The 57671-nt window shown below is 50.4% G+C and carries 40 protein-coding genes, 1 tRNA gene and 2 pseudogenes (2 of these 43 running past the window's edge); 9 read left to right on the top strand and 34 right to left on the bottom strand.

The features are described 5' to 3' along the window. The 6 genes from Q0090_RS01660 to mutY all read right to left on the bottom strand — a co-directional run. Positions 1-536, bottom strand: partial view of an amidohydrolase gene (locus Q0090_RS01660; protein ID WP_297946822.1) — the start only. The gene continues 751 nt to the left of window position 1, outside the view; only the first 536 of its 1287 coding nucleotides appear in the window; it begins with the start codon at positions 534-536; its stop codon lies beyond the left edge, outside the window. Continuing rightward, the gene (locus Q0090_RS01665; protein WP_297946824.1) at positions 533-1888 is read right to left on the bottom strand and encodes a dipeptidase; all 1356 of its coding nucleotides are present in this window, start codon (positions 1886-1888) and stop codon (positions 533-535) included. The genes Q0090_RS01660 and Q0090_RS01665 overlap by 4 nt, the downstream gene beginning before the upstream one ends. A 130-nt stretch (positions 1889-2018) precedes the next feature. Then, entirely contained in the window at positions 2019-4220 is a 2202-nt protein-coding gene (locus Q0090_RS01670) for a RelA/SpoT family protein (RefSeq protein ID WP_297946918.1), read from the bottom strand. Between the two features lie 83 nt (positions 4221-4303). Next, positions 4304-4975: a dethiobiotin synthase gene (bioD, locus tag Q0090_RS01675; RefSeq protein ID WP_297946825.1), complete on the bottom strand. Its 672-nt coding sequence runs from the start codon at positions 4973-4975 to the stop codon at positions 4304-4306. A gap of 240 nt (positions 4976-5215) precedes the next feature. After that, a tRNA-Leu gene (locus Q0090_RS01680) sits at positions 5216-5297 on the bottom strand. A 135-nt stretch (positions 5298-5432) separates the two neighbouring features. Continuing rightward, complete coding sequence (gene mutY / locus Q0090_RS01685) at positions 5433-6506, bottom strand: A/G-specific adenine glycosylase (RefSeq protein ID WP_297946827.1); 1074 nt, start codon at positions 6504-6506, stop codon at positions 5433-5435. Positions 6507-7215: 709 nt separating this feature from the next. Between mutY and Q0090_RS01690 the strand changes: the two genes are divergently transcribed. The 9 genes and pseudogenes from Q0090_RS01690 (at position 7216) to Q0090_RS01730 (ending at position 15825) form a co-directional block, all read left to right on the top strand. Next, positions 7216-7704, top strand: a complete 489-nt coding sequence (locus Q0090_RS01690) for a hypothetical protein (protein WP_297946829.1) — start codon at positions 7216-7218, stop codon at positions 7702-7704. A gap of 57 nt (positions 7705-7761) precedes the next feature. Further along, on the top strand, positions 7762-8262 hold the full coding sequence (locus tag Q0090_RS01695) for a radical SAM-associated putative lipoprotein (protein WP_297946830.1): 501 nt from the start codon (positions 7762-7764) through the stop codon (positions 8260-8262). A 99-nt stretch (positions 8263-8361) separates the two neighbouring features. Continuing rightward, positions 8362-8850: a radical SAM-associated putative lipoprotein gene (locus Q0090_RS01700; protein WP_297946832.1), complete on the top strand. Its 489-nt coding sequence runs from the start codon at positions 8362-8364 to the stop codon at positions 8848-8850. Positions 8851-8961: 111 nt separating this feature from the next. Then, positions 8962-9465: a radical SAM-associated putative lipoprotein gene (locus Q0090_RS01705; RefSeq protein WP_297946833.1), complete on the top strand. Its 504-nt coding sequence runs from the start codon at positions 8962-8964 to the stop codon at positions 9463-9465. Beyond that, positions 9462-10562: a TIGR04133 family radical SAM/SPASM protein gene (locus Q0090_RS01710; protein ID WP_297946835.1), complete on the top strand. Its 1101-nt coding sequence runs from the start codon at positions 9462-9464 to the stop codon at positions 10560-10562. Before Q0090_RS01705 ends, Q0090_RS01710 begins: the two co-directional genes overlap by 4 nt. A gap of 1570 nt (positions 10563-12132) precedes the next feature. After that, a pseudogene (locus Q0090_RS07980) lies at positions 12133-12420 on the top strand (tetratricopeptide repeat protein); the annotation flags it as partial. A gap of 342 nt (positions 12421-12762) precedes the next feature. After that, positions 12763-14019, top strand: a complete 1257-nt coding sequence (locus tag Q0090_RS01720; protein ID WP_297946920.1) for a phosphoglycerate kinase — start codon at positions 12763-12765, stop codon at positions 14017-14019. Between the two features lie 12 nt (positions 14020-14031). Continuing rightward, the gene (locus tag Q0090_RS01725) at positions 14032-14604 is read left to right on the top strand and encodes a GNAT family N-acetyltransferase (protein ID WP_297946836.1); all 573 of its coding nucleotides are present in this window, start codon (positions 14032-14034) and stop codon (positions 14602-14604) included. A gap of 15 nt (positions 14605-14619) precedes the next feature. Then, entirely contained in the window at positions 14620-15825 is a 1206-nt protein-coding gene (locus tag Q0090_RS01730) for a phosphatase PAP2 family protein (RefSeq protein ID WP_297946838.1), read from the top strand. 154 nt (positions 15826-15979) lie between these two features. Here Q0090_RS01730 and Q0090_RS01735 read toward each other — a convergent pair whose 3' ends face one another. From Q0090_RS01735 to Q0090_RS01870, 28 genes and pseudogenes are all read right to left on the bottom strand, one after another. Next, positions 15980-17161, bottom strand: coding sequence for a universal stress protein (locus tag Q0090_RS01735; protein ID WP_297946840.1), 1182 nt, complete (start codon positions 17159-17161; stop codon positions 15980-15982). 258 nt (positions 17162-17419) lie between these two features. Further along, positions 17420-17698, bottom strand: coding sequence for a DNA-binding protein (locus Q0090_RS01740; protein WP_297946841.1), 279 nt, complete (start codon positions 17696-17698; stop codon positions 17420-17422). Between the two features lie 411 nt (positions 17699-18109). Continuing rightward, positions 18110-20983, bottom strand: a complete 2874-nt coding sequence (locus tag Q0090_RS01745; RefSeq protein WP_297946843.1) for a T9SS type A sorting domain-containing protein — start codon at positions 20981-20983, stop codon at positions 18110-18112. Between the two features lie 168 nt (positions 20984-21151). Beyond that, the gene (locus Q0090_RS01750) at positions 21152-24061 is read right to left on the bottom strand and encodes a T9SS type A sorting domain-containing protein (protein WP_297946845.1); all 2910 of its coding nucleotides are present in this window, start codon (positions 24059-24061) and stop codon (positions 21152-21154) included. A 277-nt stretch (positions 24062-24338) separates the two neighbouring features. Beyond that, entirely contained in the window at positions 24339-27284 is a 2946-nt protein-coding gene (locus Q0090_RS01755; protein WP_297946847.1) for a T9SS type A sorting domain-containing protein, read from the bottom strand. A 152-nt stretch (positions 27285-27436) separates the two neighbouring features. Next, a complete protein-coding gene (locus tag Q0090_RS01760) occupies positions 27437-28444 on the bottom strand; it encodes a S1-like domain-containing RNA-binding protein (protein ID WP_297946848.1) in 1008 nt (335 codons plus the stop codon). A gap of 17 nt (positions 28445-28461) precedes the next feature. Further along, positions 28462-29895, bottom strand: coding sequence for a PDZ domain-containing protein (locus tag Q0090_RS01765; RefSeq protein ID WP_297946849.1), 1434 nt, complete (start codon positions 29893-29895; stop codon positions 28462-28464). Positions 29896-29915: 20 nt separating this feature from the next. Beyond that, the gene (locus Q0090_RS01770) at positions 29916-30401 is read right to left on the bottom strand and encodes a CinA family protein (RefSeq protein ID WP_297946851.1); all 486 of its coding nucleotides are present in this window, start codon (positions 30399-30401) and stop codon (positions 29916-29918) included. Positions 30402-30416: 15 nt separating this feature from the next. Further along, positions 30417-31478, bottom strand: coding sequence for a tRNA (adenosine(37)-N6)-threonylcarbamoyltransferase complex transferase subunit TsaD (gene tsaD, locus Q0090_RS01775; protein WP_297946853.1), 1062 nt, complete (start codon positions 31476-31478; stop codon positions 30417-30419). Between the two features lie 247 nt (positions 31479-31725). After that, positions 31726-32646, bottom strand: a complete 921-nt coding sequence (locus Q0090_RS01780) for a hypothetical protein (RefSeq protein WP_297946855.1) — start codon at positions 32644-32646, stop codon at positions 31726-31728. A gap of 124 nt (positions 32647-32770) precedes the next feature. Continuing rightward, positions 32771-33154: a DUF2752 domain-containing protein gene (locus tag Q0090_RS01785; protein WP_297946857.1), complete on the bottom strand. Its 384-nt coding sequence runs from the start codon at positions 33152-33154 to the stop codon at positions 32771-32773. A gap of 27 nt (positions 33155-33181) precedes the next feature. Further along, entirely contained in the window at positions 33182-34180 is a 999-nt protein-coding gene (locus Q0090_RS01790; RefSeq protein WP_297946859.1) for a YitT family protein, read from the bottom strand. Between the two features lie 35 nt (positions 34181-34215). Further along, a complete protein-coding gene (gene leuS, locus Q0090_RS01795; RefSeq protein ID WP_297946861.1) occupies positions 34216-36996 on the bottom strand; it encodes a leucine--tRNA ligase in 2781 nt (926 codons plus the stop codon). Positions 36997-37165: 169 nt separating this feature from the next. Further along, the gene (locus Q0090_RS01800; protein WP_297946863.1) at positions 37166-38314 is read right to left on the bottom strand and encodes a leucine-rich repeat protein; all 1149 of its coding nucleotides are present in this window, start codon (positions 38312-38314) and stop codon (positions 37166-37168) included. Next, positions 38311-39201 (bottom strand): hypothetical protein, encoded by an 891-nt coding sequence (locus Q0090_RS01805; RefSeq protein WP_297946866.1) that lies wholly within the window; start codon positions 39199-39201, stop codon positions 38311-38313. Before Q0090_RS01805 ends, Q0090_RS01800 begins: the two co-directional genes overlap by 4 nt. Positions 39202-39328: 127 nt before the next feature. After that, the gene (locus Q0090_RS01810; protein ID WP_297946868.1) at positions 39329-39958 is read right to left on the bottom strand and encodes a MarC family protein; all 630 of its coding nucleotides are present in this window, start codon (positions 39956-39958) and stop codon (positions 39329-39331) included. 125 nt (positions 39959-40083) lie between these two features. Then, positions 40084-41211, bottom strand: coding sequence for a tRNA guanosine(34) transglycosylase Tgt (gene tgt, locus Q0090_RS01815; protein WP_297946870.1), 1128 nt, complete (start codon positions 41209-41211; stop codon positions 40084-40086). Positions 41212-41388: 177 nt separating this feature from the next. Continuing rightward, entirely contained in the window at positions 41389-42675 is a 1287-nt protein-coding gene (gene metK, locus Q0090_RS01820; protein WP_297946872.1) for a methionine adenosyltransferase, read from the bottom strand. A 674-nt stretch (positions 42676-43349) separates the two neighbouring features. Next, positions 43350-46457: a type I restriction endonuclease subunit R gene (locus Q0090_RS01825; RefSeq protein ID WP_297946874.1), complete on the bottom strand. Its 3108-nt coding sequence runs from the start codon at positions 46455-46457 to the stop codon at positions 43350-43352. Between the two features lie 97 nt (positions 46458-46554). Further along, positions 46555-47784 (bottom strand): restriction endonuclease subunit S, encoded by a 1230-nt coding sequence (locus tag Q0090_RS01830; protein ID WP_297946876.1) that lies wholly within the window; start codon positions 47782-47784, stop codon positions 46555-46557. Beyond that, a complete protein-coding gene (locus Q0090_RS01835; RefSeq protein WP_297946878.1) occupies positions 47771-48799 on the bottom strand; it encodes a virulence RhuM family protein in 1029 nt (342 codons plus the stop codon). Before Q0090_RS01835 ends, Q0090_RS01830 begins: the two co-directional genes overlap by 14 nt. After that, the gene (locus Q0090_RS01840) at positions 48796-50343 is read right to left on the bottom strand and encodes a type I restriction-modification system subunit M (RefSeq protein WP_297946880.1); all 1548 of its coding nucleotides are present in this window, start codon (positions 50341-50343) and stop codon (positions 48796-48798) included. The genes Q0090_RS01835 and Q0090_RS01840 overlap by 4 nt, the downstream gene beginning before the upstream one ends. A gap of 344 nt (positions 50344-50687) precedes the next feature. Further along, positions 50688-51074 (bottom strand): annotated as a pseudogene (locus Q0090_RS01845) (Bro-N domain-containing protein); the annotation flags it as partial. Positions 51075-51691: 617 nt separating this feature from the next. Beyond that, positions 51692-52120 carry a hypothetical protein gene (locus Q0090_RS01850; RefSeq protein WP_297946882.1) on the bottom strand — a complete coding sequence of 143 codons (429 nt, stop codon included), beginning with the start codon at positions 52118-52120 and terminating at the stop codon, positions 51692-51694. A gap of 570 nt (positions 52121-52690) precedes the next feature. Continuing rightward, on the bottom strand, positions 52691-53095 hold the full coding sequence (locus Q0090_RS01855) for a DUF4923 family protein (RefSeq protein WP_297946884.1): 405 nt from the start codon (positions 53093-53095) through the stop codon (positions 52691-52693). 216 nt (positions 53096-53311) lie between these two features. Beyond that, positions 53312-53941: an HAD family phosphatase gene (locus tag Q0090_RS01860; RefSeq protein WP_297946886.1), complete on the bottom strand. Its 630-nt coding sequence runs from the start codon at positions 53939-53941 to the stop codon at positions 53312-53314. Between the two features lie 72 nt (positions 53942-54013). Further along, the gene (locus Q0090_RS01865) at positions 54014-56089 is read right to left on the bottom strand and encodes a S9 family peptidase (RefSeq protein WP_297946888.1); all 2076 of its coding nucleotides are present in this window, start codon (positions 56087-56089) and stop codon (positions 54014-54016) included. Positions 56090-56110: 21 nt separating this feature from the next. Next, positions 56111-57671 carry the 3' portion of an ATP-binding cassette domain-containing protein gene (locus Q0090_RS01870; protein WP_297946890.1) on the bottom strand. 53 nt of this gene lie beyond the right edge of the window, so only the last 1561 of its 1614 coding nucleotides appear in the window; its start codon lies beyond the right edge, outside the window; it ends in the stop codon at positions 56111-56113.

Consider the following 57671-nt stretch of genomic DNA (forward strand, 5'->3'; position numbering starts at 1 on the left):
TGTGGACCGATAGAGAAGACCACTCGGGAGGAGAACTGCTCAAATTCTTTGCGGTAGCGGCTACAATTTTCTCTGTCGAGCTTGGCGCGCTCTGCGTCCCCTCGGTCAAAGAGCGTGTAGCTCACCACGCCTCGCATCCCCGAGTCCTCTACGGCTTGAGCCGTTGCCATGGGGAAGGCGTACATATCTAGGAACGCCGTTGTACCCGTGCGTACCATCTCGAGGCAGGCAAGCCGTACACCCCAGTAGACATCCTCCTCCGTCATGTGCGCCTCCACGGGCCAGATGTAGTCTTCGAGCCAGCGCATCAGGGGCAGGTCATCTCCGTAACCGCGGAAGAGGGTCATGGCAGCATGGGTATGCGTATTCGCCATCCCCGGTACCACCACGCGGCGGCATCCCTCCAGCACGTCGTAGTGATCGGCTACAGGGATACTCGGGGCAATACGAGCTATTTGGTTGCCCTCAATCAATAGATCTTGTATGGATCCATTGACAAGGGCACCGGTTATCAATATCGGTTTTTCGTTGTTCATCGGTAGAGTTTATAGAATTCGGCAACGGCTTCTATACCAATGCGGAATATATCCAAGGGGAAGTTTTCGTTGGGAGAGTGGATGGCATTGCTTTCGAGACCAAAGCCCATGAGTACACTCTTGATACCAAGAACCTTTTCGAAGGTGGCGATGATGGGGATACTCCCTCCGCGGCGTACCGCTAGAGGACGCTGACCAAAAGCCACGGCACACGCCTCCTCGGCTGCTTTATAGGCGGGGAGATCGATGGGGCAGAGGTAAGCCTCGCCTCCGTGCATGGGTGTTACTTTGACGCGTACGTAGGGAGGAGCAATCTGCTTTACGTAGTCTACAAAGAGTTTAGAGATCTTATCGTGATCTTGATTGGCTACAAGGCGAGTAGATACTTTGGCGTACGCCTTAGAGGGAAGCACCGTTTTGGCACCTTCGCCCGTGTAGCCTCCCCAAATGCCGCATACGTCGAAGCTGGGGCGGCAGCTATTGCGTTCGAGAGTGCTGTAGCCTTCTTCGCCAAATACGGCGTCCACATCAATGGCTTTGCAGTAGGCCTCTTGAGAGAAGGGTACTTGAGCAATCATATCTCGCTCTTCCTTCGAGAGGGGTACTACATCGTCGTAGAAGTGGGGTATCGTAATGCGTCCCTTCTCATCCACCATCCGGGCAATGATTTTTGAGAGCTCGTTGATGGGGTTGGCAACAGCTCCGCCAAAGTGCCCCGAGTGGAGGTCGCGATTGGGACCGGTTACCTCTATTTCCCAGTAGGCAAGTCCGCGTAGACCCGTAGTGAGCGAGGGGGTATTGCGGCCGACCATACTTGTATCTGATACCAAAATCACGTCAGCACGAAGCATCTCTTTGTGCTCTTGGCAGAATGCCTCCAAGTGGGTAGAGCCGATTTCTTCCTCTCCCTCGAATATGATTTTTACGTTGCAACGCACGAGGTCGAGAGCTAAGGCGGTGCGGAGCCCGGCTACCTGTATCATGGTTTGCCCTTTGTCGTCGTCGGCTCCTCGCCCCCAAATGTGTCCGTCGCGGATGACGGGCTCGAAGGGTTCGCTCTTCCAAAGCTCAAGAGGCTCCACAGGCATTACATCGTAGTGGCCGTATATAAGGATGGTTTTTGCGCTGGGGTCTATAATGCGCTCGGCAAAAACCACGGGATTACCAGGGGTGGGATAAACTTCGGCTCGTTGCATGCCCGAGGCGAGGAGGTAGTCCCTCCAGTGCTCAGCCGTGCGTACCATATCGGGTTTGTGCTCGCTCTGCGAACTGATGCTGGGGATGCGAAGCAGCGCGAACAGGTCTTGTAGGAACTCCTCTTCGTGGGCTGCGATATACTCTTTTACTGTCATAGCTCTTGTTTGTTTAGTGGTGTTTCATTTATCTACAACCAAAGGTAGTCTATTTTGCTGTATAAAAAAAGAACGGACACCTCGCTTTTGCTTAGGGTGTCCGCTATGGATAGGAAAAAGAGAAGTGGCCTTAGACCCGAGTGACCGACGCGATCGTATCTTTTTGTTTTAGCCCCTCTATGATGCGACGTACATCCTCCACGTCGTGTACCATCACCTTGATTTCTCCACCAAAAACTCCCCCTTGAGCCGAGAGGTTGATGCTTGTAATGGAGCGGTAAAAGTCCTCGCTAATGTCTTGGATAATAGCGTTGAGAATACCGATTGAGTCCATCCCTTTGATGGCGAGAGTTGCCTCAAAAAGGGAGTGCGGATGGTCGCCCCAAACGGTCTCGATAAGCTGATTCCCTTTACTGCTTTTGAGTCGCATTGCCTCCGGACAATTACGCTTGTGTACCATGATGGTGCCGTTGTCGGTAACAAACCCTACCGTATCATCGCCCAAGATAGGAGAGCAGCAGGGGGCTATGGTGTAGTTGGGGGTGAGGAGGTGTTGCTCCAGAAGGTAGGGCTTCTTTGTATTGGGCTTATCCGGAGATTGTGCCTCTTCGATGGTGGCGGCTGTGAGTTCTCTGTTTTTCTTTGAAGGGCGGAATAGACGCGAGAAGAAGTTGCCATCAGCCCCTTGGAAGACCTTGCGGAAAGACTCCGGTAGCTCTATGGAGCGGTTCCCTACGGCCAAGAAGAAATCCTCTCTCTTGTGGAAGTTATAGTAACTGGCAATCTTGTCGAGTAGGAGAGGTGTGATGGTTTGCCCCTCGGCCTCGAGCAGCTCGGTTACCATTTTTTCTCCTAAAGCGGTTTTCTCTCGGTCTGCTTTGCGTAGTGCAGCGTTGATCTTCATCCGAGCTTTCCCGGTCACTACGTACTTGAGCCATTCGGGATGAGGCTCTTGGGTCGGGCTTGTGATTACCTCCACTTGATCCCCATTCCTGAGGGTATGGCTCAGGGGGAATAGATGATGATTGATCTTGATACCGAGACATTTATTCCCCAGCTCTCCGTGGAGGGCATAGGCAAAGTCGAGCCCGGTAGCTCCCTTGGGAAGAGTGAAAACTTTCCCCTTGGGGGTAAAGACGCTGATCTCGTCGGAGTAGAGATTGAGCTTGATCGTATCGAGGAAGTCCATCGAGTCCGGAGTGGGATTCTCCAGGATCTCGCGGATCGTTTCTATCCAGCGATCGAGCTCGGAGTCTTCCTCCACGTTTTCGCTTTTGTACTTCCAATGGGCGGCAAATCCACGCTCCGCTATATCGTCCATGCGGCGCGAGCGTATCTGTATTTCTATCCATTCTCCATCGGGCCCCATCACGGTAAGGTGGAGCGCTTGGTAGCCATTGGTCTTGGGAGAACTAACCCAGTCGCGGATGCGGTCTGTCTTGTTGCGGTATAGGTCTGTGATCTCGGAGTAAATATCCCAACACACCTTTTTGTCGGGGATGCCCTCTTGGCTCTCAAAGATGATGCGCACGGCGTAGAGGTCGTACACCTCTTCGAAGGGGATTTTTTTCTCCTGCATTTTGCGCCAAATCGAGTAGCAACTCTTCACCCTCGCCTTCATCTCGTAGTTAAGCCCCTTGCGAGCAAAGACCTCGCGTAGTGGGGCGGCAAAGTGCTCAAAGAGGAGAGTTCGCTGCTCTTCGCTAGCCTCTATCTTGTTTTTAATCTCGTTGTATTCGGCAGGATGCTCTATGTGGAAGCATAGCTCCTCGAGTTCTGTTTTGATGGTAAAGAGCCCAAGTCGGTGGGCAATGGGTGCGTAGACGTAGAGCGTCTCTCCCGTGATCTTGAGTTGCTTGTGTGTGGGCATCGACTCAAGAGTGCGCATGTTGTGCAGGCGGTCTGCTATTTTGATGAGGACGACGCGTATATCGTCGTTCATGGTAAGGATCAGCTTTCTGAAATTCTCCGCCTGGGCAGATACATCCTCCTGATCTTTGAACATCTCCACCGAGATCTTGGTAAGCCCCTGCACGATTTGGGCTATCTTGTCGCCAAACATGTCGCGGATGTTCTCTTCGGTGTACTCCGTGTCTTCTATTACATCGTGCAGGAGCGCCGAGGCGATAGAGGTGGAGCCAAGCCCCATCTCGTGGCTAACGATATAGGCCACCGCTATGGGGTGCATGATGTAGGGCTCTCCGCTGCGGCGCCGTACCCCTGCGTGTGCTTTGTTCGCTAGATTGAATGCCTTAATGATGATCTCGTCTTTGCGACGATGATTGCTCATTTGGTAGTCGTGAAGTAGGGCTTCGAAGGCTGTGCGCACCATCTCCTGCTCCGCTTCGCTTCCGTAATATACTATGTCTTGCAGCCCTTGAGGCTGAGGAGTAACCGTCTCTTTCATACGCAATGTTATTTGTCAGAAGACTCGGAGTCCAATGTTTCGTATCCTATCTCTTGCCACAGAGTGGAGGGGAAATAGGTTGCAAGGTAATGCTTAAGATATGCTATAGTCTCGTGGGCTATGGGGGCCTCTTCGGGGGGATAGTGGTTGTAGATGACCCGCTCTATCGGTATCTCCCGATCTTGTAGTGCTTGCAAGCTCAGTAGGGTGTGGTTGATGCTCCCCAGTCGCCCCGAGGTAACTAAGGCTACGGGATAGCCCCGCTGAGCAATAAAGTCGAGGGTAAGGAGCTCGGGGGTCAGTGGAACCATAAGCCCTCCGGCACCCTCCATTAGGATACGATCGTAGCCCAACGAGAGAAGCTCTTGGGTGTCAGAATCGATCTTTTTAGGGTCTATGGGACGTTGTTCCAGCTGAGCCGAAAGGTGAGGTGATGCAGGATACTTATAAAGATAGGTGCAGCGGTAGGGCTCTGCTCGTTGCTCGGGATCAAGATGGGGGGCTAGAGCGTCGTGTACATCAAGGTCTTCGCTACGCCCCTCGCAGCCCGTTTGCACAGGTTTTTGGCTGATCACACGGAGGCCTGCCTCCCGCATCTGGCGGAGCAAAATGCCCGTGGCATAGGTTTTCCCTACTCCGGTATCTATACCGCTAACGAATAATACTTTATTACTATCCATGGGTATCAATGTCTTTAATTAGTACAAATGTACAAAGGATTCTCGTTCCTATGCACACTTCTTTACCGTAATCAGAAAGTCTCTGCCCTCTTCCGTATAAACTGAGATATGACTACCCTATTTCGGGAAAAGCGTTAGAAAAGATATGGATTGGAGAGCGCTAAGCAAGCCCTATTGACCAAAAAAGCTCCAGGATGCCCCAGAGCCATACAGATACACAATGATTAATCTTGAGGAGAGTGCGGCCGGAGGGACTCGAACCCTCACGCCTCGCAGCATTAGATCCTAAGTCTAACGTGGCTACCAATTACACCACGGCCGCAATCTTCACTGCAAAGGTAAGCATTTATTTTTATCTACAGCTATATTGTTTCGTTGCGAATAGTCAAAATGATGCCGAGGGAGGGAGATGGGATGGAAGGGTATGGCGTAAATGGGGGCTAGTCGAGGGGGAAAGTCAGCGCAGTTGCTCAAGAAAGCGGACGAGAGGCGTGGGGAGGGCGTAATCGCCCAATTCGCTCCGGTTTACCCATTGGTACTTGGTGCTCCCTAGGGTGTCGGACTCAAGTTCGGCGGTGTAGATGGTGATGTGAAGTATTTGGTGGGAGAGCCGGTGCTCGAGGGTGAAAGTAGTGGGCGCAAGGCGTAACTCTCCCGAGTAGGAGAGCTCGTGCTCTAGCCAATGGGCTACCGATTCGGGTGCTTGGGACCTCTCACTCTCAAACAAAGGGAATTGATACAGCCCTCGCCAGATGTCGTTTCGCCCTCGCTTCTCTAGTAAGACTTGCTGATGGTGGGTACTATAGATGTAGCTGAAGTAGCGATCTCTAAGGGTTAGCTTTTTCCCCTTTATGGGCAGGAGACGAGCGAGAGGGAGCTCCGCTACACGGCACCACGAGGAGGCAGGGCAGGCGGAGCATTGGGGAGATTGAGGGGTGCAGACCAGTGCGCCTAGCTCTATAAGGGCTTGCCCCAGTTTGCTAGGGGGGAGTTGGGTGGCGAGTAACTCCTCCACCGCTTGGGTGCAGAGTCGCTTCCCGCCCAGGGTGTCTATGGGGAGTTCGCTTGCTAGAAGCCGACTGACTACGCGCAGTACATTGCCATCTACGGCCGGGTAAGGCAGATCGAATGCAAACGAGGCAATGGCTCCGGCCGTGTAGTCGCCCACCCCGGGTAGAGCACGTATCGAGGCAAAATCTTTGGGGAATATCCCCTGATGCTCCGTGGCTATAACTTGTGCTGCACGATGGAGGTTGTGCGCTCGGCTGTAGTAGCCAAGTCCCTGCCATAGGCTGAGTACCTGATCTTCGGAGGCTTGTGCCAGGTCGGTAACGGAGGGGAAGGCTTCCACAAAGCGAAGAAAGTAGTCGAGCCCTTGGTTTACGCGCGTTTGTTGCAGTATGACCTCCGAGAGCCAAATGTGGTAGGGGTTGCGAGTGGTGCGCCATGGGAGCTCTCGGGCATTCTCTTCGAACCAATCGACGAGAGCTCGGGCTAGCGGTTGGGGGTGGGTAAAGAGGGTTTCGCTCATTTCGCCGCAAAGGTACAATTCGTGGGGCGAGGGAGAGCGGTCTCTTACTTCTTTTGTGAAACCTTAAAATTTCGCTGCCTGATATTTTTTCCGCCACGGGGCAAAAAGAAAATATTTCACGGGCAAGATTTTTTCGAAAATTACCCGAAAAGGGAAGAAGAAATCAGCCTATGGAGAAAAACTTTTTGCTCGGCAGTGCTTTGCTGTGTAGGGCGAGGGCGTTTCTCTTCGCAGGCATTGTTAGAATTTGGTTGAGATTTATTTTAGTAGTACCTTTGGGGTGGGTGGATCCTCTCGGGAGAGGTGATGCCTTTTCTATTTTGTGACTCTTTAGAAAAGAAGTATGGGTATGGCAAGAAGAAAGAAAGTCTGTATCAGCTCTGTATTGGCAGTTACATTTGCCTCTTTATCGGTTCTTTTTCTGTCGGGTTGCGCCCTCTTGGGTGCAAGAAAAGGAGGTGAAAAAGGGGACTCTTTAGGGCGGAACCCTAATCCCCGAAAGAAAGAAAAAGTAGAGGAAATGCCCAGGGTAATGTATGGCGTTCCCTATCGGACATACGAGAAGGTGGAGGAGATATCCCCAGCCCCCGACTCAAAAGAAGAAATCGACTCTCTAAAACAAGAGACCCCCGAGCCCTAGTGTAGGGAAGAGGTGGGGCCATGCTCTTGTTGCTCTCAATAAACACACCAAAATAACACACCAAAAACAATGAAGAAATTTTGTCAATTCAAACTCATTCTCTTGCCGGTGATGCTTGTGCTATTGCTGGCAGGATGTAATCTTATTGATACCCCTCTTGCGGAGACTCCGATCCAGGCTCCGGGTCGCCCCGATGGTGTATTGGAGATTGTAGTAACCGTGCTAGACTCCCAAAATACCCCCCTCGAAGGGATGGTGCTCGAACTGATAGAGATGCCCTTGGAGCGGGAGGTAAGTGCCTCGGCTGAGACCAATGTGCGAGGAGTGGCTAAGCTAAGCAAAGATGTCTATATTGCGAATGTGATGCAGCCTATCCACCTGCGCGTGCGGGATGCTAAAGCCTCTGGCAGGGATTATATGTACCGTCCTTGGTATGGAACCATCCGGTTGAGCAAGGGCGACTTTGTGCACCAAACAGCTCGTAAGGAGCTTGTGGTGCACCTAGAAAGAATAGGCGTCTCACCCTCTTCGCTCTCTCTAGAGGCTGATGTCCGATAGGCAGGATAGTCACGATGGATGTATTGATGAAGTGAACACCTATAGACGACCGACACAATGAAAAAACTAACAAAACGCGTAGCAAGCCTCCTCAGCGTTGGATGTGCTACCTTTCTGGGGCTATTCCACACCTCTTGTCACTTAATAGGGGGAGTGGAGTATGGTACTCCCTACATGGAGTACGATGTGAAAGTAAAGGTACAGAGCCCCGATGGAAAACCCATCGAGGGTATAGAGGTAGCTGTAGTTCGGAAATATTATACAGAAGAGGGAGACCGCATAGTAAAATTGGTGACCCCTGTACAAACGAATTCCTCGGGTATTGCACAAATATCACAAGCGAGTAATCTCGGCGGATCGGGAAATAAACTTTATGTGCAAGCCGTAGATGTGGATGGAGTTAAGAACGGCCATTGGGCCACCAAGGTGGACTCGATACCCCTATTCCCATCAGATATACAGAGTAGGAAACCGAAGAAGCGTTGGTGCATGGGTGTCCTCAAAAAGGGAATCGCCGTGACCATGGAGCCGGCTCAAGACGAAACCCCTTCGAAGTAAGCGGACGTTTACGCTCATTCCCCTCTGAGATGTTTGATAAGAAGAGCCATTACAATGGATTTAATCTAGTAAAGTGAAACCCTATAAACAACCGACACAATGAAAAAACTAACAAAATGCGTAGCAAGCCTCCTCAGTATTGGGAGTGCAGCCTTCCTAGGGTTATTTCATACCTCTTGCGACAGAACTAGGGGTGGAGGCGGAGGAAAGTATGGCCCCTACGTTGACTATGATGTCACAGCTAAGGTACAGACTCCTGAAGGTGAGCCTATTGAAGGCCTAGAGGTTACTCTTCTTAAGAGATCAGAAAACTCAGAAGGAGACTTTGTGCCATGGAGTAAAATCGGAAGAACCAATGCCAACGGCATTGCTTATGTACATGACGGGCTATCGGGCTTTGGCGGAGCAATGCTCTACGTGCGAGCTGTGGATGTGGACGGGGTTAAGAATGGTCGCTGGGAGACTAAGGTAGACTCGGTAGCGATAACCCCTTCGGATATACATAAAATCCATCCGGAGACCTTTGGGTATCAAGGGACTATCAAAAAAGAGATAACCCTGACCATGGAGCTGGTTCGTAACGACTAGGTTTCGAAATAAGCGTCCGTTTTCGCCCACTCCACTTCAAGATGTTTGATAAGAAGACCCATCACAATGGATTTAATCTAGTAAAGTGAAACCCTATAAACGATCAACACAATGAAAAAACTAACGAAACGCGTAGCAAGCCTCCTCAGTATCGGGAGTGCAGCTTTCCTAGGACTATTTCACACCTCTTGCGACAGATTGGGAGGCGGAGGTAGAGTAGAGTATGGAAGCCCCTATGTGGAGTACGAAGTCAAAGCCAAGGTACAGAGCCCCGAGGGTAAGCCTATCGAGGGCATAGAAGTTACTCTTCTTGAGAAATCAAATTATGCAGAGGGCGGTTTTGTGCCATGGACTAAAAACCACCAAACCGATGCCACCGGTGTCGCTCAAATATTTAATAATGCATCGGCCTTTGGTAGAAATATGCTCTACGTGCGAGCCGTAGATGCAGACGGAGCTAAGAACGGCCGTTGGGAAACTAAGGTGGATTCGGTAGCGATAACCCCTGCTGATATCCACAAAGACAAGTCGAAGGGGCATTGGTATGAAGGGACGATTAAAAAAGAGGTAACCCTCACCATGGCTCCGGTACCTAAAGAAAATACTTCGAAATGAGCGGGAGCAAAATCTCTTTCCGCCAGCGCATTTCGCTAGAGGCATATCGTTCTTACCGCCGCAAGTGCGTGGCCGAGCATAAACTCAACACGCTCTTTTGGGAGTGTACGCTCAAATGCAACTTGGCGTGCAAGCACTGTGGTAGCGATTGCCACGTGGATAGTGACGCCAAAGAACTCTCCGGAGAGGAATTCCTCCGTGTGGTCGATAGCATAACGCCTCACGTAGATCCGCATAAGGTGCTCGTTATCTTTACGGGTGGCGAGGCCTTGGTGCGTCAAGATCTTGACGCCATCGGGCTTGAGCTCTACCGCCGAGGGTACCCCTGGGGCATCGTGACCAATGGGATGCTTCTCAACGAAGAGCGTCTTGAGAGTCTATTGCGCAGCGGCTTGCATTCCCTTACAATTAGTCTGGATGGCTTCGAAAAAGCGCACAATTACCTCCGTGGGCATCATTTGAGTTTTGCCCGAGCCTCTCACGCCGTTGAGCTTATGGCAAAGACGGAGCAGGTGCGCTGGGATGTGGTTACCTGCGTCAATCCTATGAACTTTGGTTACCTCGCCGAGTTTCGAGACTACTTGATTGGCCTAGGGCTTAAAGAGTGGCGGCTTTTTACCATTTTCCCCGTGGGGAGAGCGGCTGAGGACCCTAATTTGCAGCTTAGCGATGAGGATTTTTACCGGCTTATGGAGTTTATCCGCGACACCAATAGGGAGGGGCGCATTGCAGCTTCCTATGGTTGCGAGGGCTTTTTGGGCGGTTTTGAGGGCGAGGTACGTCCCCATCCCTATACTTGCTACGCAGGTGTGGAGGTGGCTTCTATCCTCTGCGATGGAACGATCAGTGCCTGCCCGAGTATCCGCTTCGACTATAAGCAGGGCAATGTACGTGAAGATGACTTCTGGACCGTGTGGCAGAATCGCTTCCTCCCCTACCGCAATCGTACTTGGGCTCGCCGAGACCAGTGTGCCGATTGCCTCCAGTGGCGCTACTGCGAGGGGAATGGAATGCATCTGCACGACGATGAGGGCAAGCTCCTCTTCTGCCACCATCAGCGCCTTTTGCGCGCCGAAGCCTCGCTAAAAAGAAAATAATAACGACATTCGTATAGACGATCCCTTCTCCCCATTCATCACTATGAATAGAAAGACCATTAACGAGTATATCCTATCCAACCGCTTTTACGAAGCTATTTTTCTCCTCAAACAAACAATCGAAGAGCAGGCCCTACATAGCCTGGGGGAGAGCTTATCCCAAGAAGAAAGCATCTACGGAATGATGTTGGGATACCTCGATAAGGGCATTGTAGACCCCGATAGAGCGTACATTATAGAGGAACTCAAAGTGAAATTGCTGAGGCTAAGCGATAGAGTCTATCGGGCGGTGCGCAGCAAAGACTCGGGTTCGCTCTACTTCCGCCGTTGGGCTGTGGTGGAGGCTCGTAAGGGCTTGTCAATAGAAAATTTGCTCGAAGATCTATCACGCCCCACTTTCAAAGAGACGGAGCGTGATAGCTTCGACACTCTTGTAGACCTGCTGTTTGAGGCCCTGTGGGTATCTGAGTCGCTCACGGAGGCGGAGCTGGATCGCCTCTCTGCCTCGAGTGAATATGTGCGTTTGGTAGCCGCTTCGGCTATTACGCTGGGCTTGATGTCCTACTGGGATGAGACTAAGATGGAGTTCCTCCTGCGTGAGGCCGCCTCTCCGTTTACGAGTGAGGCCTATATGGTGCGCCTTGCTATGGGTGTTTTTGTTGGCCTCTATCTCTATCGTGATCGGTTACCTCTCTTCTTGCCATGGCTTGAGCCTCTCCTAAAGAAATCCCTCAAAAACCCCTTGTTTGCAGCCGCTTTTATTCACCTCTGGACGCGCTATACGCACGCTACAGAGACGGAGCAACTCTCCAAAAAAATAGGGGAGCTTATGCCCGATATGCTGCAAGAGATGAAGGCGAAATGGAGCTCCATAGAAGAGGATACGGACGAGAATCTGACTGAGGATAAGCTAGATCAGATCTTCGACAAAGTGTCGGATTCGGCCGAGATGAGCTCCTTCTTCCAAGAGTTTGGCACGCTGGAACAGGAGGGCGAAGACCTCTTGTTTGGTAGCTTCAAAGAGAATAAAAGTGATTACTTTTTCAACTCCATTTCTTCGTGGTTCCTGCCTTTTGACGAGGAGCACAGCCGCATTGCCGGAGTGCTGACTAGGAACGAAAATCTCCGAAAGCTCTACCCCCTCCTCAAGGGAAAGCTCTGCGATTCGGATCTATACTCCCTCTTTATCACCTTCGATAGGCTGGGAGCGGGAATAAAAGTGATGGGTATAGAGATGCCCGATGACCTCAACGGAGCCATGCTGGGTGAGCTATCGGCGGAGTCTTTGATGCCTAAGTGTGCGAAAGTATACGTCGAAGATTTCTACAGATTCACCAAGTTATTCCCCCTGCACGAGCAGTTTGTGGATATATTCCGGCAAGATATCATGGTGGCAAAGCTCCCGGTCCTCAAGGAGGTACTCCCCATTGAGTCTATGGTGCGAGGGGCGGCTCTCTTTTTCTACGCTCGTAGGAATTATGCCAAGGTGCGCATGCAAATTGCCTCCGCACCTCAGCTCTTCGATACCGATGCCAACACCTTGAATCTTTGGGCTAATAGCTGCTTCTTTATGGGAGATTACCGAGAGGCAATTAGGCATTACCGCCATGCCGACCTCGTAGAGGACGCATCCCCCAAAGAGTTGTCACGTCTGGCCGTTTGCTATCAGCGTGTAAACATGCCCGAGAAGGCAATAGAGACGCTTGAGGATCTTCTCAAGAAGAATCCCGACAATCTGACCCCCTTGCTCAAGATTGCAGGGGTCTATATGGAGATGAAAGCCTTCGATGAAGCTCTTTCTTATCTCTATAAATATGAGTTCTCGGCACCCGACGGCGAGAGACAGGTAGCTCGTTTGGTAGCCTGGTGCCTCCTCTCCAAGGGTGACTATGAGCGCGCTAGAGGTTACTATCGTACCCTGCTCTCCCAGCCCGGGGTGAAGGGGAGCGACTACCTCAATAGTGCCTATGTGCATATTGCCGAGGGTGAGGAGCGAGAGGCTTTGGCTGCCATGCGTATGGCTCTGGAGCGCTACGGAGAGCCCAACGAGCTATTCCGCGAAATGCAAGAGGATAGCAAGCACCTCGATCGGGAGGCAATAAGTTTTGAGCGTCTCCGCTTCTTGGCCGATGGCGCCATGGCTCTCCGAACGCAAGAATTTGTGCAGAATCTAAACTCCAATTATACTATTCCAAAGAGAATGAACATCAAGGATTTTAATTTCAAAGGACTGAGAACCTTTGTGCGAGTGGACTTCAATGTGCCCCTCGACGACAACCTACAAATTACAGACGACACACGTATGCGAGCTGCGTTGCCCACGCTCAACAAGATTATTGCAGACGGAGGCCGCCTGATCATTGCCTCGCATCTAGGTCGCCCCAAAGGGGTTAGCGACAAACTTTCGCTCCGCCATCTGGTGCCCCATCTTGCCGAATTGCTAGGTCGCCCTGTGACCTTTGTGCCCGATAGCGTGGGAGCCGAGGTAGAGAAGGCTATTGCCGGGATGAAAGATGGAGATGTACTTCTCTTAGAAAATCTTCGCTTCTACGAAGAAGAGGAGGGTAAGCCCAGAGGCCTCGCCGAAGATGCCACAGCCGAAGAAAAGAAAGAGGCTAAGAAAGCCCTCAAACCGCGTCAAGCCGAGTTTGCCAAGAGACTTGCCGCCCTTGCCGATTGCTACGTGAATGACGCCTTTGGTACCGCTCACCGTGCGCACGCTTCTACGGCTCTTATCGCCGATAGCTTCCCCACCGATCGCAAAATGTTTGGCTTCTTGATGGAGCAAGAAGTAAATGCCGTACAGCGAGTTTTGGGCGACATTCATCGTCCGTTCGTGGCTATCATGGGAGGTTCTAAGGTCTCTTCTAAGATTGATATTATCGACAACCTGCTCGACAAAGTGGATACCCTCATCATAACGGGCGGTATGTGCTTTACCTTTGCCAAGGCCTATGGCGGCAAGGTGGGTAGCTCTTTGTGCGAAGACGATAAGATGGACGTAGCCCGTGCCATCGTAGAGAAGGCAAAGGCAAAAGGGGTGCGCCTCGTTTTGCCGGTGGATGCAAAGGTGGCTGATGCCTTTAGCAATGATGCCAATACTCAGGTGGCTCCCGTTGACAATATACCCGATGGTTGGATGGGCCTCGACGTGGGTCCTAAGACAATGGCTCTCTACGACGAAGCAATCCGTGGGGCTAAAACGATCCTCTGGAATGGTCCTGCCGGGGTTTTCGAGATGAGCAACTTCCGCGATGGCTCTAAGGCTTTGGCGCAGTCCATCGTGGCAGCAACAGAAGCCGGTGCTTACTCTCTCGTAGGGGGCGGCGACAGCGTGGCTTGTGTGCATCTCTTTGAGGTGGCCGATAAGGTTTCGTACGTTTCTACCGGCGGTGGTGCCCTGCTCGAAGCCATTGAGGGCAAAGATCTCCCCGGCATTGTAGCTATCAATAAATAATTATTTCCCCCTATGGGAATTGTTTTAACCCCCTTCCGATGGGCGGATGATGGCGACAAACTCACCTTCATTCACCAATTGATGGAGGAGGCTTTCCCAGCCGCTGAGCGGCGATCTAGGCGAGACTTCGAGGCTCTGTTGGCTTCGGAGCCTCGCTTTCTGCTGCATCTGATTTATCGGGATGAGGCTCTTGTGGGTTTCCTCTCTACGTGGCATTTGGATGGCTTCTACTACGGAGAGCATTTTGCGATACTCCCCACCGAGCGCAATCGGGGTACCGGGCGGGAGGTGCTAGGCTTGCTGAAGAGGGAGACTCCCACGGAGACCCCTTTCGTCTTTGAGGTAGAACCGCCCTTAGACGAGTGGAGCAAGAGACGCCTAGCCTTCTACGAATCCATGGGTATGCAGGTGCTCTCACGCTCCTATATCCAGCCCTCGTATGGCGAGGATAGACCGCCTATTCCTCTCTACCTGATGGGGAATGAATGGGCAGCAAAGGGGCAAGATAGCGAACACTATGCGCAAGAGCTTTACCGGCACGTCTACCGCAAAACCCCGGGAGGGCATACAATGCACGAGTCATAGCCCTTTTTTTTCTTGATGAAACGACTCTTTCTTCTTTCCCTCCTCGTACTCTTTTGGAGCCTTACGGCTCAAGCCGAGGTCGATTCACTCCGAACGGAGGCTCCGGCTCTTCGTCGGCAACCTTGGGAGTGGGGCCTTTCCACCCTCCCCTTTATGGGGATGGCTGCGACCGTTGCCCCCTCGCTCGATGCAACGATTCGGGAGCTTCGGATGCAATCTCTTCCCACTTTTCGCTACCACTACGACGATTATTTGCAGTTCTCGCCCTTGGCTTTGCAACTCTCGGCGGCGCTGATTGGTCTTGAGGGGAGCCATGCTTCGCCTTACGAACTGCTCACGGCAGATGCCCTGTCGGTAGCGACTACTCTGATCTTGGTGAACAGTACCAAATGGCTTACGCACCGTCTCCGCCCCGATGGTTCGAGTGCCAATTCTTTTCCCTCGGGTCATACGGCTACTGCCTTTATGGGGGCTGAGTTGCTGGATATAGAGTATGGGGCTCGCTATCCGTGGCTATCGGCCTTGGGCTACTCGGCAGCTTATGCTACGGGGGTCGGGCGCATCCTCAACAATCGCCACTGGGCCAGTGACGTATGGGCCGGGGCCGGTGTGGGGATCCTATCCGCCCAGATCGGTTCTATCCTGAGCGATCTCCTTTGGGGTAAGAAGGGTACCCTGCTCTACGAAATCCCCTCAAGCGAAGATCTCCCCCGCACCCTATCCATTCAGTATGCCACCTCGCAACTGACCCAACACTACTACAAGGCTTCTATCCGCCAAGCTATTCGCAACGAGGTGGCACTGCTCTTCCCGGTCCTCTCTGAGGATGGATGCTTGCTCGATTGTGGCGTGGCAGGCGGTAATTTGCTGCAAATTTCGGGCTATGATGTGCCCAATAATACCGATTGGTTCGTGGGCTTTAAGGGCGATCTTAGCTACTATCCCTCCCCTCGCATCGCCTTCGGGGCCGCTCCCTTTTACTATATCTCTCCGGCCGCTCCCTCTGCTCCCGGCTGCGTCTTGCTTGGCGAATTGGGGGTACGTGCTCACCTCGACTATAATATTCGCTCCCATAGGAGCTTCCGCTTTTTTGTGGGAGCATCGCACACTACGGCCTACCACCTCAGCAAAGAGAGGGGCGTAGATGCCGAAGACGATGTGGTGTCTTATCCGCTTCGTCTCTCTTTTGAGGCGGGAGTAGCGCTCTTGTTGCACCTCTAGCCCTCTCTTCCCCTCCTCTCGGGGGTCTTCTCTTTAGATCTTCTGCTTTACCACCTCTCTGGAGGAGTGGCGATGGCTTCCCTCAAAAAAAGGGGAGGATAGATCTCTTTCTGATCTACCCTCCTCTTGCTGCTAATATAGAAATGATGAAGGTTTACCGCCAAGAATTGCTATGCATAACAAGGAGCGGTGTGCCGGCGTGGAAGAGCATTCGGCGGGCCATACCGGGGTTGAAGAACCGAGCAAAGAGATTGCGGCGATACGTGTTGACTACGATAAGGCCAATCTTTTTGCTGATGACGAATTTCTCCAATGCCAGAGAGAAATCGCCCGGATCTAGAGTTGTAAATTCAATGTTGCTGTCGGGGTAGTGTTGCTTGTGGTACTCCATCATGGTACGCAACTCGATCTCGCTCCAGTCTTCCGTAGCTCTGGAGACGTTGAAGAGCATGTAGTTGGGCTTATTAGGCTTAGTGAGCTGCATCATGCGGTCGAAGAGTACGAGGTCGCGTTGGTCAAAGCCGGTGGCTACGCCTACATTTTCTACATCTGCGAGGTCTACCACTTGGGCATCTTCGGGTACCACGAGCACGGGTACCTTGGCGCGGTCAATAACCTCAGCGGCCACGGAGCCGATAAGGTCTTCGTTGCGACGGCTTTTCCCTCTTGTACCCATGATGATGGCCACAGGGGGGCGGTTGCGGGCTACTGAGAGCACTACATCCTCGGGTATCCCGTCAATGAGTTGGGTCTCGAAGGGGGCTTCGGGTAGTTCGCCACTCTCTATTTTATCTCGAAGATCCTTTTCGAGAGATTTCATTTTGCGTTCGGCATGCTCATGTTCCCGACGGATGTTAAGTTCCTTATTGGCCTGATAAACAGATATGTCGGGGGATAGCATGGGGGCAACAGAGTAGAACTGCGAGAAGTAGACATGGAGCAATTTTACGTTGAGGCCTCTGCGCTGCGCAAAGTGGAAGGCAATCTGTAGCACGTTGGGCATGAAGTCGCTAAAGTCCACAGGTACGAGTACGTAGGGAGTAGCCTCCGTAGACTTGCCCTCTTTGTTGTAGCCATCCACCTGATTGAGCTCGGCATATAGCTCGGGGCGGTTCCAATTGTTGTTCTCGATAACGTCTAGCGCATGAGGTAGGTCGCTCTCTTTGATACGTACACGTACCCCGGCTGAGACTATGGGGAGTATCTGATTAACGTTTTGCAGTGAAGCCTCTATCCCCTCGCTCTGTAGCAACGTTTGTAGTACTTGGGCCTTTTCGAAGGTGTGGATAGCTATGGTAACGAGTTTTTCTTGTTGTTCGGGATTGTTTTTGCTCATGAGTCGCTCTGTTTAATGCCACTTTCTATTCTATTGCACAGGTAAAGACAGAGAATGTAGCCGGTGCGTGGCACACACACAACTCGTCTATCTCTGCTTTTGAGGTCTCCCTTAGGGGGGAGCGCTCTCAAGGTTGTTAAAGCCAAAGCCCTGAGAGTGAGGTCTTGGCCTATGCCAGAGAGGCACGGGGTAAGCTCATTCTCCATCGAGAGTGATCTCGCCTCTCCCGTGCCTTTTATCTGATTTTCTCTACAAGAGTTAGGCTTCCTGCTCGGGCTCGGAGACTTCCTCCATCTCCCCGATCAGTGCAAGCGCCTTCTCTAGTATCGTTGTATCGTCAATTTCTACAATACCTCCGTCGGGACCCGGCTCGATGTGAATACCCGCGCTTCTTCCGTTTTCGTAATTGGCACCGCCGAAATAGTTGCGTACTGTTTCTACCTTAAGCCCCAACTCATCAGCGATGCGTTGCGTAGCTCCATCGGGAAGGCTATCTTTGATCCTTCTCAGTTCATTGAAAGTGATCGTCTTAGTCATGGGTCAATCCGTTTAGTTGTTAGTACTCGTTGTATTTACTTGCGCCACTAAGTTACAACTTTATTTTCTAGTTTACAACCTTTTCTGCAACTTCTTTTGCAGAATGTTTTCCTCGAAGGGATTTGATGTTATTATGCTGTTTTGTTTACTGCTGCGGGCGATACGGGCAAATAGGCCGGGAGTGTTCGTCTCCGGAGGCAATAGCTGATTTTCTTTCGGAAATAGCTTGAAAGTCAAGGGGGATACTGCCTGAAATATTTTTCGTTTCTGCCCGGGAAGGAAAAATTTTTTACCCGATAAGTCGAGCGCTTTTTAGCCGGAAAAGGCAAAAGAAATACCCCCCAAGAGTAGAGGTGCTGCTCTTGAGGGGTTTTAGTAGAGGGTGGAATTAGAATAATTCCGCTTGCTCTCCTAGCGGATAATGCGCTGGGTGATACGCCCTGACTCGGTCTCTAGTACCACGATATAGGGGGCGGGTGCCAGTCCCTCTAGCGATAGCGTGGAGGCGGGGTGGTGATGCGTTTGCACCAATTTACCCTCGAGTGTATAGAGGCTCAAGTGGATTACCCGGTTGGCAGCCGTAAGGTGGAGGAGCCCATCCTCGCCCACTTGGGAGGGATAGACCCCGGGCTGCTCGTTGTTTTCGATCCTATCGGTGGGGAGTACTCCGCTATTTTCGTACACCACCTCTATCGTGTAGTTGTCCTCTTCGTTCCCCTCCGGATCGGTATAGGTGAGGGCTTCGCCCACGCGTGCCACCTCTCGGCCATTCCTCTTTACAATATATTCCTTGACGATAGGGAAGGGGACGGGGCGCTTGCCTCCGGCGTAGATTCGGGTATCGTCTTCCGGAGTTATCTGCTCAGGATTGTCGCTTACATGGAGTCGGATGGCGGCATATCCATCGGTGATGCGCCTACCTAAGAAATGGTTCCCGAGGTCGCGAGAGAAAAGAGCGTCTACATATTGCTGAATATTGTCGCCGGTCCCTTTTACCGAATAGATAGAGGCGACATTCGTCTTTTCGTTGCGAGTGGAGAAGCCGACCCAAAGGGAGCGTTGCGCATCCACCTTAAAGGGGTGCTTGAGGTAGACTGTGTACCAAGATTTTTCTTGCCATCCCTCGGGCACATCGAATTGCTGGCTTACGGTGTTTGAGGCGTTGCACGAATTGCCGTAGCGCAAGAAGGTTTTGTAGTTGCCCATAGCGCTGCGTGTGGGCATGTAGCTAATGGCGTGGATATAGACCTCTTTGTTGTGCGAAGTGAAGTATTCGCTTGGGAATTTGCTCGCAATAGTCTGGTATTGAGGGTCTATGGCCTCTGTGGCTATTCTGCTGACATGCGGCAGCCGTAGCTTGCTATACTGAGGATCTTGCGGGTAACCAAAGAGCGAAATCTCCTGCATATTGTAGGGGCGATGCCACGAGAGGGAGACCCCCTGAGAAGCCTTCTTTTTACTGGGAGATAGGGTGTGAGTGGCATCACCTACATAGATGCCCTCCTCGATGCAGTCGGCAAAAGCCTCTTTTTCGTCGCTAGGGGTTATAACCTCGCTGTTGTAGGTGTAGTGGGCTTGTACGCCGTAGACAACGGAGCCGTGGGCTCCCTCAAGAGCTTTTTGGTAGGATTCGGAATAGTCGGTGGCGGCGATTCCCTTGGCAATCTCTATCCCATTGCGATATAGCGTGTAGTCGATACTCCAACCCGAGGGGATGTGCTCGCGTGAGGGACCTACCCAATTAATTTTTAGGCGATCTTCCTCCTTGCGGATATTGAGTTGGCTAATGGGTTGGAGGGGTCGTAGGTATCCAGCCTCGTCGCGCCAACGCCCCCTAAGTGTCTCGGCACTCCCATTGCCCTTGGGGTCGAGGAAGGAGGCCATCTGGGTCGTAGGGTCTCCCTCTTTTTTGTACTTATCCCAGTGGTAGGCGAGTTTGCCATAGAGATTTTCGCTTTGTAGGGCGCATCCGCCGGTACCACCTGAGAGGGTTCCTATTACGAGGTGCTCTTGGTTCCAGAGCGAGGAGCCGGAAGAGCCCCCCTCTGTAGCGCCTTGCGCAAAGCTAAAGCGGAAGTGTGCGTCCTTGTCCCCCTTGATCTCCTCGAGGATGGTTCCGCTGTGCCAGGTGCCATCCATTACGGGAGATTGAGCATGGTCGTATACCGATATTTTCTTGGCATCTCCTCCGGGGTGATGTATCCCAACCCCCTTAGAGGGGAGCACTTTGCGCCTATCCCATCCATTATAGTACACTCGGTAGCTCGGGGGGATGGGTTGGTTGAGCTCGAGGAGTAGTCCATCGGATTGCCCTGCAATGGGGAGGAAGGATAGCAGTTTACATCCTACCATACTCTTGCCACGGAATAGGGAGAGACGGCCATTGCTGCAGCCCGGTTTTTCGTAGTGGAAGGAAAAAATCCATTGATCACGATCCGCCGGAGTATTATGCACCTTGGCCGTGGAGCTCTCGCAGTGGGCGGCCGAGAGGATGAGGGGGCGGAAGTCTTCGTTGGTGTTGTTGAGGAGGTTGCCGCTACAGAAGCTGGCTCCCTCTTTGTTTATCATGAACATTTGTACCACGCCGGCCTTCTCGCTTTGCCACTCTGCGCCCTCTTTGCAATTGACATTGATCTGGCAAAACTCATCAGAAGCCTCGTCCGGATGGAGCACGCCCGCATCGGGTAACCCCATGGTAGAGAAGAGGTGAATTACACTTGAGAGGAGAAGGCTGGGCAGCTCGCCCGAGATGGGGAGGGTGTACTCGAGGATCACGCTACTACCCGAGAGAGGCTCGGTGGCAAAACGTCCGTGTGTGGGGTGCGTCTCGTGGGGATAGGCGCCGAGGAGTTGGCTTCGATCGGGAGAGTAGATGAATAGTTCTCCCCCCTGAGGAATGAAGAAATCGTCGTAGGTGAGCAGTACCCCTTTGGCTCCCTTCAGGTCGATCTGCAAGCGGTATGCAATGCGGCCATCATTGAGTAGCGTGCGCACGGCATCGCGAGCAAAGTCGATATTGGCAGAGAGTCTGCGCCCAATGCTAAGGGGTTTGCCCGTGAGGGCGGAGTGCGCCTGGCGGTGTAGCGCCCGTTCGTCGTCGGGATTGAAGTTGGGGTGTAGGGTGATGACCCTGGCGGGGGCACTTGCACGAAGCCCTTCTGCGTTATCCTGAAAAGAAGCAGGAACCCCGCCAAACGATATCTGAGAGGAGCCTACAAGGGTAGTGCTTGCCACCAAAAAGCCCCCGATGAGGAGCCTAGAAATCAAAGATTTTTTTTGCTTCATAAAAGAATTTCTTCCATAGAATCTACGTTGCACAAAGGTAGTGAAATAAGCAACAATGTTTGTTTTACGGAGAGCATCGTAGACATATAAAAAGTGAAGAGGGGCGGCCCATAGTTCGAACCACCCCTCTCTCTTAGGAGAATTTTATATCAGAAGTACTGTCGGTACTTATCGGATAATGCGTTGCGTCTTGCGTCCGTTAGTGCCATCGAGTACTACGATGTAGTTGCCGGCGGCAACGTCTTCCATAGAAATGGTGCTCGCTGGCTGACGAACCATCTTCACGAGTTTGCCATCCATTGTGTAGATAGCAAGGCTGGTGAGAGCGTCGCTACCAGTTACGTGCAAGAGCCCGTCAATGCCCACTGTTGTGGGGAATACGGTGGGTTCTGTAGCATCGGTAGTGATCTCTTCGTTGCTCGTGTATGCACCATCTTCATACTTCACTTCTACGGTGTATGTGTCGTTTTCACTACCATCTTTGTCTACATATTCACGTACCGCTTCTACATTAGCGATCTCTGTGCCATTACGCTTGATGGTGAAACCCTTTACTTTGGGGAAGGGAACTATGTTCTTCCCAGTCACGAAGATGCGTTGATCATCTGCGCTAGTCATGGGCTTCTTCACGTTACTTACAAGGATGCTGATAGCTGCATAGCCGCTGTACTTTGAAACGATTCGTGAGGATACTGCATCGCTGTAGGATAGGATGTCTTCTCCATTCTCTAGAGCAATATTACCGTCTATGTACTCGCGTATTGCATCGCTCGTGTACTTAACAAAGCTGATAGAGGGGAATGGAGTGACATTCTTGTTGGGGATAGTCACGCCGGCAAACAGTACTTTCTCAAGATCGATGGCGATAGGCTTTTGGAGTAGCACGGTAACCCATTGGCCGGGTGCCCAATTTGAGGGAACATCGAAGGGTTGATTCACATAGTACTGTGAGTTTACCATCTTGCTAGAGTGTACGTAAGCCTTATATACTCCCGATAGCTTTTGAGTAGGTATTACGCGGATACCATGTACATAGAGAGCCGATCCGTTGGCATCGAAAGAGGCCGTGGGGAATTTGCTCGCAAATGTAATCTCCGTGGGAGTATAGCCATTGCGGTGGTTATGGGTGCGAATAGAGCCTTTATAGTTGAGGACAATCTCTTCGTACTCAGAGGTTTCTTTGGGAGCACCAAAGAGGGTAACCTCTTGGAGGTTGTAGGGCTGATTCCAAGAGATGCGTACCCCACCACTGGTTTCTTTGCTAACCCCAATAACGGGTACAGTCTGGCTCTTTTCGCCAATGTAGATACCCTGCTCAACCCAATCGGTAACAGCATAGCGCTCGGGTCTATCGGGGTTTTCTGAGGCGATGCCTGTGCCATACTCATAGCGAGCTTGTATGCCATAGGTGATGGAGCCGTGGTTGTCTTTTTCGGCTTCGGTGACGGGTTCGATGAACTCGGTAGCCTCTGTACGCTTGTCAAGATCTCTACCATTGCGGCTGATGTTGTACTTCACTTTCCAGCCATCGGCAAGATGTGTGCGAGGGATGGCATCCCAAGTAACCTTGATGTTATTGCCTTCACGGGTAACTTTTACTCCGGAAACAATGGGGAGAGGACGAAGGGTTCCTGCCTCATCTTTCCATCTACCACGTAGTTTGGTTGCTTGTCCATTGGTCTTGGGGTCGAGGAAGGAGGCCATTTGTGTTGTAGCGTCGCCATCCTTTTTGTACTTATCCCAGTGATAGTTTAGTCTGCCATAGAAGTTTGTACCGCTTTGGCAACGTCCACCTCCACCGGTGAGTGTACCTACCACCAGTTTGTCCTCATTCCAGAGAGAAGAACCGGAGGATCCACCTTCGGTTTCTCCCTTGGTGAAATGGAAGAAGAAGTGTGCGTTGGGGCCCCCGAAAGCGTCTGAGGTGTGCCAGGTGTTGAGCGTTACATCGCCATTATAGACAGAGAGTTTTTTAGCATCTCCGGCAGGATGGTGGATACCAACCCCACTGTTGGGGATGGCATCTGAGCGATCCCAACCGTTGTAGTAGACACGGTAAGAATCGGGGATCATTTGGTCTAATTTGAGGAGAAGACCATCCGACTGACCTTGAATGGGAAGGAAGGCCATGAGGTCGCAACCTACCATGGTCTTACCACGGCCCAATGCGAAGGAACCGCTGCTGCAGCCCATTTTTTCGTAGTGGAAGGTAAAAATCCACTGGTCGAGGTCACTCTCGGAGGTCTTTCTTCTATTTGTCAAGCTCTCGCAGTGTGCTGCCGAGATGATATAGGGGGTAAAGTCTTCGTTTGTGTTGTTGAGAAGGTCGCCCGAACAGATCGAAACGTATCCGCCCGAGTACATGATCATCTGTACAACACCCGCCTTTTGGTCTTGCCATTCGGCCCCCTCTTTACAGTTGATATTCACGGAGCAATCGTCGCTTGCTTGGTCTTCACCCGGGTCTTCTGTAGGTGCCGCCTTGGCGAATATATGCCCTACTGAGGAAATCAGAATTGAGGGCATCTCTTCGCTATTGAGAGCGGGTTTGTACTCAAGTATGGCGGTAGTGCCGGGTAGAGGCTCGGTAGCAAACGCACCATGCTTGGGGTGTGTTTCGTAGGTGTACTTACCGAGTACAGTCTTACGATCGGGAGTGTAGATGAAGAGTTCTCCTCCATCTTGGGGGATGAAGAAATCGTCGTAATAGAGAATGTTGGCCTTGGCATTTTTTGCGTCAATGGCGAGGCGGTACACAACGGTGCCGTCATCGAGCGTTATGCGCTCGGCATCACGAGCAAAATTGATGTCCGTGGCAATAGCACGCCCAATAACCAAAGGTTTTACACGCACTTGCTGTGCATCCCAAGCTTGTAGCCCCTTGACGTCGTCGGGGTTAAAGTCGGGGCGTACCTCTATTACTTTGCTGACCCCTGCAGAACGTAGGGCGTTGGCTGACTGACTGAAGCTCGCAGGCTCTCCTCCAAACGATATTTGCGCAGCGGCAAACAGCGTAGAAGAGGCTATTAGCGTAGTGCTCAGTAGAGCTTTCGTTAATAGGTTTTTGTTACATTTCATCGTTAGTATGATTGTATGAGTCTTCTTGTTACTTGTTTCTACCTCACGCAAAGGTACAATTTTCTTTCAGCTTAGTGTGCGATTTGTTCTCTCTCGCTATTATTTTAGGAGACTTTGATAGTTTGAGAGATTCTAGCTTGTCTCTTATTTCCTTTTCGGGTGGATTTTTTTTGTTTCTAGGTTGGTTTTACTCAAAAAAATACCCTGCTCTCCATAAAAAAGAGGGCAGGGTTTTCTGAGAATTTAGCCGACCTGTCAGGCCGCTATGGCTCGCGCATTATCGGAAGATGTGGTGTACACTTCGTCCCGCATTGCCTTCGAGTACAACAATATAGGTATTGCCGGAGGCAAGCTCTTCGACTGAGATACTTGCGGAAGGACGCTCTACTTTCTTGAGGAGTACCCCATCTGCTGTGTAGATAGAGAGGGTGGCGATAGAAGAGCTATTCGTAAGGTGCAAGAGGGCATCTGCTCCAATTTGTGAGGGATACACCCCGGGCGCCTCTTGTGCGTTGGTAATCTCCTGATTGCCGGTGTATACACCACCTTCGTACACTACCTCGATATCGTATTGGTCGCTTTCCTTGCCGTTCTTATCGGAGTACTCGTGCTTATCGGAGTCCTCACTCCCATTTACACGGGCAACTTCTTGTCCATTCCGTTTTACGATAAACTCTTTTACAATAGGGAATGGAGCAAGGTGCTTGCTGGTGGAGAAGACCTTGAGGTTGTCTTCGGGAGTCGACTTTTCGCTGTTGGTACTTAGCAAAAGACCGATGGCGAGGTAACCGGATGGTACTACTGTGTAGACGCCTTTTGTCCGAGAGGGAGACATGTAGTATAGTTCTCCCTCTTTTAGGTCGAAGGCAAAGAACCCATCGGTGTAGGGGCGGTAATCGTCGCTCGAATTGTCGTAGTAGCACAAGAAGTCGGCAGCTACGGCATTGGGCGTACTCACTCCGGCAAAGAGTACCTTCTCATGGTCGATCTTTACGGGCTTGTCGAACATGACGGTAACCCATTCTCCAACCTTCCACGTAGAGGGCACCGTGAAAGACTTGGTTACGATGCTGCTGGATTTCTTGGAGGTTTGTAGGAATGCCTTGTAGGTGCTCCCGGCCGAAGTAGGCATGAGACGCAAGCCGTGTACATACACCGCTTTGTCATTGGAGCGGAGGGCATCCGAGGGGAACTTACTGAAGAGAGTGATGTCTTGAGGTACGGGATAGCCTTTGAAGGAAACTTTTATTCTAGAGTAAGTGGGCTTGTATACCGCATCGCTTTTGGGAGCCCCAAAGAGGGTTATTTCTTGGAAGTTGTAAGGCTGATTCCAAGAGAGGCGCATACTGCCGTCTCCCTCTTTGCTCTTGCTAATTACCGGCACCCATGTGGTGCGTTCGCCTACGAAAATGCTTTGCTCTGCCCAGTCCGTTTCTACATAACGCTCCGGTTCGGCAGGATCGAGGGTGGCGAGGTCGTTGCCCGAGCCGTATTCGTAGCGAGCTTGTACGGAGTAAGAGATCGTTTGGCAGGCTCCCTTCTCGTCTCTGTTGGCCTTCTCTGCTTCGATGGCCGGTTCAGAGAAGGAGGTCGCTTCGGTACGTTTGTATTCGACGGTACTATTGTTGCGTCGAATATTGTACTTTACTTTCCATCCGGAGGCAAGGTATGTTGTGGGCACAGCATCCCAGCTCACTTTTATGTTATCTCCCTCTTTTTCTATTTTAAGGCCCGTTACGCTGGGTAGAGGGCGTAGCTCTACGCCGTTTTTCTCTCTCCAAGTGCCTTGGAGAGAGAGGGCAGCTCCGCCCCATTTGGGGTCGAGGTAGGTAGACATCTTCTCGGTGAACTTATCCCAGTGGTACGAGAGTTTGCCATAATAGTTGGTCCCCGTTGTGCAGCGGCCGCCCCCACCGGTGAGGGTTCCTACTACCAACTTATTCTCATTCCAGAGAGAAGAACCAGACGATCCGCCCTCGGTTTCGCCCTTGATGAAGCGGAAGAAGATGTGGGCATCTTCGGCACCACGGCATCCATCTCCGGCGTATCGGTCGTCCCAGGTCCTGGTGCCAACGCCCCCGTTGTACACAGAGATTTTCTTTGCGTCACCGGCAGGGTGGTGCATGCCTACCCCGCTATTGGGGAGTACATCGGATCTATCCCACCCATTGTAATAGACACGGTACGACTCAGGAACCTCTTGCTTTAGCTCTAGCAAAAGACCATCCGACTGACCATCGATGGGCAGGAATGCTCGGATGTCGCAGCCTACCATCGACTTGGCTTGCTCTCGAAAGATGGCGATGGCGCCGTTGCTGCTGTTGGGCTTTTCGTAGTGGAAGGTGAAGATCCATCTAGCGAGATCGACCTCGCTTGTCTTTCTGTTTTTTGTTGCGCTCTCGCAGTGTGCTGCCGAGAGAATGTAGGGCTTGAAGTCTTGGTTTGTATTGTTGAGGAGGTTCCCCGAACATACACTGATGTGTCTCCCATTCACCATCGTTATTTGTGCGACACCTGCTTTTTGGTCTTGCCACTCAGCCCCTTCGGCCGCATTCACGTTGAAGGCGCAATCATCGTGTGCGCTATCTTCACCGGGGTCTCTAAGTCCGGCTTCACGAGAAGAGAAGATGTGCCCTACCGAAGAAATTAGGATAGAGGGCATCTCTTGGCTATTGAAGTAGGGATAGTACTCAAGCACGGCCGTAGTGCCGGGGAGCATCTCCGTGGCAAAAGCCCCATGTGTGGGGTGCGTCTCGTGCGTGTACTTTCCGAGCACCTTGCGTTGGTCGGGGGTATAGATATATAGCTCGCCTCCATCTTGGGGGATGAAGAAGTCGTTGTAGTAAAGTAGGTTGGCTTTGGCATCCTTTACGTCTATGGTAAGACGGTACATTGTGGTGCCATCCTCTAGGGTGATACACTCAGCATCACGAGCAAAATCAATGTTTGTTTCGATCGTTTGACCTACCGTCAGAGGCTTTACGTGCAGCTTGTTAACATCCCAGCCGTTGATACTTTTCACATCGTCCGGATTGAAGTTGGGAAGAACCTTTATTACCTTGGGAGCTGCAGTAGAGCGCAAGGCGCTAGAGCTTACAGGGTGGTTAAAGCTTGCGGGAGTGCCTCCGAACGATATTTGCGCAGTAGCAAATAGGGTAGACGAGGCCGCCACTAGCAGAGGAGCCAATAGACGCTTTACCAATAGAGGAGTATTTCCTTTCATTGCTATTTGAGTTGTTTGATTTCTTTATCTAGCCGGATGCAAAAGTACAATTTCCTATTCGGAGGAAGAAGATGAGAGGGAAAAAAGAGAAACCCGACGAGAAAAGGTGTCGAGTCTCTCTTTCTTTTGATTCTTTTCGGGGGGGGGAGGGGCTACTTTGTGTCCGAAGGGGTTGGCTTGCCTTTCGCCAGATGGACAGACTGAGGCGTCAGCTCGATGAGTCTCTGTTTGTAGAGTACCCCGATTGCCATCTTAAAGGCTTTTTTGGATAGCTTGGTGAGGGCTGCAATATCCTCAGCACTGCTCTTATCCCCAACGGGAAGGCTGCCTCCTCGCTCCGTTAGTAGCTGTAGGATGTAGTCGCTATTGGTCTTGAGCCGTGCTACCCCTATGGGGTTGGGAGCGAGATCGAGCTTGCCATCCTCTCGGGTACGTACTATATAGGCTGTGGTGCGAGAGCCTACGGAGAGCTCTTCTGCAAGGTCGCTATGGTAGAGCATCCCCCAGTAGCGATGGTCGACCACGGCCCGATAGCCTCTCTCGTGGTGCTCTACGATGAGCGCCTCTACGGCCTCGCCGGGGGAGTAGTCGGGGAGCTCGTTCCCAATATGTTTGCGCAATTCGCCGGAGCCGGTGAGCCGGCCGCTAATGTGATCTATATAGACAACGATAGGGTAGCTTGCCTCCGGAACAAAGCGTATGGGCTGCTCTGCAAAGGGAACGAAGAGGTCACGATGGATGCCCCAGCCCATAAAAGCCCCCTCTTGGGTCACTGCCTTTACCTCCAGAAATGCGACCTCGCCGAGTAGGACGTAGGGGTGGAGGGTCGTGGCAATGAGTCTGCCTTCATTGTCGTGGTAGATGAATGCTTCGATGAGGTCCCCCTCTTGCAATCCCTCTTCCGGGAAATAACGGCGAGGCAAAAGCACCTCCTCGGTATCCACGGCTAGGTAAGCCCCGGGAGGTGTGATGCGTAAGACCTCTAGAGCCGTCCACTTTCCCAAGTAGGGGTTTTGCGGAGAGATATGGGGCTGAGCAGGGAGACGAGAAGGCGGAGATGCAACCTCCTTTTCGTGTAGAAAGGTGATTTTGCGAAGACCCTTGCCGAATTCGCCGGCAGGCTCTCGATCTCCCTTTTTTGTATGCTCGGGGTACGACATTCGTGTCTCTTACGAGGTTAATCGAGCGTGATATAGCTATTGTCGCGAAGCTCCGGCATCACATTGAGGCGTTGAGTTACCCCTTCGCTTAGTACATCGAAGGTATAGAAGGGGGTAGAACGCTCTCCCAGGATATAGGGACGGAAGCCAAAGAGGTAAGAGAAAACAGATCGGTATTTCTCCTTTGCAATCTGCTTCTGGATGGAGGAGTAGCTGTCTTTGCGCCAGTAGCGGCAGTATTTTACGCCATTGCGATCCGTAAACATGCTGCTCTCGTCTCGGTATTGTAGGGTATTCTCAACGAAGAGGCGGTAGGCACTGTTGAGCTGATCTACCATGGCCATAGGCTTTTCGTTGATGGCTACGATCACATCGTTTGCACGGATGCCGGCTTTGGCGGCAGGTGAGTTAGGCACAACATAGGCAACCTCTCCGAGGTCGGAGGTGCGTAGGTAGAGCCCCGTGTAGTTGTGTCGATGCGAAGCAATACGCCATTTGGGGTTGATATTGTATCGAACGAAGGGGAATTGGCCCATCATCATAGGAATGGAGAGGCGGGCATATTCTTCGATGGAGAACTCCTCCGTGAGGTGCTCTACGGCCTCGCTGCTCCAGAGCAAAATGCTGAGGTTGCGCCCGTTAAAGATGCGTATCCCCATGGTAAGCACATAGTCGGCAAGCTGTTTGTCTGCCCCTACGGCTAGGAAGGGCACTTGTACCAGGCTCTTTTGGTCGGGGTCTATACGTATATCCCAGCGTTTATCTGCGTTCTTTGCCTTTTTGGCATCGAAGTAGGGATTGCGAGCGAGCGTGTAATAGGTGTCGATAACGATGTCGGGGTCGGCCGCGTCGTAGCGTAGCCCCTTGGCCTCTAGTTGCTTGCGGATCACTTCGTTTAGGGCAATGTCGGTGCTCGAGAGGGCTTTGCTCTCATCGGCAAATGCGAAGTTACCAAAGTTTTCGAAGTTTGTTTTGCCCTCACGACCGGTGTCGAAGGGATAAATGATGGCGCGTTCGCTCTCGTCTTCGAGGCTATAGAGGGAGAAGGCCTGCGCCAGGAGTCGCTCATCGAGTAGGGAGCGGTCGTGACACTCGGGTTGGAGGGTGCGGCTCTTTTTCTTGTAAGAGAAGTTGCTAACCTCTAGTTGTATGGCAGCATCTCCGCCTTGCAAAATGTCTACGAATTCCTGTTCGGAGAGGTCTCTGAGAGCCCGTCCATTGATGCTCTCTACGATGTCCCCCACTTTGAGTCCGGCAAGCGCTGCAGGAGAGTTGGGCTCTATAGAAAGGATAACGGGGCGATTGGCTCCCCAATTTTCGTTGTAACTCATCTGATACTCCAGCCCAATGCGGCAGATTTGGCTCTTAGACTTGGAGTTTTGAGCTTGTGTACTACCGACTCCCAAAAGGAGTGTAGCCAAAGTTAGAGTAAGAAGGTGCTTAAGTTTCATCGTATGCTTCTCTAGAGTTATTACTTTGTTGTATAGTGATGGATAAAGAGCTGTAGAGCTTCACGGCAGACCTCTGCGATGAGAGCTTCTCGCCCTTTTTGTATTCTGAGTTTGTGTGCATAAAGTTGGCTCCCGAGGGCTATCCCAATCCAAACAGTGCCAATAGGCGACTCGGGAGTACCTCCTAGAGGTCCGGCAAATCCCGTTGTTGCTAGGGCATGGTTTGTTCCAAAGCGTGCTTGTGCGCCCTGAGCCATGGCAAGGACCACTTCCCGACTTACCACCCCATGTCGGGCAATGAGCGAGGGGTCGACGCCCAGTAGTTGCGCTTTTTGCTCTTCGCTATAGGTGATGGCTCCGCTTGCGTACCAAGCACTAGCCCCTGCTTGGGCGGTGAGGAATGAGGCAAGCCGCCCCCCGGTACAGCTCTCGGCTGTTGCGATTGTCTCCCGATGGGCGAGGAGCAAGCGAGCTATTTGTGCTACAAGGGGTTGGAGCGTTGTCATTCGGGGCTCTCTCTATTATAGGTTCTCTTTGAGCGTAGTGCGAACAAAGGGAACGAGGTCTCGTGAGGCAAAATCTCCGGCTAGATACGAGAAGTAGCCGGCCGCTGCTACCATGGCAGCATTGTCTGTAGTGTAGGCAAACTTAGGGATAAAGATCTTCCACCCATAGCGAGAGGCATAGTCGTGGAAGGCATCTCTAAGCCCCGTATTGGCAGAAACGCCTCCGGCTACAGCTACCCGATTGATTTGGTATTGCTTGGTGGCCTTGAGGAGCTTGCCCATGAGGATGTCGATAACCGTCTTCTGGAGGGATGCGCAAAGGTCCGCTTTGTTCTCTTCTATAAAGTTGGGATTCTCTTTTAGTTCGTCTCTAAGCGTGTAGAGAAACGAGGTCTTGAGACCGCTAAAACTATAGTCGAGGCCTTTGATCTGGGGCTTGCTGAATTGGAATCGAAGGGGATTTCCCTCATTTGCCAGTTTATTTACGACGGGGCCTCCGGGGTACCCGAGCCCCATTACTTTGGCGCATTTATCGAAGGCTTCTCCCGCTGCATCGTCTATCGTCTGCCCCACCACCTCCATGTCGTAGGGGCTATTGACCTTGATGATCTGTGAGTTCCCTCCCGACACCAATAGACACAAAAAGGGAAATTCGGGGCTTTGGTGCTCCTCTCCGGGTTCGTAGATAAAGTGCGCCAGCACATGTGCCCTCAAGTGATTGACAGAGATGAGGGGCGTACCAAGAGCCAGGTGTAACCCTTTGGTAAAGTTGACCCCAACCAACAGAGATCCTAGCAATCCGGGTCCTGCCGTAAAGGCAATGCCGTCTAGGTCGTGCACCGATACGCCCGCACGCTTGAGGGCTTCGCTCACCACCGGTACGATGTTTTGTTGATGTGCTCGCGATGCCATCTCGGGTACTACCCCTCCGTAGGCACTGTGCACTGCTTGACTTGCAATTACGTTGCTGAGTAGCTCACATCCACGCACTACGGCGGCGCTAGTATCGTCGCAAGAGCTCTCAATCCCTAGTAGAAGTGGATACTTCTTATCTTGTGTCATTTGCTGTTGCACCATTCTGTTTGGCGCAAAGGTAGGGATAAAATGGAGATTAGACGTAGAAGAAGAGTGGATTGTAAAGGGGGAGGTACCTCCGCCATTGGCTGCAACGGAGGAGGGGAGTCGAGTACATTCGGGGCGATTGTGATACCCTTTTCTCTGTACGCAACTCCCCTCTCTATCTTGGGAGATCTCTCCTTTTATTCTCCTAGGGAGATGGCTCGGGGCTCCCCTTTAAGAAGAGGTCTCGGGCGCTAGTTCTTTTTTAGTCCTTCTTCTCTGCCTTTTGCTTGGCATGTCGCTTATCGGTAAAGTAGAGGATAGCGATGAATGCGAAGAAGGAGACAAGAATGAGAGTCATCTCAAGGGCATACTCCATGGGGTGTACCCAAATCTCTTTGAAGAGGTTCCATCTTCCTAGGATCTCTACCGTGTTCCAGAGGATAATTACCGTGGGTATAGCATACCGGATGGCGGCTCCAATGTTTTTGATACGGATGAGACGAGAGAAGAGATACATAGCCCAAACGAGAGAGCCAAAGGCTATGATGTAGGCAACGGGGTGACGATCTCCGATAAAGGCTTCGTCGTAGACAAAGAGGAGGAGTAGGTAGCAGGTCCACATGATGGCATTAAACTCCATAAAGGTGGTAACGGCCACGTTGTGCACCGGAGCACGGAATGTTCTCACTTTTTCCTTGGGGAGGAAGTGGCGTTGTATCCAGTTGAATAGGTTACAGCCCGTGCGAGAGTTGAGGGTATAGCCGAGCATCATCATGACCCAGAAGCTAATGCTCGAGGGCATAATCAGGTACTCGGGCTTGGTTATAACCTCTTTGGTTACAGGGTCTAGTAGGGGAGCTACACCGTAGCGTCTAGCGTAGTAGACGAAGGCGAATTCTACCCAGCCGGTCCAGAATAGTACCCCTCCGAGGAATCCTAATATTGTCTGCTGTGTAGCGTTGCGAGCCATAAAGCCCCAGAGAAGGAGTACTACTCCGATAAATCCCATGATCAGCGCTGCGTAGAATACGTAGGCATCGCCGGCAAATTTTTCGCTCAAAATCATGAGGGCATGCCCTAGAGGCATACTGAAAAGTACGATGAGAAAGGCCCAAACGCCCTTCATACTAAAACGAGAGAGGCTCTCGCTAGAGGGTGAGCTAGGTGAATTGGTTGTAGTCATTTCGGTGCTATCTATTTGTTTACTCGTGGCAAAGATAGTACAATATAGTTGTATTTTGACAAGAAAATACCAGATGTAATACTAAATCGCCGCTAAGGCGTCTCCGAAATGTGATCTGAGGAGCCTATAAATTGCGGAAAATAGTCCAGGCTATGGTGATGAGAACGAGAATCCCAATAAAGAGAGTACTATTGCAGCGGAGGTAGATATGCTCCGCCCAAGCGTAGTGATGGCGTAGGCGCTCAATGGCAAGAAGGAAAAAGACAAGGGGCATCCCCAGGATCATAAGAGGATTGTAGTGCCAGGCTTGTAGCAGGCGACCATGTAATAATGCGTGGGTTGCTCTAAGGCTCCCGCAGCCGGCGCATTGGTAGCCGGTGAGCATACGTGAGGGGCAACGGGGGTAGATGGACGTTGTCTCGGGGTTAAAAAAGAAAAGGAGCAGGAGGGCAACCACAATTGCCACTCCCACACCTATGCTTAGAATACGAGTGGAGGAATATTTCATCCTACCCCTATCTTATTTTTTGTTGGGTTATTTTTGTTTGCGGATCGCATCGAAGCCCTCGCCGTATACACCATGTACGATACCTTCGGATACGAAAGCATTGGGGTCGATCTCACGTACAATCTGCATGAGAGGAGAGCGCATGTTCTTACGCATAACGACCATCAATACCTTGGTGGGTTGCTGACTATATCCTCCGGTTGCCTCTAGAATGGTGCATCCTCGGTGCAGACGATGCACAATAGCTTCGTTGATCTCGGCATACTTGAGGCTGCTGATAAAGAATTGTACACTCTGCTTGTTGCTGTTGAGATAGAAGTCCATGGCTTGGGCCACCACCACTATTTCTACGAACGAGAAGGCGAGCTTACCAAAAGCCACCGTCCAGTCGTATTGGGGGCCCATGTAGTGGCTCACGATACAACCTGTACCTACGATCACGCTGTCGACCATAATCATGGCACGACCGAGCGATACATTCTTGTACTTATTGATGATGGCAACAATTACATCGGTACCTCCGGTAGATCCATTAACAGAGAACACGAGACCCAATCCCAATCCGCAGAATACCGAGCCTAAGAGCAAGGCTACGAAGGGTTCGTCGGTGGCAAGTAGAGGCCCTACGTTGGGTACGAGATTGCGGATAAATGGAGAGATATTCTCGAGTACGGCTGCTTGTTCCACGGGGTCTGTGAAGAGTGCTTGTCCAAAGGGAAGTACAAGCAAGATCATACCCACCCCGATAAGGGTATTGAGTGTGAAGCGCCACCCTAAGAAGAGGATTGCGAGCACCAAGAGGAATACATTGATGATGTAGTAGGGGACAGTAGCCGGGATGTTGGTGGCGAGCTGGATGATGGTGGTAACACCGGCCAACCCCCCGGAGGTAATGTTCTGAGAAAGAATGAAGGCTGTCCACCCAAAGGCATAGCTCACTACGCCGATAAACATGATCAGAAGATCGTGCGCAATGCGCAATTTTGCCCCTCGTTGCTTGGGGAGCTGCAACTTAGATTCGGTCATCTTGAGAGATATTTTCTTGTTTTTAATTTCGTTCTTTAGAGTACTATGTTTACGATGCGTCCGGGTACTACAATCACCTTTTTGGGTTGCTTCCCTTCTAGCCATTTGGCGGCTTCCGGGGCGCTAAGGGCGGCTGTCTCTACCTCTTGGGGTGTGGCCGAGGCTGCTATCTCGAGGGTGAAACGCACTTTGCCGTTAAAGCTTACCGGGTACTTGGTGACGCTCTCTACCAAATATTTTTCTTCAAATTGAGGCCACTCTGCATCCACGATAGAGCCTGAGTTTCCGAGCGCTCGGTAGAGATACTCGGTGATGTGCGGTGCAAAGGGACTAAGCACGACGAGTAGAGGCTCAAGGATGGCGCGTGAGGTGGTCTTGAGGTGCTGCAGGTCTCCTACACAAATCATAAAGGCAGAGACAGAGGTATTGAACGAGAATTGTTCGATGTCTTGCCCCACCTTGCGGATAAGTTTGTGCAGAGCTTTGAGTTCTTCGGGGGTGGGTTCCGTATCTGTTACGGCTAGATTCTCCTCCTTATAGAAGAGCCCAAAGAGCTTTTTGAGGAAGCGGTGCACCCCATCAATCCCTTTGGTATCCCAAGGCTTGCTCTGCTCGAGGGGCCCTAGGAACATCTCGTAGAGACGGAGGGTATCTGCCCCATAGGATGCGATGATGTCGTCAGGGTTGACCACGTTGTACATCGATTTACTCATCTTCTCTACGGCCCAGCCACATTGGTAGCTACCATCTTCTTCGGTGATGAACTCGGCGGTGTTGTATTCGGGGCGCCATGCACGGAAGGCTTCTAGGTCTAGTTTGTCGTTGTGTACGATGTTTACATCCACATGTATTTCTGTGGTGTCATACTCATCTTTCTTGCCCAGAGTGACAAACGTGTTGCTGTTTTTGATGCGATACACGAAGTTGGAACGCCCTTGTATCATCCCCTGATTCACCAGTTTGCGGAAGGGTTCGTCTTCGCACACAACGCCTAGGTCGAAGAGGAATTTGTTCCAGAATCGGCTGTAGATCAAGTGCCCTGTGGCGTGCTCGGTACCGCCTATATAGAGATCGACGTGACGCCAATAGCGGTTGGCTTCTTCGCCCACGAGAGCATGATCGTTGTGCGGATCCATATAGCGGAGGTAGTAGGCACTACTCCCTGCGAAGCCCGGCATTGTGCTGAGTTCGTAGGGGTATCCCTCGGGGGTATGCCAGTTGGCTGCACGGCCTAGAGGGGGCTCGCCCGTCTCTGTGGGGAGGAAAGCATCTACCTCGGGGAGCTTGAGGGGGAGTTGATCGTCGGCAACAAGGGTTGGGATTCCCTCCTTATAATAGATGGGGAAAGGCTCTCCCCAGTAGCGTTGGCGGCTAAAGATAGCATCGCGTAAGCGGTAGTTTACTTTTACTTTGCCCAGCCCCTCTTTTTCGATGTGGCTGTTCATGGTCTTGATGGCATCGGCAACGGACAATCCGTTTAGTATACCGCTATTGATAAGAGTTCCCTCTTTGCTAGCCTTGGCATCTTCCCACGAGTCTGTCTCAGAAGGCTCTTCTCCATTGGGGATCACCACCTGAGTAATGGGGATCCCGAAGTGACGAGCGAAAGCGAAGTCGCGCGTATCGTGGGCAGGTACCGCCATAATAGCCCCCGTGCCATAGCCGGCGAGTACATAATCGCTGATCCAAATGGGGATAACCGCTCCCGTGAGGGGGTTGCGAGCATAAGCTCCGGAGAATACCCCCGTTACACGCCGATCGGCAATGCGTTCACGCTCTGTTTTGCGTTTGGTGGCAGCGAGATATTCTTCTACGGCATCCTTTTGTTCGGGGGAGGTAATCTCCCTTACCAAATCGCTTTCGGGCGCAAGTACCATAAACGAAACTCCGTAGATGGTATCAGGGCGTGTGGTGAAAACCGTAAAGCGAGTATGGGTGCCTTCTACCTCGAAGTCTACCTCGGCACCTTCTGACCGCCCAATCCAATTCCGTTGCGTCTCTTTGAGCGCATCGGTCCACTCTAGGGTTTCGAGAGAAGAGAGAAGTCGCTCGGCATAGGCCGAAACTCGTAGGCACCATTGCTTCATCTTGCGTTGCTCCACGGGGTGACCGCCACGGATGCTGACCCCTTCGCTCACCTCGTCGTTGGCAAGCACGGTGCCCAGCTCTGCACACCAGTTCACTACGGACTCGCCTAGGTAGGCAAGGCGGTAGTTCATGAGCACATCGCTTTTCTCTTGGGGGGTATAGGCGAGCCACTCTTTGCGAGAGAAGCAGCAAGGCGTATGGGTATAGGCATGAATCCCTTCGGATCCGTGCTCCTCGAAGTGGGCAACGAGCGACTCAATAGGGCGAGCCGAGTTGCTCTTCGTATCGTAATAACTCTCAAAAAGGCGTGCAAAGACCCATTGCGTCCATTTGTAGTAGGCAGGGTCGCTTGTGCGCACCTCGCGGCTCCAATCGTAACTGAAGCCGATCTTCTCGAGTTGCTCTCGGTAGCGTTTGATATTTATCTCGGTGGTAACCTCGGGATGTTGCCCCGTTTGGATGGCATACTGCTCAGCAGGCAACCCAAAGGCATCGTAGCCCATAGGGTGTAGCACCGAAAAGCCTTTCGATCTCTTATATCGGGAGAATATGTCTGATGCAATGTAGCCCAAGGGATGCCCCACGTGTAGCCCAGCCCCCGAGGGATAGGGGAACATATCGAGGACGTAGAAGGGAGGACGATTGGGGTTTTCGGTTACCTTATAAATATCATGCTCACGCCAAAAGGCTTGTACCTGAGCCTCTATTTCCGAGAAATTATACTCCATAGCTATCTCAATTTGACCGCAAAATTACTATAAACAAATGGATTCTTTGCAATGGAGGTGTGGCTACTCTCTCGGCGGATTATAGCCTTTGGGGCTTGCCAATTTCTCTCCCGTATTGAGATGGCAATGGTTAGGTACTCTGCTTGCTTTGGGGAGAGGTGGGCAGTCTCTAGAGGGAGAGTTTGTAGGAGGATCTGCCTATTCGTAGTAGGTATATCCCGGGAGAGAGCATGTAACTACCGCTAGAGGTCCATTGCGTAACTAGGTTGCCCTCGTGATCGTAGAGCCGAGCCGTTGTAACCCCTTGAGGTAGGGCGAGCATCAGGGTATTGCCCACAAGTCGGTAGGGTCGCTCCTCATTCTCCAATACCTGTGCCTGCTCTTCCAATGTGTCAATAGACTCAATTTGGCGCACTATTTTCTGCCAAAAGGGAGATTGAGCGTAGAGCGCGATGGACTCTTCGGGGACATAGAGATAGAGAGGAGCTCCGTGGTAAGAGGAGGTTGAGCCTGTAATCTCGGGAGGGAATGCACTGCGGATAATGAGAGTATCTAGGGGGGAGTCAATCCAAGGGATCCCCTCCATTTGGGAGAGCGTGGTTGGGAGATCGAGGGTGGTGAGGGAGGTAGACCTTCGGAACGCCTCTTGCCCGATACTCGTAACCCCCTCGGGTATCTCTAGATGCCTTACGTAGGGGCTCATGGCAAAGGCGAATCGCCCGATGCGAACGATCTCTTCGGGTAGGAGGGGGCAAGTGTAGAGGCTGCCCGTGGGGTAGAGTAGCAGCGTGCGGCTTGTGAGATCCACAAGGCATCCTTGTTGTACGGCAAGGTAGGGCGACCCCTCCTCTACCTCTATGGTTTCTAGATAACGCCCCATGATGGCACCCTCTTCGTAGTGCTGGAGTGTGGCCGGTAGGCGAATCTCCGAGAAAGCCCCATCCAAAAATGCCCATTGCTCCATGCTTCTAAGCCCTTTGTTGAGGAGTACATGCCGTAGATAGGGGCAGTAGAAAGCTTGGGAGGAAATGTGCCGGAGGGGGAAGGGGAGAATCAGCTCTTGCAGAAAGGGTTGACCTGCGACTTGCCCCAAAGAATCGACGTAGTACGTAGCTTGGGGGGCAATGGTATCAATCCATTTTAGTACGGGATCTATGGCCATATTGAGGTAGGCTTCTTGACCTTTCCAATGCAGCAGGGTACGTCCGTCCGGGCTTAGGGAGTAATCCTCGGGAGGTATGGAGGGGAGGTTTTGTGCCCTAAGGGGGTGGAGGAATGTGAGTAGGGCGAGGGCGAAAGTAAGAGGGTGTCGTTTCATAGAGGTAGGAATTGTTGAGGCGGTATGTGCGCTAGGTTTTTCTTTTCTAGAGCCTGGAAAAATAGGTCTAGCAGCCGAGCTAGATAGGCATCTTGGGGGAGGCTCTTGAGGGCCTTGAGGGCTGGGGATTGCTTCGAGTGACGGAAGTCCCAAGCGGAGAGTAGGAGCCGTTCCTTACCACCAAAGTGTGAGAAAAGCTCGGGAGCTAGGGCTAGGGCCCGTAGCGAGAGGGCGATCACGGCTAAAGCGAAGTCGCTAGCGTGTAGATTAAAGTCGCTCGGGGAGCAGAGAGGATGTGTATAATCGGGATTGCCCTCCTCTCGGGGTAGCTCACCCTGCATGGAGGGCAGGTAGATGCCATCGTAGTCGAGAAGCACGATGGAGCCATCGGGGCGAATACGCAGATTGTCGCTCTTGAGGTCGCCGTGAGCAAAGGATTGGCTACGGAGCCAGTAGGCAAAATGCCCAAAGTCTTGGGATAGTTGTAGTAGTCGCTCGGGGCTATGGAGGTGGCAATCGACCTCACGAACGAGGCTTTTCCCTTCCACCCACGGGAGTAGTACTAGGGGATAGTACGTATTGCCAACTCGCAACTCCTCTTCGCATAATCGCATGGGGAGGAGGTAGGGGGAGGCAATGCTGTTGAGTTGTTGAGAGATGGCTCGGCAGCTGGGGATGCGTCGCTCTTGCTCGGCTACGTAGCACTTGATGGCCCACGCTTCGCGTTCGTTCCCTATGCTATGTGCCTTAAATACGACAGAGTAGCTCCCCCGGGAGTAGATGGGCTCCCCCTCTTCATCAACCGAGAGCGCAAGGCGCAGGCTTCGGAACGTACCACTCTCTGCGTGGCGTAATGCCGAGGTATATTCTGCGATAGAGGGGAACATCTTTGCCTTTTGTTTTTGGACTCCCTTGAGAGAAGAAAAAAGCTAATGAGCTTTTGCGAAATTGCTAATTAGCTTTTCACAAATTCCTCATTAGCTTTTTCTCCCAACGTAATAAGTATTCTCCTTCTTAGGGCTGAGTGGTGTGCAGCATATCGATAACCTTCATCAAGTTATCAATGAAGAATTTGATGGAGACGGCAAGCAGAATAACCCCGAAGAACTTACGGAGAACGAAGATCCCGCCCTTGCCGAGCCAGCGCTCGAGCGGATCTACAAACCTCAGCATCAGGAAAATGAGAGCCGAGACAGCCAGCACGGCTACAAATATATTGGAGTAAGCAACCCCCTGAGCTACCAATGTGAGCAAAGCGGTAAAGGAGGCGGCTCCTGCAAACAAGGGGAATACGAGGGGTACGATATTGGCATTGCCATTAGGACCATCGTCTTTGAATACTTGTACACCAAAGAGCATCTCCACGGCTAGCACAAAGAGCACGATAGACCCTGCCACGGCAAAACTCTGTGTATCTACCCCAAAAATATTGAGCATAGGCTCCCCGATAAATAGGAACGCAAGCAACATTACACAAGACCAAAGCGTAACGGTGGAGGGGCTTATTTTCTGCCCCTTGTCTTTGATACTAAGCACAACAGGGATGGCTCCCACTACGTCTACTGCAATAAATAGGGTCATGAAGGCGCGACCTGCGTCTGCAAAATTGAATGCCGATAAGTCGGCTAAGATTTTATCCCACATACTAATCTACTATTTTATACTAAGCCTCACCTCTCTATATATGGTGATCTCCCTACTTATCCCCAATTGGCGAAGCGGATTCCCAAAATCTGCTGTCCCTCTAGTGTGGAGGGCATCTTTCTTTTTTAGAGCCGGCGAGTGAGCTCGGGCAGGATCCCGGCTTTCCACTCCGTGAATCGATCCTCTCCGAGAGCTTTGCGCGCTTCGCCCACAAGCCATAGATAGAAGGCTACATTGTGGAGCGATGCGAGGGTTAGCCCTGTTAGCTCCTCAGCCTTGAAGAGGTGGTGCAGGTAGGCAAGCGTGTAACGCTCATCCATGGGGTGTGCCCCTCCGTGGTCGATCGGCTCGAAGCAATCGCGCCACTTGGCATTCTTTATATTGATGGTGCCATGCCGTGTAAAGAGCATCCCGTTGCGCCCATTGCGTGTAGGCATAATGCAATCGAACATATCCACCCCGCGCTCAATACCCTCCAAGAGATTGGCAGGAGTGCCTACGCCCATCAGATAGCGAGGCTTGTCGAGAGGTAAAATGGAATTGGTGAGTTCGATCATCTCGTACATCTTCTCGGTCGGTTCGCCCACGGCAAGCCCTCCGATTGCATTACCATCCGCCCCTAGAGCCGCAATGTTTTCGGCCGCTCTACGCCTAAGGTCGGGGTAAACGCATCCCTGTACGATGGGGAAAAGAGACTGTTGGTATCCATAGAGTGGCTCAGTCTCGGCGAGTCGCTTGCGGCAACGCTCCAGCCAACGCTCGGTAATGTCGAGCGACTGACGTGCGTACTCGTAGGAGGCGTCCCCGGGGCAACACTCGTCAAAAGCCATGATAATATCCGCCCCGATGGTGCGCTCTATATCCATTACCCTCTCGGGGGAGAATAGGTGCTTGGAGCCGTCGATATGGGAGGCAAATGTTACCCCTTCTTCTGTGATTTTACGGCGGTGCGCTAGCGAAAAAACTTGGAAGCCGCCACTATCCGTGAGGATCGGTTTTTGCCAAGTGCCGAACTTATGCAACCCGCCTGCACTACGCAGTACCTCCAGCCCCGGGCGGAGGTAGAGGTGATAGGTATTGCCCAAGATAATCTGTGCGCCCGTTGTTTCCATCTGTTCCATGGTGAGGGCTTTGACAGCACCTGCCGTACCTACCGGCATAAAAATAGGAGTCTCGATAACTCCGTGGTCGGTCGTAATCCTCCCCAATCGAGCTGCACTCTTGGGATCGTTGCGTAGTACTTCGTATTTCATTCTGCCGCAAAAGTACAAAAAGATAGGCACTCCTCCCTAGGGCGAGGCTTGTGTATACCGCCTTTTCGCCTACGAGTATGAGCGCTTTTTCTGTAGTATGGGGGAAGGTGGGGATAAACAAAACCCACTCCAGGGGCGGGCCCGAGGAGTGGGTGATGCAAAGGGATCGGATGCCTTTTAGAGGGCAAAGGCCGCCTTGATGCGGTCTACATAGTCGAGTTTCTCCCACGTAAAGAGTTCTACCTCTACCTCCTCTGCGGGGCGATGGAAGTACTCAAAACGCTTGGTTACACGCTCGGGGTTGCGGCCAAAGTGCCCATAAGCCGCAGTCTCCTGGTAAATGGGCTTGCGCAAGCCGAGGCGTTGCTCTATGGCATAGGGGCGAAGGTCGAAGATCTCCCCAATCTTGCGGGCAATCTCTCCGTCACTCATCGCTACGTGGCTGGTGCCCAATGTCTCAACAAAAATGCTGATGGGTTGAGCTACCCCAATGGCGTAGGCGAGTTGTACCTTCATCTCATCGGCCACACCGGCAGCCACCATGTTTTTGGCAATGTGCCGTGCAGCATAGGCGGCCGAGCGGTCTACTTTTGAGGGGTCTTTGCCCGAGAAGGCACCCCCACCATGACTACATCTACCGCCATAGGTATCCACAATAATCTTGCGACCGGTCACACCTGTATCACCCGAGGGTCCACCTATAACAAACTTGCCCGTGGGGTTTACAAAGAGTTTGTAGTCGCCCTGGAATAGGGCTTGAATCGAGGCATCGTAGCGAGCCACAAGGCGAGGAATCAGCAACGAGCGTACATCGTCTTCGATTCGTTGGCGCATGGCACTATCCGCATCGTCTTGGCTTTGCCCCTTCTCCGGAGCGATAAACTCATCGTGCTGAGTCGAAAGTACAATCGCATCAATACGCAAGGGGCGGTGATCGTCGCTATACTCAATGGTGATTTGGCTCTTGGCGTCGGGGCGGAGGTAGGGCATCAGCTCAGGTTCGTGCTTGCGGATGTGTGCCAACTCGAGTAGCAGGCTATGAGCCAAATCAATGGCTAGAGGCATGTAGTTGGGGGTTTCGCGTGTTGCATACCCAAACATAAGCCCCTGGTCTCCTGCGCCTTGTTCTTCGGGAGCTGAGCGATCTACCCCCCGATTGATGTCGGGGCTTTGGTCGTGTATTGCCGAGAGGATACCGCAGCTATCAGCGTCAAATCCATAGGCAGCTTGGTTGTACCCAATACCTTCTATCACACGGCGCACGGTGGCATCAATGTCTACATAACCCTGGCTGCGCACCTCCCCTGCGAGTACCACTTGACCACGAGTAGCAAGTACTTCGCAGGCAACTTTGGACTGAGGATCGGCAGCAATAAGGCTATCTACTATGGCGTCGGCAATTTGGTCACAGACTTTGTCGGGGTGACCTTCCGATACGGATTCGGATGTAAAGAGGTAACTCATACTTTCTTTTTTGATTAGTCTAATATTGATTGTTTCGCAAGGACAGACACCCGAATTTGTTGGGTCGGGGCAAACAACGCTTTGCTTCCTCACGGATTTTTGGTTGCACAAGGTGGAGGTTCGACTCCCACGAGGGCAACAAAAAACTCCCCACGTCTTACTGTGGAGAGTGAGAAGAGATGTAATAAATTGCCCTCTCAGTATCGATTTTGCTTGGGAGTTGTCCAAAGATGCTGCTCCGTATAGTCTATTTGTTCCCTCTTTTGGGGGAACCCCTAGTTCGCAATTTCTCTTTTTGAGAAAGAGGCGAAGAGCAGCGTAGCATAGCCTTTGTCACGCGAGGGGTGGAAAGGTTTAGCATTTTTTCTTGTGGTTGCAAGCTCCGCAAATCCGTCCACAGACCAACGTCTTTTCTGATGTCGTCGGTGCAAAGTTAGTGACTAATCTCTAACCCTGCAATACCCATAAAGAGGGAGATGTTTTATCGGGTCCTTTAGTTTTTATTGTAGATTTGGCGTTTGTAGGCGTTTTTTTTATTTCTTCAAATATGCGGATATTGAGTAGATCTTTGCTGTAGTATATCTATGAGAGGGCTATTTTTAGATGGCTTTCTTACTCTACATTGCCCTTGATACACCACTGCTCAGTATTCCCAGAGTAGATGGTATTGCGCATCAGATCTCTCCACCAATTCCCTTAAACTTCTCAATGAATGCTGCTATCTTTTGAAAGACATGTTGTTTCTTCGTTAGATACTGCGGATTGAGAGGACTCATCTTTGGAAGGATCGCATTGAGATCAGTTCCATTTTCACTGGCAAACTCATGCTTTAATGAGGTTTGAATATAACGCTTCGCTGCCTCCGCATTCAATTTTTCTTGAGATATTAGGTTTGCAGCTTCTTCCTTTTGTCTCTCTTGTGCGTAAGAGAAGAATGCTGAAATGATTCCAGCCTTGTCTTGGATAGGCTCCAGGTCTGTCTCATGAATAAAATCTACGATAAGTCCCTCTTTGGCTCTATTCCCAATACTTGACCTTATAATTCGACGTACTTCTTCTATTAAAGCATCTTTGTCTTTTACCTTTTTCTTATGTTCGAATACCAGTTCAAGAATATAGTCCAGGTTTATTTCTTGCGATTTGAGCAAGTCCATCTCAAACACCACATCGTCCCAATCTATTTTTGATTCCTCGGGTTCTTTCCCCTCTCGTTCCCTCCTGAACCAGTCTCGAATATCGTTATAGGTAGAGCGATAATCTTGTGTAGCCCGATCTTGCAATACATCCACCTCCATCATTGCAGACATTTCTTCGTCTGTAAGGAAATGGCTCTCCTTGAAGGCCTCGACAGCCGTGGCATCTCCCTTGTCAATCTGTTGCAATTCTTTGAGGTAGGTAAACTCATCATAGTTTTGCAGGATATTCTCTACCTTCAAGTAATCGCCAAAGAGTTTCACAAAGGCTTTTTTGTCTGCCTCTGTTGTTATATCTTCGGGATGTGGAAACTTCTCCTTGAGTTCCTTCACAATGGCTATATAACCTCTATATGCTTCACCAGTTGCTATATCCGTGAAGCCTTTGAGATATTCCTCATAGCTCTTCTCAAGCACTACGTTCTTTGTATTTTTGTCGCCAAACAACGTGATTGCGTCGATTGTCGCCTGCTCTAAATCCCGGAACGTAACGATGTTGCCAAATGTTTTGGTGGCGTCGTAGATACGGTTGGTGCGTGAGAAAGCCTGCATCAGTCCATGATAGCGCAAGTTCTTGTCTACAAATAGAGTGTTTAGCGTGGGTGCGTCAAAGCCGGTAAGGAACATTCCCACCACAATGATGAGGTCTACTTCCTGACTCTTTACTCGCTTTGCCAAGTCTCGGTAGTAGTTTTGGAATTCCTTGCTATCTACTCCGAAATTTGTTCTGAACATAGCGTTGTAATCATTGATTGCTTTTGTCAGAAACTCCTTGGCACTGCTGTCCATGGCTGTGGGTTCAAAGTTCTCTTCACGAATATCGCCTACTGCATTCTGTTCCTCATTTGGGGCAAAGGAGAAGATTGTAGCTATCTTCAATTTCTTTTCGTTCTCTCTTTGCAGATGGCTCAGTTCCTCGTAATAGAGTTTGGCTGCCTCTACGCTGTTCACGGCAAACATGGCATTAAAGCCCAGTCCACTTCCCTGATTTCGGTGTGTTTTTATCTTGAAGTTTTTCAAAATATACCGAGACACTTCTTTGATGCGGTCGGGATGAAGTAGGAGTTTCTTGTTTTCTGCCGCTGTCAGTTTGGCTTCGTCTTTCTCTGTTTCTAAAGCTTTGAAACGTGGACGTACATCGTTGTAATCCACTTTAAATTTCAACACTTTCTCGTCTCGTATGGCATCAGTAATAACATACGAATGGAGCTCCCTACCAAATACGCTGGCTGTTGTTTCCGCTCCCAAAGCATTTTCCGGAAATATGGGCGTACCTGTAAATCCAAACTGATAATATCGCTTAAACTTTTTCTGGAGATTTTTCTGCGCTTCGCCAAACTGTGAGCGATGGCACTCGTCGAAGATAAAGACCACTTGTTGCCCATAGACAAGCAGTGAAGGCTCACTCTTCATCAGGTTGTTCAACTTCTGAATAGTTGTTACGATAATCTTGTTATCCCTCTTTTCTATGTTGCGCTTCAGTCCTGCCGTATTTTCTGAGCCGTTCACGCTGTCGGGCGAGAAGCGTTGGTATTCTTTCATGGTCTGGTAGTCTAAATCCTTGCGATCTACCACGAAAAACACCTTGTCTATAAAGTCGAGTTGTGTTGCCAAGCGTGCCGCTTTGAAGCTGGTCAGTGTCTTGCCCGAACCTGTTGTGTGCCAGATATATCCACCGCCATCGGGTTTGCTCCATTGTTTTGCTTGATAGGAACTCTTCACTTTCCAGATCAACCTTTCTGATGCTGCAATCTGATAAGGACGCATAATAAGAAGCGTGTCGCTGGTATCGAATACCGAATAAGTGAGTAGTACATGCAACAGCGTGTCCTTTTGGAAGAAGGTCGCTGTGAAGTCCTTGAGGTCTTTAATCAATGTATTGTCTGCCTTAGCCCAATTCATCGTAAAGTCAAAACTGTTCTTGTTTCGCTTTACGGTATTAGCAAAATAGCGGGTGTCAGTGCCGTTGGAGATAACGAAAATCTGCAAGTATTTATACAGCGAGCTTTCGCTGTTAAAGCTCTCTTTGCTATAGCGGTGTACTTGGTTGAAGGCTTCGCGGATTGCTATACCACGTTTTTTCAGTTCCACTTGTACCATAGGCAACCCATTTACCAATATGGTTACATCGTAGCGATTAGCTTGCGTTCCAGTCTGTTCAAACTGGTTGATTACTTGCACTTTGTTTCTAGCAATATTTTGTTTGTCAACCAAATAGATGTTTTGGATGTGCCCATCATCAAACACGAAGTCGTAGATATAATCATCCTGTACCCTTCTTGTCTTATCAACAACGCTGTCGCTGGCTTTATCCAAATACTCATCGACGAAGCGTTGCCATTCTGTATCGGTAAAGACAACGTTGTTGAGCGTTTGCAGTTGCTCCCTTACGTTTGCTAACAGGGCGTCGGGAGTAACAAGCGATGGAAGATACTCATACCCCTGATACTTCAAGTCATCTATCAGCTCCCTCTCCAAAGCGGCCTCGGTTTGATAGGCTACAGGTGGCTCGCTTACTATTGCTCTCTTGGTATAGTTGTCAAGAACGATGAAGTTCTGTAATTCTGCTATGGGATTATATTGTGTCATAATTGTTTTTTATCTAGAATAACTAGAGGGATACTGAGAGAGCTAGAAGTGCTAGAAAAAGAGCAACTCTCCTTTCCTTATCTCCTTAGGGTATATTTTAATTTGTTTTGAACGATAACAATTGATTGCGGTAATATTCATATTGCTTTCTGCGTAGCTCTATCTCCTTGGGTAGCCCCTCACTGATAGAGGTCGTCAGTGTATCGAACTTATCAAGGATAGATACAATGCGCTCTTGCTCGGCAAGAGATTTCTTCCTATCATCTAGATATGGAATTGGGACAAGCGTTTTTTTGAGATTATCGTTGTATAATCTCTGAATGGTCCCCCCTTCAGATACGTTCCATTTTACTATCTGATAACAATAGAATAGGTATTTATTTAAGACTTGACTTTCATCATTCTTAATCCAAACGATATTGCTATCTTGGAAGTATGCTTCTTTACCATCGAAAATTACAGTGCGACCTATTGTTCCACTTGCTGAAATAAGAACCTCTCCGATACGTGGATAACTATATTTCGACTTATATTCATTGAACAGCTTCCTTGATATGTAAGCATTGGGAGTTTTACCAAATGTACCAATCTTGTAGAATGCTACATCACCAGCAGCTGAGGTCTGTCCTTTTAGAATACGCTTGCACATACAAATCTCTCCTACCTTACCTAACGGAATGAGCGTTACATTATTTAGCTTTTGCCCCCCCCCGTTTAACATATTAAAAGATAGTAGCTGGTTGCGATAGTACTCATACTGCCGCTTGCGGCAGTCCAGCTCCGCCTCCAGCTCCGCCTCCAGCTCCGCCTCCAGCGTAGTAAACTTATCGAGAATTTCAACGATTTTGCGCTGTATCTCCATTGATTTTTTAGGGTCTTCTGGGCAAGGAAGCGGTATAAGAAAACGAGCAACATCTTTTGAGTAGACATGAGGGACTCCGCTACCAGCTTTCAAGTCATGTATCTTCTTTTGAATATTAAGTAAGAAATGATAGATATAACGAGGTAGTATTTTCGCTTCATCTGCTTTAATGGAAAAAGCGTCACTTACGAAGATAGGTTCATTCCAAAACATTATGAAACCAGCATAAGCACCAGAACCTGCAACCGTAATAGTTTCACCATCTCGATTAAATGTATCTACATAATATGCAGGTTGTTGTCCACCAGCAATAACAGGGTATTTTCCTTCCGTCGAAGTCTTTTTGGTTATAGAAGTTCCACGCTTCAATTCTGCCACTTCCCCTAGCGGTTTCCACTCCACCTCAGCTCCATCCAGTAGCCGTTCGATAAAGGGAGGCTTACATAACTCTTTATTGTTGTTCATTGCCTTTCTTTCTATTTGCTGATTTTGCTTGCTTCTCTAGCTGTGCTATTGACTTGAGATAGTCTTTCTCTACACCACTCAATGTTTTGGCTTGGTATTTTTTGTATTCTTCCAAGGCTTTCTCTTTGGCTTGTTGGTTCGATATACGCCCGGCGTTGCCAAGACGTTTGCGTCCCGTGCTGCTAAGGATGCTGTCCAGTTCCCTTATATAGTCCTCCATTCTCATTTCGCGCTCTTCTATGGCATTGAGTTCTGCCAAATCAAAGTAGGCTGCAACTAAATTGTTGAGAACCTTGAGTTCGTTTTCTTCCAAATAGTTTTTGGCAATCATCATTTCTGCTTGTGTGGGTTCGCTTCCTTTGAAATTAGTGAGTCCTGCAAAGGGCTTATTGCTGTCCACTCGAAAGTAAATCGTTTCACTTGCAGTGTGTCCATGAGCTGCATAGTGAAGTTTGTTTTGTACAATTTTGAAGAACTCGATACTTTCCAAACTCTTGGGGTTATAGTCGATGGCGGTGGCATATAAATCAAGCACCTGGCGGTACATCACTTTCTCGCTGGATCGGATGTCTCGAATCCTATCCAGCAGTTCTTTCCAGTAGCCGCCTCCACCAAGGTTTTTAAGCCTGTCGTCGTCGATGACAAAGCCCTTGACGATATACTCCCGTAGCCTTTGCGTAGCCCACTGGCGGAAATGGGTGGCGATGATACTTTTTATGCGATAGCCTACGGAAATAATCACATCTAAATTGTAATACATCAATTGACGGTGCACCTCTCTCCCTCCCTCCGTCTGAACTGTCAAGGAATCCTTGACAGTTGCCTCAGGGGAGAGTTCTCCTTCATTGTAGATGTTGCGGATGTGAAGGTTCACGTTTTGTTTTGTGGTCTTAAAGAGTTCCGCCATTTGCTGCTGAGTCAGCCACACCATTTCGCCTTCAAACTGTACGGCAATCTCCGACTTTCCGTCTGTACTTTTGTAGATGATAACTCGATTATTATTTTCTTCTTTCATGCCTCCAGCTCCTTTATAATACTATCAATATCCGCACGTAGCACATCTATTCGTTTTACAGTCTGCGCCACCTCTGCATTGAGTTTCACGATGTCGATTACCTCTCGCTTATCCTCCGACTTCACATACTTGTTAACGGAGAGATCATAATCGTTCTCGGCAATAACGCTGTTATCCACTGATGTGGCAACATATTGCACCTCTTCCTTATCGCCAAAAATCTCCACAATGCGGTCAATATGCTCGGGTAGTAGCACATTGTTATTGGTTTCTTTCTTGAAGAAGTCCTCTCCACTGGCCTCGATGAACTGTGTCCGGGTATCAGATTTATGTTTTGAGAGAACAAGGATATTCACGGCAATGGTTGTGCCATAAAACAGGTTGGGAGGCAGGGATATAACCGTTTCTACAAAGTTATTGTCCACCAAATACTTCCTTATCTTCTGCTCGGCTCCACCACGATAGAAGATGCCGGGGAAACAGACTATAGCAGCACGCCCACGAGCAGAAAGGTAACTGAGCGCATGAAGTACAAAAGCAAAATCCGCTTTCGACTTGGGAGCTAGCACGCCAGCAGGAGCAAAACGGTCATCATTGATTAGCGTAGGGTCTTCGCTACCCACCCAGTTTACCGAATAAGGAGGATTGGAGACAACGGCATCGAAAGGCTTTTCATTACCATACTGAGGCTGGAGCAGCGTATCGCCCAGGGCAATGTCAAACTTGTCGTAATTGATGTTGTGCAGAAACATGTTCATACGCGCCAAGTTATAGGTTGTATGATTAATTTCCTGTCCAAAAAATCCTTCCTCAATCAGATGTTCATCAAATTGTTTCTTGGCTTGCAGCAGCAAAGAACCAGAGCCGCAGGCAGGGTCGTAGATCTTATTGACCGAGGATTGCCCTAACATGGCAAGCCGTGCAATCAGCTTGGAAACCGTCTGAGGGGTGAAGAACTCACCTCCCGACTTACCGGCATTAGCAGCATAGTTGGAAATTAGAAACTCGTAGGCATCTCCAAAAAGGTCAATCTCATTATCCTCAAAGTTGCCGAAGTCCAAACTTTCCACTCCCTTGATAACGGCTGCCAATCGTTTGTTTTTCTCTTCAACGGTATTTCCCAGTCGGGTGCTGGTCGTGTCAAAGTCGTCAAAAAGCCCTTTAAGATCATGCTCTGACGCATAGCCGTTTGCAGAACTTTCTATCGCATTGAAAATTGCATCTAAATCCGTGTTTAGATTGGGATTGCTGTTAGCCTCCTTAGCAACATTGACGAACAATTGACTTGGGTAAATGAAATATCCTTTGGCCTTGGTAGTATCGTCTTTTAGTTCCGGGGTAATTATATTATCGGGCAATTGGGCATAATTTACGCCCTCCTCCCCAGCCTCCATGAAGTGGGTGAAATTCTCACTAATGAAACGATAGAAAAGCGTGCCCAAGACAAACTGTTTGAAATCCCAGCCATCCACAGTGCCGCGTACCTCGTTGGCAATCTTCCAAATAGTAGTCTGCAATACGTCTCTTTGTCTTGTATTTGTCATTATTATGCTTGGTTCTTAATTCTGATTTAGTTCAATACTGTCCCAAATATATTGTTGCTGAGATAACTGACTCAGTATAAATGGGTGTTAGAAATTTTCGGGTTTCTTTAAAAGGTTGATCCTTTTAGTGAATAGATCCCGATAAGTACCTAAACGAGCCATATCTACCGTGCCCGAATAACCTCATTCGGAACTGAAGAAGTTTATACCGGGCTGTGAGTTCAACGCTTATCCTCCGTTTCTAATTGATTTGTCTGTTCATTTTGTCTATAAAGGTAAGAACTTCTACCGAGGGGGAAAGAGGGAGAGAGAGGATTTGTTCTGGGGGAGGATGGGGAGTTAGAGAGAGCTTGCTGGATGCTAAGCTCAGGGTCTTGTATCTGGTCTAAGCGTTCACTTCCCACCTTGGCTAGCCATTGTTTGAAAGGCTCAGCTTTGGGGCTTGGTACAGATTGTATCAACCTAAACAGTTGCTCGCTATCAGCCACATCAGTCAGACGCATCTTGCCGTCAGCCGTCAGCATCTTCAAACGGTTACAATTTGTAACCGTTTCATTTCCTTCTTTTTTTAGTCTGTGTTTCAGTACTTTCCAATAATTCCTTGCTGCTTGATAATCCGTTTGGTCCGTAAGAATAGACACTACATCTACAATAGAGAAGTACCACTTCTCTTGTTCGGCGTCCCAATGAGAACGTACCTGCTTATTCTCAAACTTATGAATATCTTTCATGCCTCCCTCTCCTTTACGATTTCGTCAATATCAGCTCAATCATTTATTCGCTTCACGGACTGCTCTTCCTCTGCGTTTAGTTTTACAATGTCTATCGCCTTGCGTTTGTCCTTGACTTTCGTCAAGCTTTTATTTGTTATAGTGCTGTTTGTATTTGTCTATAAAGGTAAGAACTTCTACCGAGGGAGCAAGAGGGGGAGCGAGTTGCAGCAGAGGAGGGCATTGTTGTGGCTTCTTTCTCCCTGATTTGTATGGGTGTGGTGTAGGAGGATGGCTGAGATTTGGGGAGGAGTAGGGCAGAAACGAAAAAAGTTTTTGGCCGAAGTGTCCGGGTGTTTTTGGCTAAGATCGGGGCAGATTTTGCCCGAAAAGGAGTGCTCTCTCCGCCGTCTCTTTCTCTTGCCTCGGAGGGCTGTGCCCCAGTCCCTTCGGCCCCGAGGGAAAGTGGAGAGATAAAAGAGTTCTGAAGAGAATGGTCCGTTCTCTACTTCGTTCGGCCTCGAAGGACCCAGAGGGGCCCCATAAACAGAAGATCGCCACGCCCTAATAGTGCAAGGGCGCAGCGATCAGCTTACCTTCTATCCCGCTAGATGGCTAGGGGATATTTGTTGGGTTTCTTACTTTGCAGGAGCAGCTTCAGCGGGAGCTTCAGCAGGAACAAGCATGAAGATGTATTCTTGAGAACCTTCTACGTTAGCACGCTTGCCTTCTTGATCGAGCATATAGATCATACCATTTTCTACTTCGAAAGCCTTGTCAGCAAAAGTGAGTTTGCCTTCAGCGAAAGTATAAGGTACGTCCTTGAGGTCTTCTGTAGAAGTCTTGTAGTCGCAGAGGTTGCCTTCTTTGATTACGAGAGTAGCTTCTTCAGCAGTACCCTTGTCTGCCATAGGGAATGTAGCCTTGTATTCACCCATTTGGAGTTCGGGAGCTGCTACTTCTTCTACAACAGTTGCAGTTGTGTCCGTTGTTTCTTCGTTCTTGTTGCCACCGCAGGCAAAAAGCATCATAGAGAGGGCAACAATGCCCATCATTTTCTTCATCATAATGTTGAATTATTAAAAATTATCATTCTAGTATAGAGCCCCTTCTTGGGTTACCTCGCGATGTTTACGGATGGTGTCTAACGCATATAGACCACTAGCGTACATCTCGGCTTTTTTGGGAATGGGCTTCCTTCTTTTTCTTATTGTCGAGATCAGCCCCTCTCTTGGGAGCTGAGGCGATAGTCTGGGCGTTCCCTATGCCCCCTATCTTTATTTCCGCTGCAAAAGTACGAAATATGGATTAGATATTGTACACCTTGGGGTGCGATTTTTTTTTGCAAGGCCTTGGAGGAGCCTCTGTTGCGCTTGCCGGTTGGAGCCGAGCGGGGTATGGGTCTGATCCCTTCTACCTTGTGTGATTGTCTCTGTTGGGGCTTGTGGAGTGTGTTATTCCTCTTGTGGGGTGGCTCTTGCCTCCCGCTCTCCATCTCAAGAGAGGGTTTGGAGTCTCTCGCCTTTCCCTAGAAAAAGAGATCGCCACCCCTCGAGAGAGGAGCAGCGGTCCCTTAAAGTTTATCTTTTCCCTAACTCTCTCAGAGTGGAGAGACAGAGGGTGATTAGATTCCTTTCTTATTTTGCAGGAGCTTCTTCAGCAGCGGGAGCTTCTACTACAGGAGCAGGAGCTACGAATACAATAGGAGCAGCACCTTCTTCAGCAGCAGCCATTTCGAGACCAGCTTCTGTAAGCTTCAAAACCATAGGTTCACCTTCTTTAGGAGTAAGAGTGAGTTCCATTGTTTCGGGGTTGAAAGCGTAAGTACCTTCAGTTTTCTTTTCACCTTCAACAAAGATGAAAGACGCATCTTCGTTGAGGGTAAGAGATACTTCACCAGCCTTCCATTCACCCATTTGAAGAGTGGGAACTACTACTTCTTCTACAACAGCTACAGTTGTGTCAGCTGTTTCTTCGTTTTTGTTGCCACCGCAGGCAAAAAGAGCCATAGAAAGAGCGATGATACCAAATACCTTTTTCATTGTCTTCTTAATTATTAATACTATTCTTTGTTCTATATTCTCACGCAAGTGCGGATACACAAAATCGCCGGACGACTCCCCTTTAGTGGGTAACTCCAGCAAATACGATGCAAAGTTACTATAAACTTTTTGATCCGCAACAATTCTTGCTCTCGTAGAGCGAATTTTTTTTCTTGTTTTTGTTTTATCTCTCTGTCCCTTAGCTGGTTAGTAATTTTAGTTTTGGAGGCTATGGAGCTTCTCTTGCAGGGCATCGTGCCAATCTTCGGCATTTTTTACGAGTAGAGAGTGGATGCCGAGCGCCTTAGCAGCCTCTACGTTGGCCGTGCCATCGTCTAGGAAAAGCGTCTCTTCGGGCTTCATTTTCCCCTCGGATAGCATCTTTTGATATATCTCGAGGCTTGGTTTGAGAAGTCCCATGCGGCAAGAGGCATAGATGTGGTCCACCATTTGGGGGAGCGAACCTCCATTGGGAAGGAATCCGGGAGCCTCTACCGTTTCGAGTATGTAGGGGTTGGTGTTGCTTAGGATTCCGAGGTAGTACTTTTTGCGCAACTCACGGAGGTAGTCGTACTTATAGAGAGGGACCTCCTTGATAAACCCTTGTACAGCCCAGCTTACCTGCTGATGTGTGAGGGAGAGGTGGTACTGCTCGTTTAGGAGCTCCTCGAAGCGAGAGGCTGAGTAAGTACCCCGCTCAAGTTCTAGAAAAACCCCACGTTGTAGGTAGGGATCGAGTAGGTCTTCTATATCGTGTATGCCTAGGGTTAAAAAACGTTTGGCAGCTTCGTCTCTGTCGAGATCGACAAGAACGCCTCCAAAGTCGAAGATGATATTCTTGATCATAGGAATAAAAAAATGGGGCACATACCAAGCATAGGATCTTGGTACGCCCCATATGTATACGTTTATAAGGGATTATTTCTTGAGCCAGCGGTCTAGCCAACGGAAGAAGGTGCGCTGCCAGAGTACCGAATTCTGGGGCTGGAGTACCCAGTGATTCTCGTCGGGATAGAGCAACATCTCGGTGGGAACGCCATGCATACGAGCTGCGTCAAAAGCCATCATCCCCTGTGATGCCAGGATGCGGTAGTCGCGCTCTCCGTGAATGATAAGTATGGGGGTATCCCATTTATCCACGAAGAGATGAGGCGAGGTGGCAAAGGTGCGTTGTGCGGTTGCATTGGATTTTTCCCAAGGAGCACCTCCCATATCCCAATTGGCAAACCATTTCTCCTCCGTTTCCAGGTACTGAGCTTCCAAATTGAAGATACCGGCGTGGGCGATGAAGCAGTTGAAACGCTTTTCGTGATGACCTGCAAGCCAATATACCGAGAAGCCTCCGTAGCTGGCGCCCACACAGCCCATTCCGTTAGGATCTATGTAGGGTTCTTTCTTCATTTCGTCGGCAGCTGTTAGGTAGTCGCGCATGTTCTGACCTCCGTAGTCGCCACTAATCTGTTCGTTCCATGCCTTACCGAATCCGGGAACACCGTGACGGTTGGGGAGAATTACGATATATCCGTTCTCTGCCATGATGCGAGGATTCCAACGATAGGACCAGAATTGGCTGATTGTGCTCTGTGGCCCTCCTTGGCAATATAGGATGGAGGGATATTTTTTTGAGGCATCAAAGTTGGCGGGATAGAGTACCCAAACGAGCATCTTCTCGCCATTGGTGGTATTCATCCAGCGCTTTTCGCAACGAACGTCTCCCAGCTGAGCGAGGGTCGATTCGTTCTCTTTTGTGATAGCCGTAGCCGTGCCCTTCTTGAGGTCTACACGGTAGAGGTCGGTGGGGGCTAGCATGGATTGGCGTGCTGCAACGAGCGTCGTGCCTTGTAGGTCGAAGCCCACATAATCCATCTGCCCTTGGGTGATACGGCGTATTTTTCTGTTCTTGAGCGTGAGTTCGTATAGGTGCGACTCGGCTTCTACACAAGCAATAAAGTAGATGCTTTTTCCGTCCGGGCTCCAGGTGGGTTGCTCTACGTTGTACTCAAAACCTTCGGTGAGGTAGGTCTTCTCGCCCGTGGTTCTATCGAGGAGGAAAAGGCGGATCAGATCCGACTCGTACCCATCGCGCTCCATGCTACGCCATGCCATGTACTTACCATCAGGGGAGAACGTGGGGTGGGTATCGTAGCCCATCATGCCCTCGGTTAGGTTGGTGGTAGTGCCGGTTGTGAGGTCGTAGTAATAAATATCTGAGTTGGTGGAGAGGCTGTATTCTAGTCCCGTTTTTTTGCGACTGGCATAGGCAATACCCTTGCCGTCGGGGGTGATGGCGATGTCGCTCTCGTCGCTGTGGGGCTTCATGGGAGCCTCGAATAGTTCGCCTTCTAGGAGATCCTTGCCTTGTGTGATGGGCTGCTGAGCGAGAGAGGCAACGAAGGTATGGGGAGCGGTTTCTACCCACTCATCCCAATGCTTGTACATAAGATCAGTAATGACACGTCCCGAGATTTTATCGAGGTCGGGATTGCGATCTTTTGCTTCGTTGGGGAGCTTGATATCCGCCGTATATACGAGCTGTTTGCCGTCTTGGCTGTAGAGGTATCCGGTGATTCCCCCGGGGATGCGGGTTACTTGACGCTGGTCGGTGCCATCGGGAAGGATGCTGACAAGTTGCATTTCTCCCTCAATGACCGTAAGATAGGCAATGCGCTTCCCGCCTTCGATCCAGCGAGGAGAGACGGCTGTGTGCGTGCCATCAGTAAGAGCTTTACGACCCGAACCATCGCTATTGACAAGGAAAAGTTGCGTCTTTGCCTTGTTGTCTTGGATGCTTGGTAGGCTCACACTGTACACAACTTGTTTGCCATTGGGGGAGAGAGAGAAGCCTCCTATCCGAGCCATGGTAAGGAGCATTTCCGGAGTCATCATAGAGGATTGAGAAGTCTGTAGGGTTGGATTTCCATCGCTATAGCCTGCTGCATATGCGGGTATGGCAAGCGAAACGGCTGCGAGGAGGCTGAGGATAGTTCTTTTCATAGGATATGGCATTCTTGATGATTAATAGATAGCCTCACGACGCTCGAGTAGCGAGGTGTCGCTGATATAGTCGTCGTAATTGATGATTTTGTCGATGCTCCCCTTGGGGCCCAACTCAATTACACGATTGGCAACGGTACGAATAAACTCGTGGTCGTGGCTGCTGAAGAGGACATTCCCCTTGAATCCGATGAGCGTATTGTTGAACGCTTGGATCGACTCTAGGTCAAGGTGGTTGGTGGGGGTGTCCAGCACGAGCACGTTAGCTCCCGGGGGAAGCATCATTTTGGAGATCATACAACGCATCTTTTCTCCCCCGGAGAGTACCGAAGCGCTCTTATTCACTTCCTCTCCACTGAAGAGCATACGTCCGAGGAATCCCTTGATATAGACGTCGTTGGTGTCCTGAGCGAACTGCCCGAGCCACTCGATCAAGTTCATATCGGTATTGAAGAAGTTGGTATTATCTAGTGGAAGATAGGCTTTGGTGATGGTCTGTCCCCATTCGAATGTACCCGAGTCGGCTTTGCGATTGTCGTTGATAATCTCAAAAAGGGCTGTCATGGCGCGAGGGTCGCGGCTGATGAAAACGATCTTGTCGCCCTGCTCTACATTGAAGTTGAGGTCTTGGAAAAGGATTTGCCCTTCGATGCTTGCGGTTAGCCCCTTGACCTCTAGAATGCGGTTGCCCGGCTCACGCTCGGGTTGGAATATAATCCCAGGGTAGCGGCGAGAGGAGGCCACAATCTCATCCACGTTGAGCTTCTCGAGCATTTTTTTACGACTGGTTGTCTGCTTGCTCTTGGCCACGTTGGCACTAAAGCGGCGGATGAATTCTTCGAGTTCCTTGCGCTTCTCCTCGTTCTTTTTATTCTGCTGTTGCTGCTGGCGGAGGGCCAATTGGCTAGACTCGTACCAGAAGGAGTAGTTCCCGGCAAACTGGCGCACCTTACCAAAGTCGATGTCGATGGTGTGGGTGGAAACGGCGTCGAGGAAGTGACGGTCGTGGCTCACAACGAGTACGGTGCTCTCTGTTTCCGCAAGATAATCTTCGAGCCATCCTACGGTATCGAGGTCGAGGTCGTTGGTAGGTTCGTCCAGCAAAAGGTTGTCGGGTTTACCAAAGAGGGCTCGAGCGAGTAGCACACGCACTTTTTGCTTACCGCTGATGTCCTTCATGAGCTGGTAGTGGAGATCTTCTTTGATCCCAAGTCCGCTGAGAAGAGCTGCGGCGTCACTCTCGGCATTCCAACCGTCTAGATTGGCGAATTGCTCTTCCAATTCTGCCACGCGATTGCCGTCTTCGTCGGAAAAATCCTCCTTGGCATAGATGGCATTTTTCTCCTCCATCACCTCCCATAGGGTGCTGTGCCCCATCAAAACGGTATTGAGGACGGTAAACTCATCGAAGGCAAAGTGATCCTGACTAAGTACGCTGAGACGCTCGCCGGGACCCAAAGAAATGCTGCCACGAGTGGGGTCTATTTGCCCACTAATGGCACGAAGTAGAGTAGACTTCCCTGCTCCGTTGGCTCCAATAATCCCGTAGCAATTGCCGGGGGTGAACTTGAGATTGACATCC

The sequence above is a fragment of the uncultured Porphyromonas sp. genome (assembly GCF_938023125.1).
GTDB lineage: Bacteria > Bacteroidota > Bacteroidia > Bacteroidales > Porphyromonadaceae > Porphyromonas.

Coding starts and splice junctions, on each gene's coding strand:
- Q0090_RS01665 (WP_297946824.1), bottom strand. CDS start 1,888: ATGACAGTAAAAGAGTATATCGCAGCCCACGAAGAGGAGTTCCTACAA.
- Q0090_RS01670 (WP_297946918.1), bottom strand. CDS start 4,220: ATGGTGCGCACAGCCTTCGAAGCCCTACTTCACGACTACCAAATGAGC.
- bioD (WP_297946825.1), bottom strand. CDS start 4,975: ATGGATAGTAATAAAGTATTATTCGTTAGCGGTATAGATACCGGAGTA.
- mutY (WP_297946827.1), bottom strand. CDS start 6,506: ATGAGCGAAACCCTCTTTACCCACCCCCAACCGCTAGCCCGAGCTCTC.
- Q0090_RS01690 (WP_297946829.1), top strand. CDS start 7,216: ATGAAGAAATTTTGTCAATTCAAACTCATTCTCTTGCCGGTGATGCTT.
- Q0090_RS01695 (WP_297946830.1), top strand. CDS start 7,762: ATGAAAAAACTAACAAAACGCGTAGCAAGCCTCCTCAGCGTTGGATGT.
- Q0090_RS01700 (WP_297946832.1), top strand. CDS start 8,362: ATGAAAAAACTAACAAAATGCGTAGCAAGCCTCCTCAGTATTGGGAGT.
- Q0090_RS01705 (WP_297946833.1), top strand. CDS start 8,962: ATGAAAAAACTAACGAAACGCGTAGCAAGCCTCCTCAGTATCGGGAGT.
- Q0090_RS01710 (WP_297946835.1), top strand. CDS start 9,462: ATGAGCGGGAGCAAAATCTCTTTCCGCCAGCGCATTTCGCTAGAGGCA.
- Q0090_RS01720 (WP_297946920.1), top strand. CDS start 12,763: ATGAACATCAAGGATTTTAATTTCAAAGGACTGAGAACCTTTGTGCGA.
- Q0090_RS01725 (WP_297946836.1), top strand. CDS start 14,032: ATGGGAATTGTTTTAACCCCCTTCCGATGGGCGGATGATGGCGACAAA.
- Q0090_RS01730 (WP_297946838.1), top strand. CDS start 14,620: ATGAAACGACTCTTTCTTCTTTCCCTCCTCGTACTCTTTTGGAGCCTT.
- Q0090_RS01735 (WP_297946840.1), bottom strand. CDS start 17,161: ATGAGCAAAAACAATCCCGAACAACAAGAAAAACTCGTTACCATAGCT.
- Q0090_RS01740 (WP_297946841.1), bottom strand. CDS start 17,698: ATGACTAAGACGATCACTTTCAATGAACTGAGAAGGATCAAAGATAGC.
- Q0090_RS01745 (WP_297946843.1), bottom strand. CDS start 20,983: ATGAAGCAAAAAAAATCTTTGATTTCTAGGCTCCTCATCGGGGGCTTT.
- Q0090_RS01750 (WP_297946845.1), bottom strand. CDS start 24,061: ATGAAATGTAACAAAAACCTATTAACGAAAGCTCTACTGAGCACTACG.
- Q0090_RS01755 (WP_297946847.1), bottom strand. CDS start 27,284: ATGAAAGGAAATACTCCTCTATTGGTAAAGCGTCTATTGGCTCCTCTG.
- Q0090_RS01760 (WP_297946848.1), bottom strand. CDS start 28,444: ATGTCGTACCCCGAGCATACAAAAAAGGGAGATCGAGAGCCTGCCGGC.
- Q0090_RS01765 (WP_297946849.1), bottom strand. CDS start 29,895: ATGAAACTTAAGCACCTTCTTACTCTAACTTTGGCTACACTCCTTTTG.
- Q0090_RS01770 (WP_297946851.1), bottom strand. CDS start 30,401: ATGACAACGCTCCAACCCCTTGTAGCACAAATAGCTCGCTTGCTCCTC.
- tsaD (WP_297946853.1), bottom strand. CDS start 31,478: ATGGTGCAACAGCAAATGACACAAGATAAGAAGTATCCACTTCTACTA.
- Q0090_RS01780 (WP_297946855.1), bottom strand. CDS start 32,646: ATGACTACAACCAATTCACCTAGCTCACCCTCTAGCGAGAGCCTCTCT.
- Q0090_RS01785 (WP_297946857.1), bottom strand. CDS start 33,154: ATGAAATATTCCTCCACTCGTATTCTAAGCATAGGTGTGGGAGTGGCA.
- Q0090_RS01790 (WP_297946859.1), bottom strand. CDS start 34,180: ATGACCGAATCTAAGTTGCAGCTCCCCAAGCAACGAGGGGCAAAATTG.
- leuS (WP_297946861.1), bottom strand. CDS start 36,996: ATGGAGTATAATTTCTCGGAAATAGAGGCTCAGGTACAAGCCTTTTGG.
- Q0090_RS01800 (WP_297946863.1), bottom strand. CDS start 38,314: ATGAAACGACACCCTCTTACTTTCGCCCTCGCCCTACTCACATTCCTC.
- Q0090_RS01805 (WP_297946866.1), bottom strand. CDS start 39,201: ATGTTCCCCTCTATCGCAGAATATACCTCGGCATTACGCCACGCAGAG.
- Q0090_RS01810 (WP_297946868.1), bottom strand. CDS start 39,958: ATGTGGGATAAAATCTTAGCCGACTTATCGGCATTCAATTTTGCAGAC.
- tgt (WP_297946870.1), bottom strand. CDS start 41,211: ATGAAATACGAAGTACTACGCAACGATCCCAAGAGTGCAGCTCGATTG.
- metK (WP_297946872.1), bottom strand. CDS start 42,675: ATGAGTTACCTCTTTACATCCGAATCCGTATCGGAAGGTCACCCCGAC.
- Q0090_RS01825 (WP_297946874.1), bottom strand. CDS start 46,457: ATGACACAATATAATCCCATAGCAGAATTACAGAACTTCATCGTTCTT.
- Q0090_RS01830 (WP_297946876.1), bottom strand. CDS start 47,784: ATGAACAACAATAAAGAGTTATGTAAGCCTCCCTTTATCGAACGGCTA.
- Q0090_RS01835 (WP_297946878.1), bottom strand. CDS start 48,799: ATGAAAGAAGAAAATAATAATCGAGTTATCATCTACAAAAGTACAGAC.
- Q0090_RS01840 (WP_297946880.1), bottom strand. CDS start 50,343: ATGACAAATACAAGACAAAGAGACGTATTGCAGACTACTATTTGGAAG.
- Q0090_RS01850 (WP_297946882.1), bottom strand. CDS start 52,120: ATGATGAAGAAAATGATGGGCATTGTTGCCCTCTCTATGATGCTTTTT.
- Q0090_RS01855 (WP_297946884.1), bottom strand. CDS start 53,095: ATGAAAAAGGTATTTGGTATCATCGCTCTTTCTATGGCTCTTTTTGCC.
- Q0090_RS01860 (WP_297946886.1), bottom strand. CDS start 53,941: ATGATCAAGAATATCATCTTCGACTTTGGAGGCGTTCTTGTCGATCTC.
- Q0090_RS01865 (WP_297946888.1), bottom strand. CDS start 56,089: ATGAAAAGAACTATCCTCAGCCTCCTCGCAGCCGTTTCGCTTGCCATA.